General features: G+C 58.7%; 56 protein-coding genes and 1 tRNA gene (2 of these 57 cut by a window edge). 20 read left to right on the top strand and 37 right to left on the bottom strand.

Going from position 1 to position 55,999, the window contains the following annotated elements:
- A protein-coding gene (locus tag ACTG4B_RS03665; RefSeq protein WP_439154330.1) for an ABC transporter permease crosses the window boundary here: on the top strand, positions 1-576 show its 3' portion. The gene continues 312 nt to the left of window position 1, outside the view; the window shows 576 of its 888 coding nt (coding positions 313-888); the start codon falls outside the window, past its left edge; the stop codon is at positions 574-576.
- 87 nt (positions 577-663) lie between these two features.
- Here the strand turns inward: ACTG4B_RS03665 and ACTG4B_RS03660 are convergent, their stop codons facing one another.
- From ACTG4B_RS03660 to ACTG4B_RS03630, 7 genes are all read right to left on the bottom strand, one after another.
- The gene (locus tag ACTG4B_RS03660) at positions 664-1,593 is read right to left on the bottom strand and encodes an AEC family transporter (protein ID WP_439154329.1); all 930 of its coding nucleotides are present in this window, start codon (positions 1,591-1,593) and stop codon (positions 664-666) included.
- Between the two features lie 82 nt (positions 1,594-1,675).
- Positions 1,676-2,479 carry an MBL fold metallo-hydrolase gene (locus tag ACTG4B_RS03655; RefSeq protein WP_439154328.1) on the bottom strand — a complete coding sequence of 268 codons (804 nt, stop codon included), beginning with the start codon at positions 2,477-2,479 and terminating at the stop codon, positions 1,676-1,678.
- Entirely contained in the window at positions 2,476-3,264 is a 789-nt protein-coding gene (locus ACTG4B_RS03650) for a TatD family hydrolase (protein ID WP_439154327.1), read from the bottom strand. Before ACTG4B_RS03650 ends, ACTG4B_RS03655 begins: the two co-directional genes overlap by 4 nt.
- Positions 3,265-3,274: 10 nt before the next feature.
- Positions 3,275-4,381 carry a DNA polymerase III subunit delta' gene (locus ACTG4B_RS03645; protein WP_439154326.1) on the bottom strand — a complete coding sequence of 369 codons (1,107 nt, stop codon included), beginning with the start codon at positions 4,379-4,381 and terminating at the stop codon, positions 3,275-3,277.
- Complete coding sequence (tmk, locus tag ACTG4B_RS03640) at positions 4,378-4,986, bottom strand: dTMP kinase (protein WP_439154325.1); 609 nt, start codon at positions 4,984-4,986, stop codon at positions 4,378-4,380. Before tmk ends, ACTG4B_RS03645 begins: the two co-directional genes overlap by 4 nt.
- Positions 4,983-6,161: a D-alanyl-D-alanine carboxypeptidase family protein gene (locus ACTG4B_RS03635; RefSeq protein WP_439154324.1), complete on the bottom strand. Its 1,179-nt coding sequence runs from the start codon at positions 6,159-6,161 to the stop codon at positions 4,983-4,985. The genes tmk and ACTG4B_RS03635 overlap by 4 nt, the downstream gene beginning before the upstream one ends.
- A gap of 32 nt (positions 6,162-6,193) precedes the next feature.
- Positions 6,194-7,096 (bottom strand): SPOR domain-containing protein, encoded by a 903-nt coding sequence (locus ACTG4B_RS03630; protein ID WP_439154323.1) that lies wholly within the window; start codon positions 7,094-7,096, stop codon positions 6,194-6,196.
- Between the two features lie 236 nt (positions 7,097-7,332).
- Between ACTG4B_RS03630 and ACTG4B_RS03625 the strand changes: the two genes are divergently transcribed.
- A tRNA-Ser gene (locus tag ACTG4B_RS03625) sits at positions 7,333-7,422 on the top strand.
- A 453-nt stretch (positions 7,423-7,875) separates the two neighbouring features.
- Here the strand turns inward: ACTG4B_RS03625 and cynS are convergent.
- Genes cynS through ACTG4B_RS03605 form a run of 4 tightly spaced genes read right to left on the bottom strand, consistent with a single transcriptional unit; the run spans position 7,876 to position 11,496 of the window.
- The gene (gene cynS / locus ACTG4B_RS03620) at positions 7,876-8,343 is read right to left on the bottom strand and encodes a cyanase (protein ID WP_439154322.1); all 468 of its coding nucleotides are present in this window, start codon (positions 8,341-8,343) and stop codon (positions 7,876-7,878) included.
- A gap of 19 nt (positions 8,344-8,362) precedes the next feature.
- A complete protein-coding gene (locus ACTG4B_RS03615) occupies positions 8,363-9,265 on the bottom strand; it encodes an ABC transporter ATP-binding protein (RefSeq protein WP_439154321.1) in 903 nt (300 codons plus the stop codon).
- A gap of 9 nt (positions 9,266-9,274) precedes the next feature.
- Complete coding sequence (gene ntrB, locus ACTG4B_RS03610; protein ID WP_439154320.1) at positions 9,275-10,108, bottom strand: nitrate ABC transporter permease; 834 nt, start codon at positions 10,106-10,108, stop codon at positions 9,275-9,277.
- A gap of 5 nt (positions 10,109-10,113) precedes the next feature.
- Positions 10,114-11,496, bottom strand: coding sequence for a CmpA/NrtA family ABC transporter substrate-binding protein (locus ACTG4B_RS03605; RefSeq protein WP_439154319.1), 1,383 nt, complete (start codon positions 11,494-11,496; stop codon positions 10,114-10,116).
- 202 nt (positions 11,497-11,698) lie between these two features.
- Between ACTG4B_RS03605 and ACTG4B_RS03600 the strand changes: the two genes are divergently transcribed.
- Positions 11,699-13,546, top strand: a complete 1,848-nt coding sequence (locus ACTG4B_RS03600; RefSeq protein WP_439154318.1) for a sigma-54 interaction domain-containing protein — start codon at positions 11,699-11,701, stop codon at positions 13,544-13,546.
- A 313-nt stretch (positions 13,547-13,859) separates the two neighbouring features.
- Here ACTG4B_RS03600 and ACTG4B_RS03595 read toward each other — a convergent pair whose 3' ends face one another.
- Positions 13,860-14,840: an NAD(P)-dependent alcohol dehydrogenase gene (locus ACTG4B_RS03595; RefSeq protein ID WP_439154317.1), complete on the bottom strand. Its 981-nt coding sequence runs from the start codon at positions 14,838-14,840 to the stop codon at positions 13,860-13,862.
- 98 nt (positions 14,841-14,938) lie between these two features.
- Here ACTG4B_RS03595 and ACTG4B_RS03590 point away from each other — a divergent pair, with 98 nt between their 5' ends.
- On the top strand, positions 14,939-15,820 hold the full coding sequence (locus ACTG4B_RS03590; RefSeq protein WP_439154316.1) for a LysR family transcriptional regulator: 882 nt from the start codon (positions 14,939-14,941) through the stop codon (positions 15,818-15,820).
- A gap of 95 nt (positions 15,821-15,915) precedes the next feature.
- Here the strand turns inward: ACTG4B_RS03590 and ACTG4B_RS03585 are convergent, their stop codons facing one another.
- The 8 genes from ACTG4B_RS03585 to ACTG4B_RS03550 form a co-directional block, all read right to left on the bottom strand.
- On the bottom strand, positions 15,916-16,518 hold the full coding sequence (locus tag ACTG4B_RS03585; protein ID WP_439154315.1) for a hypothetical protein: 603 nt from the start codon (positions 16,516-16,518) through the stop codon (positions 15,916-15,918).
- Positions 16,519-16,556: 38 nt separating this feature from the next.
- Entirely contained in the window at positions 16,557-18,935 is a 2,379-nt protein-coding gene (locus ACTG4B_RS03580) for a calcium-binding protein (protein WP_439154314.1), read from the bottom strand.
- A gap of 319 nt (positions 18,936-19,254) precedes the next feature.
- Positions 19,255-21,420: a CHASE2 domain-containing protein gene (locus ACTG4B_RS03575; RefSeq protein ID WP_439154313.1), complete on the bottom strand. Its 2,166-nt coding sequence runs from the start codon at positions 21,418-21,420 to the stop codon at positions 19,255-19,257.
- 136 nt (positions 21,421-21,556) lie between these two features.
- A complete protein-coding gene (locus tag ACTG4B_RS03570) occupies positions 21,557-22,327 on the bottom strand; it encodes a FecR family protein (protein WP_439154312.1) in 771 nt (256 codons plus the stop codon).
- 564 nt (positions 22,328-22,891) lie between these two features.
- The gene (locus tag ACTG4B_RS03565) at positions 22,892-23,257 is read right to left on the bottom strand and encodes a hypothetical protein (protein WP_439154311.1); all 366 of its coding nucleotides are present in this window, start codon (positions 23,255-23,257) and stop codon (positions 22,892-22,894) included.
- Positions 23,254-24,114 (bottom strand): hypothetical protein, encoded by an 861-nt coding sequence (locus ACTG4B_RS03560; protein ID WP_439154310.1) that lies wholly within the window; start codon positions 24,112-24,114, stop codon positions 23,254-23,256. The genes ACTG4B_RS03565 and ACTG4B_RS03560 overlap by 4 nt, the downstream gene beginning before the upstream one ends.
- An 82-nt stretch (positions 24,115-24,196) precedes the next feature.
- Positions 24,197-25,708, bottom strand: coding sequence for an amidohydrolase family protein (locus ACTG4B_RS03555; protein WP_439154309.1), 1,512 nt, complete (start codon positions 25,706-25,708; stop codon positions 24,197-24,199).
- A 29-nt stretch (positions 25,709-25,737) separates the two neighbouring features.
- Complete coding sequence (locus ACTG4B_RS03550; RefSeq protein ID WP_439154308.1) at positions 25,738-26,598, bottom strand: IclR family transcriptional regulator domain-containing protein; 861 nt, start codon at positions 26,596-26,598, stop codon at positions 25,738-25,740.
- Between the two features lie 164 nt (positions 26,599-26,762).
- On the opposite strand from ACTG4B_RS03550, the gene ACTG4B_RS03545 reads away from it, so the two are divergent.
- The 10 genes from ACTG4B_RS03545 (at position 26,763) to ACTG4B_RS03500 (ending at position 34,356) form a co-directional block, all read left to right on the top strand.
- The gene (locus tag ACTG4B_RS03545) at positions 26,763-27,575 is read left to right on the top strand and encodes a citryl-CoA lyase (RefSeq protein WP_439154307.1); all 813 of its coding nucleotides are present in this window, start codon (positions 26,763-26,765) and stop codon (positions 27,573-27,575) included.
- Positions 27,576-27,584: 9 nt separating this feature from the next.
- Positions 27,585-28,733, top strand: coding sequence for a CaiB/BaiF CoA transferase family protein (locus ACTG4B_RS03540; RefSeq protein WP_439154306.1), 1,149 nt, complete (start codon positions 27,585-27,587; stop codon positions 28,731-28,733).
- 29 nt (positions 28,734-28,762) lie between these two features.
- Entirely contained in the window at positions 28,763-29,167 is a 405-nt protein-coding gene (locus ACTG4B_RS03535) for a YciI family protein (RefSeq protein WP_439154305.1), read from the top strand.
- Positions 29,168-29,186: 19 nt separating this feature from the next.
- A complete protein-coding gene (locus ACTG4B_RS03530) occupies positions 29,187-30,257 on the top strand; it encodes a C4-dicarboxylate TRAP transporter substrate-binding protein (protein ID WP_439154304.1) in 1,071 nt (356 codons plus the stop codon).
- A gap of 12 nt (positions 30,258-30,269) precedes the next feature.
- Entirely contained in the window at positions 30,270-30,833 is a 564-nt protein-coding gene (locus tag ACTG4B_RS03525; RefSeq protein ID WP_439154303.1) for a TRAP transporter small permease, read from the top strand.
- Positions 30,830-32,143 carry a TRAP transporter large permease gene (locus ACTG4B_RS03520; protein WP_439154302.1) on the top strand — a complete coding sequence of 438 codons (1,314 nt, stop codon included), beginning with the start codon at positions 30,830-30,832 and terminating at the stop codon, positions 32,141-32,143. Before ACTG4B_RS03525 ends, ACTG4B_RS03520 begins: the two co-directional genes overlap by 4 nt.
- Before the next feature lie 16 nt (positions 32,144-32,159).
- Positions 32,160-32,684: an NADPH-dependent FMN reductase gene (locus ACTG4B_RS03515; protein WP_439154301.1), complete on the top strand. Its 525-nt coding sequence runs from the start codon at positions 32,160-32,162 to the stop codon at positions 32,682-32,684.
- A gap of 72 nt (positions 32,685-32,756) precedes the next feature.
- Entirely contained in the window at positions 32,757-33,164 is a 408-nt protein-coding gene (locus tag ACTG4B_RS03510) for a DUF2946 family protein (RefSeq protein ID WP_439154300.1), read from the top strand.
- Positions 33,165-33,248: 84 nt separating this feature from the next.
- Positions 33,249-33,755: a copper chaperone PCu(A)C gene (locus ACTG4B_RS03505; RefSeq protein WP_439154299.1), complete on the top strand. Its 507-nt coding sequence runs from the start codon at positions 33,249-33,251 to the stop codon at positions 33,753-33,755.
- 1 nt (position 33,756) lies between these two features.
- Entirely contained in the window at positions 33,757-34,356 is a 600-nt protein-coding gene (locus tag ACTG4B_RS03500; RefSeq protein WP_439154298.1) for an SCO family protein, read from the top strand.
- A gap of 39 nt (positions 34,357-34,395) precedes the next feature.
- Here ACTG4B_RS03500 and ccoS read toward each other — a convergent pair whose 3' ends face one another.
- The 8 genes from ccoS to ccoN all read right to left on the bottom strand — a co-directional run bounded on the left by ccoS (position 34,396) and on the right by ccoN (position 42,200).
- Complete coding sequence (ccoS, locus tag ACTG4B_RS03495) at positions 34,396-34,563, bottom strand: cbb3-type cytochrome oxidase assembly protein CcoS (RefSeq protein ID WP_439154297.1); 168 nt, start codon at positions 34,561-34,563, stop codon at positions 34,396-34,398.
- A gap of 5 nt (positions 34,564-34,568) precedes the next feature.
- On the bottom strand, positions 34,569-36,722 hold the full coding sequence (locus tag ACTG4B_RS03490) for a heavy metal translocating P-type ATPase (protein ID WP_439154296.1): 2,154 nt from the start codon (positions 36,720-36,722) through the stop codon (positions 34,569-34,571).
- Positions 36,719-37,183: a FixH family protein gene (locus tag ACTG4B_RS03485; RefSeq protein ID WP_439154295.1), complete on the bottom strand. Its 465-nt coding sequence runs from the start codon at positions 37,181-37,183 to the stop codon at positions 36,719-36,721. The genes ACTG4B_RS03490 and ACTG4B_RS03485 overlap by 4 nt, the downstream gene beginning before the upstream one ends.
- The gene (gene ccoG / locus ACTG4B_RS03480; RefSeq protein WP_439154294.1) at positions 37,180-38,595 is read right to left on the bottom strand and encodes a cytochrome c oxidase accessory protein CcoG; all 1,416 of its coding nucleotides are present in this window, start codon (positions 38,593-38,595) and stop codon (positions 37,180-37,182) included. Before ccoG ends, ACTG4B_RS03485 begins: the two co-directional genes overlap by 4 nt.
- 168 nt (positions 38,596-38,763) lie before the next feature.
- Positions 38,764-39,630: a cytochrome-c oxidase, cbb3-type subunit III gene (gene ccoP / locus ACTG4B_RS03475; RefSeq protein WP_439154293.1), complete on the bottom strand. Its 867-nt coding sequence runs from the start codon at positions 39,628-39,630 to the stop codon at positions 38,764-38,766.
- Positions 39,627-39,854 carry a cbb3-type cytochrome c oxidase subunit 3 gene (locus tag ACTG4B_RS03470; protein WP_439154292.1) on the bottom strand — a complete coding sequence of 76 codons (228 nt, stop codon included), beginning with the start codon at positions 39,852-39,854 and terminating at the stop codon, positions 39,627-39,629. Before ACTG4B_RS03470 ends, ccoP begins: the two co-directional genes overlap by 4 nt.
- Before the next feature lie 9 nt (positions 39,855-39,863).
- Positions 39,864-40,589: a cytochrome-c oxidase, cbb3-type subunit II gene (gene ccoO, locus ACTG4B_RS03465; RefSeq protein ID WP_439154291.1), complete on the bottom strand. Its 726-nt coding sequence runs from the start codon at positions 40,587-40,589 to the stop codon at positions 39,864-39,866.
- 12 nt (positions 40,590-40,601) lie between these two features.
- Positions 40,602-42,200, bottom strand: a complete 1,599-nt coding sequence (ccoN, locus tag ACTG4B_RS03460) for a cytochrome-c oxidase, cbb3-type subunit I (RefSeq protein ID WP_439154290.1) — start codon at positions 42,198-42,200, stop codon at positions 40,602-40,604.
- A gap of 194 nt (positions 42,201-42,394) precedes the next feature.
- On the opposite strand from ccoN, the gene ACTG4B_RS03455 reads away from it, so the two are divergent.
- Positions 42,395-43,231 carry a universal stress protein gene (locus ACTG4B_RS03455; protein WP_439154289.1) on the top strand — a complete coding sequence of 279 codons (837 nt, stop codon included), beginning with the start codon at positions 42,395-42,397 and terminating at the stop codon, positions 43,229-43,231.
- A 7-nt stretch (positions 43,232-43,238) separates the two neighbouring features.
- Here the strand turns inward: ACTG4B_RS03455 and fnrL are convergent, their stop codons facing one another.
- The 7 genes from fnrL to ACTG4B_RS03420 form a co-directional block, all read right to left on the bottom strand.
- The gene (gene fnrL / locus ACTG4B_RS03450; RefSeq protein WP_439154288.1) at positions 43,239-43,955 is read right to left on the bottom strand and encodes a transcriptional regulator FnrL; all 717 of its coding nucleotides are present in this window, start codon (positions 43,953-43,955) and stop codon (positions 43,239-43,241) included.
- An 85-nt stretch (positions 43,956-44,040) separates the two neighbouring features.
- On the bottom strand, positions 44,041-44,658 hold the full coding sequence (locus tag ACTG4B_RS03445; RefSeq protein ID WP_439154287.1) for an ABC-type transport auxiliary lipoprotein family protein: 618 nt from the start codon (positions 44,656-44,658) through the stop codon (positions 44,041-44,043).
- A gap of 3 nt (positions 44,659-44,661) precedes the next feature.
- A complete protein-coding gene (locus ACTG4B_RS03440) occupies positions 44,662-45,861 on the bottom strand; it encodes an MlaD family protein (protein WP_439154286.1) in 1,200 nt (399 codons plus the stop codon).
- Positions 45,861-46,637 (bottom strand): ABC transporter ATP-binding protein, encoded by a 777-nt coding sequence (locus ACTG4B_RS03435; RefSeq protein ID WP_439154285.1) that lies wholly within the window; start codon positions 46,635-46,637, stop codon positions 45,861-45,863. Before ACTG4B_RS03435 ends, ACTG4B_RS03440 begins: the two co-directional genes overlap by 1 nt.
- A complete protein-coding gene (locus ACTG4B_RS03430) occupies positions 46,637-47,725 on the bottom strand; it encodes an MlaE family lipid ABC transporter permease subunit (protein ID WP_439154338.1) in 1,089 nt (362 codons plus the stop codon). Before ACTG4B_RS03430 ends, ACTG4B_RS03435 begins: the two co-directional genes overlap by 1 nt.
- A 96-nt stretch (positions 47,726-47,821) precedes the next feature.
- Entirely contained in the window at positions 47,822-48,160 is a 339-nt protein-coding gene (locus ACTG4B_RS03425; protein ID WP_439154284.1) for a TIGR01244 family sulfur transferase, read from the bottom strand.
- 3 nt (positions 48,161-48,163) lie between these two features.
- Positions 48,164-48,379, bottom strand: a complete 216-nt coding sequence (locus ACTG4B_RS03420; RefSeq protein ID WP_439154283.1) for a YgaP family membrane protein — start codon at positions 48,377-48,379, stop codon at positions 48,164-48,166.
- Between the two features lie 153 nt (positions 48,380-48,532).
- Between ACTG4B_RS03420 and ACTG4B_RS03415 the strand changes: the two genes are divergently transcribed.
- Genes ACTG4B_RS03415 through ACTG4B_RS03405 form a run of 3 tightly spaced genes read left to right on the top strand, consistent with a single transcriptional unit; the run spans position 48,533 to position 52,823 of the window.
- A complete protein-coding gene (locus ACTG4B_RS03415) occupies positions 48,533-49,240 on the top strand; it encodes an ABC transporter ATP-binding protein (protein WP_439154282.1) in 708 nt (235 codons plus the stop codon).
- Entirely contained in the window at positions 49,240-51,603 is a 2,364-nt protein-coding gene (locus ACTG4B_RS03410; protein ID WP_439154281.1) for an ABC transporter permease, read from the top strand. Before ACTG4B_RS03415 ends, ACTG4B_RS03410 begins: the two co-directional genes overlap by 1 nt.
- 2 nt (positions 51,604-51,605) lie before the next feature.
- Complete coding sequence (locus ACTG4B_RS03405) at positions 51,606-52,823, top strand: efflux RND transporter periplasmic adaptor subunit (protein WP_439154280.1); 1,218 nt, start codon at positions 51,606-51,608, stop codon at positions 52,821-52,823.
- On the opposite strand, the gene ACTG4B_RS03400 is transcribed toward ACTG4B_RS03405, so the two are convergent.
- On the bottom strand, positions 52,820-53,170 hold the full coding sequence (locus ACTG4B_RS03400; protein WP_439154279.1) for a phasin family protein: 351 nt from the start codon (positions 53,168-53,170) through the stop codon (positions 52,820-52,822). The genes ACTG4B_RS03405 and ACTG4B_RS03400 overlap by 4 nt on opposite strands.
- Before the next feature lie 179 nt (positions 53,171-53,349).
- On the opposite strand from ACTG4B_RS03400, the gene ACTG4B_RS03395 reads away from it, so the two are divergent.
- The gene (locus ACTG4B_RS03395; RefSeq protein WP_439154278.1) at positions 53,350-54,495 is read left to right on the top strand and encodes a site-2 protease family protein; all 1,146 of its coding nucleotides are present in this window, start codon (positions 53,350-53,352) and stop codon (positions 54,493-54,495) included.
- Positions 54,496-54,511: 16 nt separating this feature from the next.
- Here the strand turns inward: ACTG4B_RS03395 and ACTG4B_RS03390 are convergent, their stop codons facing one another.
- The gene (locus tag ACTG4B_RS03390; RefSeq protein ID WP_439154277.1) at positions 54,512-55,255 is read right to left on the bottom strand and encodes a response regulator; all 744 of its coding nucleotides are present in this window, start codon (positions 55,253-55,255) and stop codon (positions 54,512-54,514) included.
- 168 nt (positions 55,256-55,423) lie between these two features.
- Here ACTG4B_RS03390 and ACTG4B_RS03385 point away from each other — a divergent pair, with 168 nt between their 5' ends.
- On the top strand, positions 55,424-55,999 hold the 5' portion of the coding sequence (locus ACTG4B_RS03385) for a helix-turn-helix domain-containing protein (protein WP_439154276.1). The gene runs 96 nt beyond the window's last position; the window shows 576 of its 672 coding nt (coding positions 1-576); its start codon is at positions 55,424-55,426; its stop codon lies off the right edge, out of view.

The raw sequence follows: 55,999 nt of genomic DNA, 5'->3' as shown, positions 1-55,999 counted from the left end.
CTTAGCCAAAGCCACGTGCCGTTCCGGCGCGGGATCATGGCGATCCTGATTTCGCCGATGATCGTGCCGCTGATCATTTCGGCGACGGGGATGTTCTTTTTCTACAGCCAGATGGGCCTGTGGATGGAAGAGAACCTTGGCATGTCGAAGACCCTGTCGGGTTACATCAAGGTGATTCTGGCCCATGCGGCACTGGGTATTCCATTTGTCATTATTACCGTGACAGCGACTTTGGTCGGCTTTGACAAATCGCTGACCCGGGCCGCTGCCAATATGGGGGCTACGCCGACGGTGACGTTCTTTCGGGTGCAGATGCCGCTTATCCTGCCCGGTGTGATCTCGGGCGGTCTGTTTGCCTTTATCACGTCGTTTGACGAAGTCGTGGTTGTCATTTTTGTGGGTTCGGTGAACCAGCAAACCTTGCCCTGGCAGATGTTCACCGGCTTGCGTGAACAGATCAGCCCGACAATTCTTGCGGTGGCAACCGTGCTAGTCGGGATATCAATCCTGCTTCTGGCGACGATCGAAATCCTGCGCCGCCGGTCCGAGCGATTGCGCGGCATGTCACCGGGGTAAACAAATTTCGCGAAATTTGTTCTGGCAGATAAATGGGCGGCATCGGATTTCCGGTGCCGCCTGTTTTTTTGGGAAATTGCTGCGCGTTCAGGGCAAGACGGCCAGCCAGACCCAGACCGTGAAGATCGACAGGGCAGTGCCCATCAGCACAGCCGAGGCCGCGACCCTTTTGGCTTTGCCATACAAATTGGCAAAGACATAGGCGTTGATCCCGGGCGCCATGGCCGCTGTCAGCATGGCCGAACGCAATTCGCCGACGCTTAGTCCATTAAGTCGTGCGAGGCCCCAGACTATCGCCGGATGCAGAATCAGCGATATGGCGACAACGTAAAGGATCGTGCGCATGTCGCCTTCAGGGCGGTAGCGATACAGCACCCCGCCCAACCCAAACAGCGCGGCGGGCAGCGCGGCGCGCACCATAAGGTCAATGGCATCGGTCAGCACGCCGGGCAGGGGAATATCGCCAAGGTTCACGATGAACCCTGCTGAAATTCCGATGATCAACGCGTTATGGAACATACCAGACAGCACCTTGCCGGGCAGCGCCGCGATACTGCCGCCACGATTGCGCGCGATTTCCATTGCCGTGATCCCGACCGCATAGCAAAACGGAGAATGCACCGCGATGATCGCGAAATTGGCGGTCAACGCATCCGCGCCATAGGCCCGTTCGGTGATCGGCAATCCCAGCAGCAGCGAGTTCGAAAACAGACAGCAGAACCCGATTGCGACGCTGTCCTCCCAGTCGCGGCCAAAGATATAGCGAGCGCCTAGCAGACCCGCGAAAAAACCCGCCAGCGCACCGGTATAAAAGCTGGCAAGGAGCGCCAGATCAAAATTCTGCCCCAAATCAAGGGTCGATATTGCGCGAAAAAGCAAACAGGGGATTGCGAAACCTTGGGTGAACTTCATTAGCCCGTCGACACCGCTGTCGCTGAAATAGCCTTTCCAGACTGCCAGATAGCCAAATCCGATGACCAGAAAGACAGGCAGGATGACGTCAAGCAGGGCGGCCATGGTGGTTTTCCCGAAAAGGGGCGGCTGCGCCGCATTTGATTTGTATGCCTCCGGCGGGGATATTTCCGCTCGGAAGAAGCGGTCAGCGGACCGGGAATGTCAGCGTCATGCCGTCATAGGCAGGGTGGATATGGTCAGGCGTTTCGGCGTTGACGGTGCCATAGTCCAGATCGTTGTGCATATTGGTCAGCACGGCCTGTTTCGGTTGGACACGCGCGATCCAGTCCAGTGTCTTGGCAAGATGGGCATGGGTCGGGTGGGGGGTGCGGCGCAGCGCATCGACAATCCAGCAGTCGAGGTCTTGCAGCTGCTCCCAGGCCGGAGCAGGAATATCCGACACGTCGGGCAGATAGGCGACCCCGGCAATACGGAAGCCGAGTGCGTCAATGTTGCCGTGTTTGACCTCGAAAGGGGTCAGGGTGATCGGCCCGCCGGGGCCGTCGATGGTGACATCGCCGGTCATCGTGTTCAGATCGCAGATCGGGGGATAAGCGGAACCGGCAGGCTGCACAAAGGCATAGCCGAAACGAGAGAGCAGCGCATCGGTCGTGTCGCCGTCCGCCCAGACCTGCAAGCGCGCGCGCATGTTGAACACGATCATGCGCAAATCGTCGATCCCATGCACATGGTCGGCATGCGAATGCGTATAGACAACACCGTTCAGCGTGCCGACATCGGCATCAAGCAACTGGCTGCGCAGATCGGGTGATGTGTCGATCAGCACGCGCGTTATCCGGTCGCCACTTGTGCGCGTGATCAACAGCGAACAGCGCCGTCTGGCATTCTTGGGGTTGTCTGGGTCGCAGTCACCCCAAAGTCCGCCAAGCCGGGGCACGCCACCCGATGAACCGCAGCCCAGAATGGTAAAGCGCAGCGTATCGCTCATGCGGCGGCCTTCCAGAACAGCCGGTCGAAATTCGCTGTGGTCTGCGCGGCAAACGCCTCATAGCTCAGCCCGAACACCTCGGCCCCGATGCGGGCGGTATGGGCGGCATAGGCCGGTTCGTTGCGTTTGCCCCGGTGTGGCGGCGGCGCGAGATAGGGGCTGTCGGTTTCGACCAATATGCGGTCCACCGGTGATGCTGCAAAGATGTCGCGCAGCTCCTTGCTTTTGGGAAAGGCGGCGATGCCCGACATCGACAGGTAAAACCCCAGGCCAATCGCCGCTCTGGCCAGTTCCGCACTGCTGGAAAAACAATGCATGACACAGCTATAGGCCCCGTTTGCATATTCCTCGGACAGGATTTGCGCCATATCGGCGTCCGCATCGCGGGCGTGGATAATCAGCGGTAGTTTCGTTTCCCGGGCCGCCGCAATGTGGATGCGAAGGGACTGCTGTTGGATATCCTTGCTGTCGGCGGTGTAGTGGTAATCAAGGCCGGTTTCGCCGATGCCAACAAATTTAGGGTGATCGGCCATGGCCACCAGTTCATCGACTGTGGTCAATGGTTCGTCTGCCGCGCTCATCGGGTGGGTGCCGGCGGCGTAATAGACGGGCGCATGGCGTTCGGCGATGGCGCGCACCTGTGGTTCGTTGCGTAGTCGGGTACAGATCGTGACCATTCGTTCCACGCCCGCATCCAATGCGCGCGCGATCACATTGTCGCGTTCCGCGTCGAAGTCGGCAAAGTCGAGGTGGCAGTGGCTGTCGACGATCTTGGCTTGGGTCATAGCGCGGCTTTCAGGCTGCGGCGACGCCTTGCGCCGTCTGTTCGATCTTGAAGACCATATCAAGGATCAGCGCGGCAGGGTCAAGGTTCACTGCGCGCCCATGCCGTGACCGTTCAGACAGATCCTGCTGCAATTGCGCCCAGCGGCGTGCAGCGCGATCATTCGGGGCGATGCGGGCCAGCAGTCGCGCCTCGCCCGTGGCACCCTGGGTTTGGGGCGCGCCCAAAAGCCCGGCACGGGCCGCACGCGCCAGAAACAGGTCGATCAGATCAAGGGTAAGGCCAAAGCGGGTATCGCCCGCACGGCCTGCACAGCTGTCGGCGATTTTCAGGGCAGCGGGCCGGTTGATATACGGCAATCCGTCGAACATGCGAACCAGTTCGGCATAAAGCGCCAGACCTTCGTGGTTCAGTAACCTGATTGCATCTCCGGGTGAGCCGCCGGCAAGGGCTGCAAGGCTTTCGGCGCTGTCTGACGGATGGCCGGCCTGTGCCAGCGCCTGTTTCAAGTCGTCCGCGCCCAGTGGGCCGCAGCGTAATTCCCGGCAGCGTGAGCGGATCGTCGGCAAAAGCCGCGAGGGCTGATGTGCGATCAAGAGCAGCGTGGTATTGGCGGGCGGTTCTTCCAGTTCTTTCAGAATGGCGTTGGCGGCGTTGCGGTTCAATTCATCCGCCGCATCGACAATGACGACCCGGCGACCGCCATCGGCTGCGGACATATGGAAAAAGGTCTTCAGGCTGCGCACGGCATCGACGGTAATGTCTGCCCGCAGTTTCTGGGTATCGGGATTCCATGGCCTGCGGATCACGGCTAGACGTGGATGCGCGCCCGATTGGACCAGCCGCGCATCGGGGTGCGCTGGATCAACGGCAAGGGTTGGGTCGCCAAACAGCCCCGTGTCGGGCCCCGCCAGCAGAAATGTCGCGATCTTCCAGGCCAGCGTTGCCTTGCCAACACCGCGCGGCCCGGTGATCAGCCAGCCCGAATGGAGGCGACCCGCCGCGAATGCATCAAGAAAATCCCGTTCAGCCTTGCCTTGTCCGATCAGCACCGGCGTTTCGCGCGGATGCGGCGCGCCTTCGATCCGGTCAGGTTCGGGAATTGTGTCAGTACTCATGCGTAGGCTGCGATTTCGGAGGCGATCTGATCGGCGGTCCGGTTGCCGTCAATCACGACGCAGCGGTCGGGGTTGGCATGGGCCAGCGCCAGAAACCCGTGGCGCAGCGTTTCCTGAAACGGCAGGCCGAAATCTTCGAACCTGTCCTCGCCGGATTTGCGGGCCAGACCGCGTTCCAGCGCGCGGGCCGGGTCCATGTCGATCACGAAGGTCAGGTCGGGTTCACGCCCGATCATCAGCTTGTGCAACTGGTCCACCATGGCGCGCAGGTCGCCACGGGTCGCGCCCTGATAGACGCGCGTGCTGTCGGCGAAACGGTCGGAAATCACGGTTTTGCCAGCGGCAAGTGCCGGGCTTATCGTCTTTTCCAGATGATCACGGCGGGCGGCGGTGAACAGCAGGATTTCCGTTTCCGCCGACCAGCGGTCAGGGTCGCCGGTCAGCACCAACTGCCGGATTTCCTCGGCACCCGGGCTGCCGCCGGGTTCGCGGGTCAGGATGACATCGATGCCTTTCGTCGCAAGATGGCCTGCAAAGCGTCGTGATTGGGTTGATTTGCCGGAACCGTCGATACCTTCGAACGTGATGAAACGCGGCTTGCTCATGCGCCCTCGGGGGATTGCTCGGGCCGGGGGACGAATTTCGTCCACAGAACCTGTGCCGCCGTCCGCAGTCGGGTCTTGAACCCGCCACGAGCAACGTCGTTTTCAGCAACGAGGGGCAGGCGTTTTTCAGGCAAGCCGTCCAATGTGATGACAAGCTCGGCCAATTGCTGCCCGGCGGTAATCGGTGCCTCGACCGGGCCATCATAGACCACCTGCGCAGCTACCTCTCCTTGGTTCAGGATCGGGACCAAAAGCGACAGATCTTCTTTCACGGTCAAACCGACAGAAACGGAATTGCCCATCCAGACATCGGCCTCGGCAATGCGGGTGCCCGCGCGCGCCACGTCCTTGCGGGCAAACTGCCGGAACGCCCAGTTGACCAGACGCTCTGACTCTTCGGCGCGCACAGCCTGCGTTTCCAATCCGGTAATCACAAAGATGATCCGTCGGTCGCCTTGTTTCGCCGATCCAACAAGCCCGTATCCGGCAGCCTCTGTGTGGCCTGTTTTCAGGCCATCTGCGCCAATGCCCAGCGTCAAAAGGGGGTTGCGGTTGCGTTTGTTGGATGGCACGCGATTGTCAAAGGCGAATTCAGTTTCGGCAAACAGTGGATAAAACGTCGGAAAATCGGTGATCAGTCGATCCGCCAGAATGCCAAGATCTTCCATCGACATCCGGTGTCCGGCGGCGGGCCAGCCGTTTGCGTTGGCAAAAGTCGAATTTTGCATCCCCAACTGCTTGGCGCGCTCTGTCATCATCCGGGCAAATCCCGGCTCTGTGCCGTCGGGCGATAGCGCCTCGGCCAGAACGGTGCTTGCGTCATTGCCTGACAGAACGATCACGCCGCGCAACAGATCTTCGACCGACACCCGATCGGTTGTGTCCAGAAACATCGACGATCCGCCATAGCTCGCGGCATGGGCCGAAACCGGCAACAGCGCGTCGACGACAAGCCGACCATCGGCGATGGCCTCAAAGGCCATATAGATCGTCATCAGCTTTGACATCGACGCGGGCGGCAAAGGCGCATCTTCGTTTTTGGCAAGCAACACCGTGCCAGTCGTCTGGTCAAATACGTAAGCGGCCGTCGCACGGGTATCGAATGATTGCGCCAAAACCCCGTTTGTGCCGAACACAAAACTGACGATAACAGCGAAAATGAATAGTCTGGACATGGTCGTTCTGGTCTCCGCGTTTTGGTGTTGCCTCAGGCTTCGAAACCAAAGGCATCGACAAAGCCAAGTTCTTTGATCTGCGCCAGCATCGCGGCTTGTGATTCCGCATCTGCGGACGGCCCCGACACAACGCGCCAGACCATGCGCCCACCGGCCTGTTGGGGCAGGACCTGCGTGGCGATCCCCGCCGCGCGCAGTGTCTCTGCCGCTCTGTCTGCGTTGGCTTCGATACTGAATACGCCAATCTGGATCAGCGGGCCAGACAGGGCAGGCGGGTCTGCCGGGGCCGCGTCTTGTGCCGCATCCTGCGCTGTGGTTTCTGGCGCAGGCACAACCGCAGGCGCTGCTGTTTCGGCGGCGGCGATTGCGGATGCAGCGCCCGCAATCGGATCAAGCGGTGTCTCCTGCACTGTCACCGGTGCATCAAGCGCCGCGATGGCTGCGCTTTCTGCCGGTTCCGGCGCAACCGTGACTTCCTGCCGGCGCATCACAACGACACTGACCTCTGTCGGTGCACCGGCCAGAATACCCAATGCGTCAGCAGCATCGGATGAAATCTGTAGCGCCGGGCCGGGGTTTTCACGTTCCCGACGGAACAATGCCCCGATCACCGACTGTCCGTTGGTCGGGTTGCGGATGATCACGCGTTCAGGTTCAGCGACATCGGGGTGCGCCACCCAGACCCCCCCAAGCGAGGGTCGGCCATCCCACAGGCCACGGTCGGTGACCGCAAAGATGTCCGGGCGCTCGACGTCTTGCTCAACGGTGCGGTCTTGCGCAGTGGTGCCCCTGTCGCCGGTTTGTCTTATTTCAGCATTTGAACCAGCAGGAAATGCAAAATCGCCGTTTTCATCGCAACCGGCAACAGCCAGCGCGGCAATGCAAATTGCAATATTTCGGATTGTGCGCCCTGCACTGATCTGTTCGCCCATCATCTGTCCGCCCCTTTTTGATGGCCCGTTACCGCGGGATTTACTCCCGTTCTCCGAGGCTGTCTCTTGGCATGATGGCGCGCATTTTGCCAGCAAAACAAGCAGCCCCAAGCCTGTCCATGGCGACGATAACGCCGGTGCCGTTGATTTGAAAGGCTGGTCATTGAAATCTCGGCGGATTCCCTCGCATTGCAAAGCTGCTTTTCGAATCGGAAATTGGTCGCTAACAGGACGAGGTCGGAGGAGTGGCAGAGTGGTTGAATGCACCGGTCTTGAAAACCGACGTAGGTGAAAGTCTACCGTGGGTTCGAATCCCACCTCCTCCGCCACCATGGCTTTTTGTCCTTAGTCGCGATGACACATGAATGCTGCTCGGGCCGTCGGAGCTGGTGTGGTTCTATTTCCTTACCCATTACACTTTTGCCTGCGTCAGCCAGTGCAACAATTTGGCACCCATCAATGTGTTTGATCCCACGGTTCCATGAGGTGATCGTTGCGCGGAAATGGAAGGAAGCACTATATGAGAAGTTCGTCAGGCGAGAGCCGCGGGGCGCCAGCTTCGTTCCGCCTGATTTTGCGTATTCTGCGGCAAGCTGAAATCAGTTCGAATTGGTTTGGCAGGACCGCCCATGACGGCAACCGGATCGCTGTCGGAAACGAGCTGCAAGCAGGTTTTCGTCACAGGTATTTTCTGGGTGGCTTCGACGCGGGTAGGGAAGGTGTGAAGGTTGTGGTTTTTGCGACAACAATGTCGCGACGGCAAAGGCCGCCGCGACAGAGTTTTACCAGCTGTTATAGCCTAAATATTTTCCTGTCATTTCTACCTTTACGCGGTCACCTTTCGGGTTCTCGACGCGGGTCACCGACATCTCAAAGTCAATGGCGGACATGATTCCGTCACCAAATTTCTCTTGAATAAGCGCCTTGAGTGTCGGACCGTAAACACCGACGATTTCGTAAAAGCGATAGATGCAGGGATCCGTCGGGACCGACTGTTCCCAGATCTTTGTCGGGCTTTCGCACAGCACGCTTTCTGCCTCTTGCGGCAACCCCATTGTGGTCACCATCAGCTTGGCCCTGTCCGCTGGAAAGGCATTCATTCCCATCGCGGCCGAGTGGGTCCAGACAGGCGACATGCCGATTTTCGCTGCAATGTCTTCCCATGTCAGTCCAGCCGTCTTTTTGGCAGACAGGATCATTGCGGTTACATCTTCTTTTGTCATCATCTGGGTCATGGAGAGGTCTTTCATCGGGTTGCTCCTGGGGTGCTTATGTATTGACGGCCCGCAAGGCAGGCTGGGTATGTTCGGGACCTTCGGTCGGATCGGTCTTGTCGATGCGAACCGTCGCCGGCCTGCTGGTCTCGGCTGATCCTTGCTTGCCCGCCATCTCTTTCGAACGGGTGCCAAGGAACTGCACGAGGTGGTTTCGAATTGCGTAATAATTCGGATGCTCAATAATCTCGGTCCGGCTGCGCGGGCGCGGGATCGTGATCTCGACACTCTCGGCGACACGCGCGTAGGGGCCGTTGGTCATCAGCAGGATACGGTCTGCTAGCAGGATCGCCTCGTCGATGTCGTGCGTGATCATAAAGACGGTCTGTTCCGTGCCGCTCCAGATTTTCAGCAACTCGTCCTGGATCGTGCCGCGTGTCAGCGCATCCAGTGCGCCGAAAGGTTCATCCAGCAGCAACAGCTTGGGGTGGTTCGCAAAGGCACGCGCAATAGAAACGCGCTGGCGCATACCACCTGATAACTGGCTGGGCTTGCGGTGGATCACATCCCCCTCGAGACCCACCATGGCAAGATACTTGGTCGAGTGTTCGATCACTTGCGCCTTGCTCCACTCAGGGTGACGCGCGGCCACACCAAACGTCACGTTCTTGAGCGTCGAGAGCCACGGCAGCAAAGAGTAGTTCTGGAACACGACACCACGGTCAAGGCTTGGGCCCTTGACCTCGGTGCCATCCATGATCACGCCACCTGATGTCGGATCGGACAGCCCCGCAAGAATATTCATGATCGTGGACTTGCCGCAACCGGAGTGGCCAAGGATTACGACAAACTCGCCCTTTTCAACGCCAAAGGTCGCGTTCTCGAAGACGGTAAGGTCGCCGCCAGTGCCATCAGGATAGCGCTGGGTGAGGTTTTCGACACTTAGAAACGGTTTCATTTCTTTATCCTATTCAACGTAAGAGACAGCGCGTTGCACAAAGCCTAGGGCTGCATCGAGCCCCATGCCGACAACGCCGATCATCAGGATTGAGAAAATCACAGAGGTCAGGTCGAGGTTGTTCCACTCGTTCCAGACGTAATAGCCAATACCTGTTCCACCGACGAGCATCTCTGCGGCGACGATCACCAGCCATGCGATACCGATCGAAATCCGCATTCCGGTCAGGATCGTCGGTGCGGCCGCAGGCAGGATAACTGTAAAAGCCGTCCGCAGCGGGCTCAGTTCGTGTGTGCGGGCAACATTGACCCAGTCTTCACGGACTCCGGCCACGCCGAAGGCGGTGTTGATCAACATCGGCCAGATCGAGCATATGAAGATCACAAAGATCGCACTCGCCTCGCTGTCCTGGATCACGAACAGCGCAAGTGGCATCCACGCAAGGGGTGAAATCGGACGCAAGACCTGAATGAACGGGTTCAGCGCCTTGTAGGCCAATGGTGACATACCGATCAAAAACCCAAGCGGAATGGCGATTGAAGCTGCAAGCGCATAGCCCACAAGCACACGATAGATGGAATACCCGATCTGGATACCGATCCCCTTGTCGTTCGGACCTGCATCATAGAAAGGATCGCTCAACTGTTCCCATGCTTTGACCATCACCTGACTGGGCGGCGGGACGCCGGCTTTGGGCTGGCCGCCGCCTGTCAGAATTTCGTATTCCGTCAGTTCCCCCACGGCCTTTTGTGCGGGTATCGCGGCCTCCCAAACAAGGAGGCCGACGAAGAGCAGGGAGATAGTCAGAATGGCTGCTCGAATATTTAGGGAAAGCGTGGGCATTTGCCTTAGCCTTTCTTGATCGCAAAGCTGTCGACGTAGGCTTCGGGTTCGTTGTAGTCGAAGGTCTTGCCCATGATTGTGTGCGACTTGTACGTCACGTCTGGGGCGTCATAGCCCAGATCTTCCATGACCTTCTTGCAGTCGGCGGCCAGATAGACCTGCTCTGCCACGCCCTTGTAGTCCACATCGCCTTCGATATAGCCCCAGCGTTTCATCTGGGTCAGGATCCACACACCCATCGAATGCCACGGGAACGGATCGAAATCGATCCGGTCAGGCACGCGCTGGACCGCGCCCAGGCCATCGGCGTAAGTTCCCGTCAGCACCTGTTCAATAACCGTGACCGGTTGGTTTAGGTAGTTCGTTGGCGCAATGGCTTCAGAAATCTCGGACCTGTTTTCCGGGGCAGAGGCATATTGGGTCGCGTCGATGATCGACTTCAAAAGCGCCCCATATGTGTTCGGCAATTCCTGTGCGAATGACAGAGGGGCGGCAAAGGCGCAGCACGGGTGCCCCTCCCAGATTTCTTTGGTCAGCACGTGGATAAAGCCGATTCCCTCGTATACCGCGCGCTGGTTGAACGGATCAGGCGACAGATACCCGTCGAGGTTACCTGCACGCAGGTTGGCAACCATCTCGGGCGGCGGAACCACGCGGATCTGGATATCGACATCCGGGTCCAGGCCAAATTCAGCGACGTAGTAGCGCAGCAGGAAGTTGTGCATCGAGTATTCGAACGGCACCCCAAAGGTAAAGCCCTTCCACTGGGACGGATCGCGCTTGTCGAGGTGTTCATTGGACAGAACGATCGCTTGCCCGTTGATGTTTTCGACGGCGGGCATGATGTAGGGTTCCGCCACGGACCCGGCCCCCAATGTCATCGCAAGCGGCATCGGCGTCAGCATGTGGCTTGCATCATATTCGCCGTTCAAAGACTTGTCGCGGGCCACGGCCCAGCCGGCTGTCTTGATGACTTGCGCGTTCAGACCATACCGTTCGTAAAAGCCTAGTGGCTGGGCCATGATGATCGGTGTCGCACAGGTGATCGGGACGAAACCAATGTTCAGGTCCGTTTTCTCGGGGGTGCCCAGGTTGTCCAGAATGGCGGCCTTGGCTTCGTTCATCGGGAACACAGATGCAAGCGCGGCAGCCATGGTGCTGCCACCCATCATCCCCATGAACGACCGCCGGCCGATATCGCTTTGGCCAAAGACAGACCGCACGATCGCGCTTTCGACCGCGCGTTCCAACATGCCTTCGCTGGTTGTCAGATCGGCCCCGCCCTGCTGGTCTACCGCCGATGTCACACATCCCGCGCAGCCACAGTCCGCACCGTGCCGCAGATCGGTTTCGGATGAGAATGGATTTCCTAGGCTCTTTACTGTCATTGCGATCACTCCTGTCATACGTTTCGACCATCCTTTCGCGGATGCTGTACAAACTGAATGCATTGAGTTGAAAAAAAATATTTTAGAAAAGCGTTTTATAACAGTGACCTAACTAAGATGCTTTGCAGTTGGTAATTACGAAAAATCATAATTTACGAATTTTCGTATTGCTTGAAGTCCACTGATCGGTTTCGGTTGGCGGATGACGCATGCCGATCAAACCCGTGATTCCCGTCTCGCTGGCGCATTTGGCGCAACCCTGATCCTTGACCTGAACACGGACCGAATTGTTGCAGCCACCCCCAAGGCAAAAGATCTGCTGAAGGACCCAGCACTTGTGGGCTCGCGCTTTTCCGACCTTGTGGTGGATGACGTGCCCCACATGATCCTGTTTGTGGACGAGGTGACATACCGCGGAGAAGCCTGGACCCGCCGCATTACGCTGCGCACGCGCACGGACGAACCTCTGACCTGCGAATTGAATGGACGGGCCGAGGGCGAATTACTTCTTCTGCAAATCACGGATCTGAATGCACTTGCGCGCCGCGCCGAGGCCGTGCAGGCCGCCACCATCTACAACGGTGGAATTCTTGAATGGCAGCGCACACAGGCTTTCTTTTCGGAACTGGAACGCCAGAACCAATTGATCCTCAATGCTGCCGGTGAGGGGATTTACGGGGTGAATGCCGATGGGAAAACCACATTTGTGAACCGGGCGGCCCAGGAAATGCTGGGCTGGACACAAGAAGATCTTCTGGGCGAGGATATCCATACTAAAATCCATCACCATCATCTGGATGGCGGAATCTACCCTTCGCACGAGTGCCCGATCTATCAATCCTTTCGCTACGAACAGGTCAACAGGATCGAAAATGAAGTCTTTTGGCGCAAGGACGGCAAGCCGATCAGGGTCGAATATGTATCCACCCCGATTTACGAGGGGCGTGTCCTTGCAGGGGCTGTCGTCATCTTTCGGGACATCACGGAACGTTGGGAGAATGAACGCAAGCTGCGCGATGCGATGGATCAGGTTGCGGCCTTGCGTGACCGGCTGGAGCAGGAAAATGCCTATCTGCAAGAGGCCATCAGCATCGAGAGGGCGCATCACGACGTGGTTGGCCAGTCGCCCGCGATCCAGCAAATACTCCAGCGGGTCGAAATGGTATCGCGGACGCAAGCCAATGTTCTGATCACCGGCGAAAGTGGAACGGGCAAGGCCATGGTTGCGTCAGCGATCCATAACGACAGCGACAGACGCCGCCGTCCCCTGATCCACTTCAAGTGCGGTTCGGTGACACCCGATATGTTCGAAAGCGAACTATTCGGCCATGTGCGCGGGGCCTTTACCGGTGCTTTGCGCGATAAACCGGGCAAGTTGGAATTGGCACATGGCGGCACTTTGTTCCTGGACGAGATCGCTGATATTCCGCTGGAACAACAAGGTCAGTTGCTGGATGCGTTGCAAAACCGCGTCGTGACACGGTTGGGCGATGACCGGCCAAGAAGCCTTGAACTGCGGCTGGTCGCATCGACAAGTAGCAATCTTGACCGCGAGGTGCAGGCGGGGCGGATGCGGCCGGAACTGGTGTTTTTCCTCAACGTCTTTCCAATCCACTGCACACCGCTGCGCGAACGCCCCGACGATATCCCGCTGCTGGCTGCACATTTCCTGAACCTTGTCTGCAAAAGGCTCAGCCGTCCCGCCCCGATCATCACCGAAGGCACGATCCGCACCTTGCAGCGATACGACTGGCCCGGAAACGTCCGCGAGCTGGCCAATGTAATCGAAAGAGGGGCAATCGTGTCGCGTTCGGACAAGCTCTTGGTTGATATCCACCCTGTATCTGCGCCAGCGATACGAAAGGTCACAGCGTTGCTAAGCGAGGCCGACATCGAACAGATACGCGTGGCCAATACGATCGCATGCCTGCAAGAGGCCCAGGGCCGCGTGTCAGGACCGAACGGCGCGGCAGAGTTATTGGGCGTGAAGCCGACAACGCTCTACTCGCGGATCAAGACGCTTGGCTTGACACCTGACGATTGGGTCTAGGTGCGCGGCGCGAGGTCGCTTTCTCTGGCATCTGATGCACCGCAGTTTTGGCAATCTGGACAGCTGAAGTCTGGAATTTTTGTGCGTTCAGCCCGCCTTTGGCGCGGCAGCAGAGCCGGCAAGCAGCCCGCCGTCCACCGTCAATTCCGTCCCGGTCATCTAGGCCGCCTCGTCCGAGGCAAGCAGCAGCGCGATGGCCGCCCCGATCCTGCGACCGGCACCTGTCACGACGCAGATTTTCCCGTCTAAACGTCCCATGAGATTATCCCTTTCGTGCAAGTTCCCTTAATGGAACCCATTGGTGATCCGTATGTCAAACGATGACGACATTCCCGCGCTTGTGGCCCGTTTCCATGTGGCGGTGTGCCTCGACCAGGTCGGCAAATGGATAGACCCGGTCAAGGACCGGGGAAAGCGTTCCGGCCTCCATCATCGCCAGCAGTTGTGTCAGATGGGCGCGCAATATCTCTGGCGGCTGGAGGCCGGCGGCCGTGAACATGGCCCGGCGACCGCCCGTCATGCGGCTGCGCAGCATCGCGCCAAGCAGCGGAAGCGTCAGCACGGGGCAGATGTAGCGTCCGTCATCTGTCAGCCGAGCCTTGGCCCGCGCAAAAGAGCTGACCCCAAGCGTGTCATAAATCACGTTGTAGCGATCCGGCAGCGCTGTGAAATCTTCTTTGGTGTAATCGATGACCCTTTCAGCCCCGAGTTCGCTGACAAAGCGCACGTTTCGAGTGCTACAAGTGGCGCTGACATTGGCTCCTGCGGCCGTGGCGATCTGCACTGCGGCAGTGCCGAGACTGCCCGAGCCGCCCAGAATCAGAATGCGCTGCCCCGGCTGTATCTGCGCGATCTCGTGCAGGAAGTGGTAAGAGGTCAGCGGACCGTCGCACATCACGGCGGCGTCCTCGTGCGAGAGGGTTGCGGGCTTTTTCATCAGCACGCCGGTCTCATCAAGGCAGATGTGGCTGGCATTCGCGCCGAACTTTAGCCCTGCCTCGCCAAAGACGGCATCGCCCACCGCAAAACGGCTGACATTGTGCCCCGCGGCGATCACCTCGCCCGACAGCCCGGTGCCCGACAGGTTTTGGCGTGGACGGCGCAGACCAAGGAAAGGACGCGCAAATAGCGGCTGTCCGGCCCGCATCATGCCATCGGCGCGTGTGACGGCCGAGGCGTGAATGCGGATCAGGATTTGGTTGGGGCCCGGCTCTGGGATAGGCCGCGTTACTGGGTTCAGAACCTCTGGTGCGCCGTAGTGTTTGATGCTCCAAGCAGTGAGTGTGGTCGTCATGGTGGTTTCCTTTCGATTTGATTGGCCATAGACCTATCGGAGCGAAATGCCGCCGCATATTGCCATAAATGCGCCAGTGTGGTTCATAATCGTTCCACATGGTGGATTGGAAATCTCTTCCGGCCTTTTTGGCCGTGGCGCGGGCGGGCTCGCTGCGCGGGGCGGCTGAACAGACGGGCGGCACCCATGCCACCGTCCGCCGGCAGGTTGAGGGGCTTGAGGCGCAACTGGGCGTTTATTTGTTCCGGCGCAGCGCAGGGGGGCTAAGCCTGTCGGCGGCGGGGCGCAAGCTGTTGCCGCAGGCACTGGAGGCAGAGGCGGCGTTGCGGCAAGGTTTCAATGCCGTGCAGGGGCTGGACAGCGAGGCAGCGGGGCGCATTCGCATGTCGGCCGACCCGATGACCGCGCATTTTCTACTGGCACCGGTTTTGGGCGAATTTTTGTCGCTGTATCCTGACATCCACATCGACATGAACCTGACCTACGGCCTCGACTCGATCGAGAAGTTGGAGACCGATGTGTCGATCCGCCACGTTCGCGATCTCACCGGCGATGCCGTGGGGCGCAAGCTGTTTCCCTTGTCGATCGGTGTCTTTGCCTCGCGTGCTTATCTTGATCGCCATCTGCACGATGCCGGACCGCGCGGTGAGGGGCTGACATGGCTCGGCTACGGCGAGGTGCCGGAATTGCAGGCCATGATTGCCGCCTCGCCGTTTCCACGTGCGACGGTGCGCCATGCCATCGGCGATCCGGCAATGCACATGCATCTCGCGCGGGCCGGAGCAGGGATGACCTTTCTGGCGGCTTGGGTGCAAAGTGTCTTTCCCGAATTGCAGCGGGTGCCGGGAACGAACCTTGATCAGAGCCGCTCGACCTGGGTGCTGATGCACGGCGATCTGCGTCGCGTGCAGCGGGTCCGGCTGTTTGTCGATTTTCTCTATGATAGCCTGCTTGAGCGGCGCGCGGACGTCATTGGCTGATGATCGTTCCAGTCATGATGCGCGCCTGTCATGCGAAAGTGACGCCGCCGGGAGGGACGACGTCACTTGACGCTGGGATGGCTGGCAACAGGCCGCTAGCGTTCGGCGGCAAAGACGCCGGTAAAGGTTTCACTGCTACCGCCGCTATCCAGCGATCCGTCGGCAAACCCCGCGACCGCACCAATCGGATCGCTGCCGTTGGCGATGATATCGCCCTCCAGCGCGATTGATGTGTCGTAGACCACGCCGCCATTGGTCAGATCCCCATCAAGGTTTGTGGAAATTTGCGGCACTGTCGCGGTCTGATCCAACACGCCAGTGCCGTTCAGCGTCCCCGTATATGCGCCGTCGTTTTCATGATAGAAGTTGGTGGCGCTGCTGGTGATCGAGCCAAGTCCGGGATCGAAAAATGTCGTGACGGTCAACTCTCCGATCAACCGGCTGCCGGCAACTTCGCCTGCGACAAATCCGTTGTATGTGGCGTTGCCGGTATCCGGGATTTCCAGTGCCGTCGCAGGTGTGATCCCTGTAATTAGATTTCCGTTCGCGTCGGTATAGAGAGCTTGCATCGCGTCCGCGTCAACCTCGATATCGGCAAAAGAAGTGTAGCCGGCAGGGGTTTCGTCATCGACTGAATCACAGCCCGCAACCAAGGCCACAGACGTGCCGACGGCAAAGAACATAACATATTTTTTCATTGTCTTTTCCTTTTCAAATCAATCTGGTTGACCGGCCGTCACACCATCGCCAGCGCATCATCGGGGATGAAGTCATCAATGGTGATGTCGTTCTCATCGACGTTGCGCAGGATCATGCGATCGACGCCCGCCTGCAGGATCGCACCGGTCCCGCGGTAATCCGAAATCGTGATGTCCGCGAAATCGATACCATCCAACTGGATCATGTCTTCGCCATCGGTGAAGTCATAGACGATGTCCAATCTGGTCCCTTCGGCAAACACAAACGTATCCGCACCCAGACCCCCATAGAGGCGGTCAGTTCCAGCCCCGCCATCCAGCACGTCATCGCCTGCAAGCCCGTAAAGGTAATCATTCCCCGCAAGCCCGGAAATCAGATCGACGCCCAGCGTGCCGGTCAGGATGTCGTTGTCGGCCGTTCCGATGATGATGTTGTCTTCTGACGACGGCTCGCCCGGCGAAGGATTGGTGATCAGGAAACTGTCAAGCAGGCTCAGCCCTTCGCCCGGGTCAACCGTATCGCCAACCCCAAGCTCTGTCGCGAGACCTGTCAGGACCGCCACCAGTTCACCATCTACCGAGATCGTCAGATCATCACCGGAAACGCCTTGGGCGATCAGCGCGCGGTCTTCCACGCTGTCAATGTTGAACCCTTCCAGCGCGTCGAAACCGATCAGGCCCAGTTTATCCAGCCCCACTTCAAAATCCGCAATGACGCTTGACGTGACAATATCCGTCACGGTCGTTCCGTAGGACACGACGAACAGGTCGGCACCCGCGCCGCCCGTAAACGTGTTCTCACCAATCCCGACAAGAAAATCAGACCCCTCTGTCCCGGTGATTTCGGATCCAAAGGCGAATAATTCAATCTCTTCATAGTCGAGCAGCAACTCGGCACTGTAAATCGTGGCAGGCTTGATATCGCCTTTGATATAGACCGCGACGTCGAAACCCTCGGTCAGGTTCAGGCCGTTCGCCGAAACGGAGCCAGAATTGTTCTGATAGCCCGCGCTGATCTCTAGTGGTGAAATCGGGGTTGCCCAATCCAGCAGATTCAGGACCGTCTGGGTTTCGGCGCCAACCTCGTATTTGACTTCGTCACTTGTCGTCGGCAGCGGATCGCTCGGATCAATCGGGATGACGACGCCGGGCAGATCCTGTCCGTATTTGTCAGGCTGAAGCCGCCAGCGTGGTCCGGTGACATATTCGGTGCCGTCAGGGTTCAACTCAGGCTCGAACGGTTCGCGGTCCATCGTGGTATACCACGCATTGGTAAAGCCCAGTTCAAGGTCGGAGGACGTTGCGCCAATCTTATCGAGGGTCGATTCTGTGACCGCATCGGCCAGCATGGTGTCGCGCAGGATCGTGCCTGCCGGATAAAGCGTGCCGTCGCCGGCATAATAATCATCTGTGGTCGCCCAGACTGTGCGCCCGGTGTCACCATCGTAGTCGGTGATCACCTCGTAGGTGGGCAATGTGCCGATTGCAGATTCATTTTCAAAATCCTCGGGGCGGACCTGATCGTTTGGGTTATTCGTGATCGTGTGATGGACCACAAGCTCTGCCGAGGTGATGCGGAACAGCGATTTCAACGAGTTGAATTCGTCAAGCTCGCTCCACTCTTCGGGCAGGGGCAATTCGGCTTCGATGCGCACGTCGTTCGGGCGCTTCACGGCATTGCCCCAACGATACAGCAGCTTGCCATCGTCCTTCATCGTCACCGAATAATCGGTGCTGTAGGCAATATCATATTCGATCGTCGCTTCATTGGGGTTCAGCAGATCCCTGATGTCGATCACACCGTCCTGGTTCACGTCTTCTACGGTGACGCCTTCGACAGCCCCGCTCAGCAGGTCGGCCACATATTGGCCGTCGTAGGCGGCGTTCTGGCTGAGAAGGATCAGGTTGTCATCAAGCGGATAAACTGCATCGGGATCGCCGGGGTATTTCTGATCCGACAGAACGTTCTGCATGACAGTGTAATGCTCGGTCGAGGCTTTGACCGTGTTGTCACCCAGCCCGGTCAGCCATGTGCCAAGCACTGCGGGTGTCTTGAACGTGTCGGTGGGCGCATCCGAAATGACCAGCCCCACCTGCGTATCGCCGATAATCAGGTCGCCAGCCCAACCTTCTGTATAAAGACCGTCAATTGTTTTTTCTTCGGCCCCCACGAAGTCGGTCACGTTAAAGCCAAACTCGCTGTCGATCGGATAGAGCGTGACCCCGTCTTTTGTAATCTTGGTGCCGCTATCGCCAGTGAAATCTATGAAATTTGCGCCTTCGTCACCCTGCGTCTGTCCGTCAAAGGTGGCGGTGATGTCGCTGGTACTGAAAACGTGGACCGCTGTATAAATCGGGTCTGCGTTCAGTGGTTGATCGAAGTCTTGTACGTTGCCTGGGTTGATGGGTGTAGCCATGCCTTCGTATCCCTCTAATAGACTATGCTGAACCATGCCGCCGCTTGAAATGGGACATATTCAATTTTCATATTCTGTTTTCCACAGGCATGATTGACCCAGATCAGTCGGGCAGAACGCCAAGCTCGACAAAGGGTCGGGCAGGCCAAGAGCCGATAATTTCGCAAGGCGGTTATCCAGCGTTGTGTCCGGTCACCCCCTTGCCGAAATTTGGCGACCGCACGACAGGGCGCACGCCACACACCGTCCCTGGGGACGGTTCTTTGCACCGTCAGTGCAAACGAACATAGCTAACGGGTCTAGAAGTTCTCGCGGTGCATTATGCGGGCGCGTCCTGGACCTTTGTCCTGATGCGGATCTCCCCTGTGCGGTCTGGCAACTTGTCGTAGAACCGACCAAGCCGGACACAAATATCCACGGACATGGCCCGGCATTTTTCAAGTCGCTGCTTGTCGGCCTTCCCATCCGCCATGTTTGTCAGCAGGGTTACATGTTCGGCTTGGTGTGCAAGAAAACGCGGGTCTCTGGCTAAGGCGGCGTCGCCGACAAGCAGGAAAAGGGGCATGCGTTTTCCAACCCCCTTCATCGCAACCGCACCCGCGGGCAGCCAGGCCAGGTCTGGCGCAGCCGTGGCGATCTCATGAGTTGCGAGGATGTCAAACCCAACGGTCTTGCAACTGGATTCGACCCGCGATGCGATATTCACCGCCTCGCCGATGGCCGAGTAATTGAAACGCTGATCAGACCCGATATTGCCGACGCAGGCGTCGCCCGCGTGAACACCGATCCCGATCTCGATGGGCACCGTGATATCCTTGCGACGATCAAGAAACCGCTGCAATGCATCCCGCATCCCAAGTGCTGCCAAGGCGGCGCGGCGTTCGTGCCCTTCCACGGGCAAAGGCGCGTTCCAGAAGGCCATGACACTGTCGCCGATGAATTTGTCGATCGTCCCCTGCTGATCCAGGATTTCCTGTGACAGACCGGTGAACAATTCGTGCAAAAGCGGCACCAGTCTGTCGGGTGGCGTATGTTCGGTCAGCGGCGTGAAATTGCGAATGTCCGAGAACATGACCGTCAGGTTCCGGATTTCACCGCCCAGTTCAATGCGATATCCCTGACCTTCGATCTGGGACAGGACAGAGGGCGCAAGATACTGCGAAAATGACCGGCGTATCATGCGGCGTTCGCGGTCGGTCACGACGAACCGCCATGCGGTCAAGAGCCCGAAATTCAGCGCCCCGCCAAACAGCGGGTAGGTTGCGTCCAGCAACACCGATTGGGTCTGGAAACTCCACCAACTGGCCCCGACCACCAAAGCAGCGGCAAACCCACCGGAAAGCAGCGACACCGAAGGCCCGGCGCGGGCCATGACCAGTGTCACGACCAGCCCCAGAAAGACCACGGCGAGCAGTTCCAGGCCGGCGATGAAGTCATCGCGCTTGAGATAGGTTTCCTGAAGTATCTGTTCGATGATCTGCGCATGGATCGATACCCCGGGAACGGTTTCGCCAAGCGCGGTTGTCCGGATGTCCAAAAGCCCGGCTGCCGAAGTGCCGATCAATACGATTTGCCCCGCCAAAGCGGTGTTCAGACGATCAGGGTCGCCACCGTCCAAAACATCCGCAGCAGACAGGTACAAGCGCGGATCATCCTGCCGGTAACGGACCCAGATCTCGCCGTTGGCGGTGGTCGGGATGACATATCCGCCCAGTTGGACGCTTCCCGTCGCGGCCTCCAGATCGCCAAGCCCGCGCAGCAGGAACGTTGACTGCCCCAGCGCGATACGCAATGCCTCGAGGCTCAGCGCGGCGACCGGCCCGCTCTCGGTGCGCCAAAGCAGGGGAACATGCCGGACTTTGCCTTCCTGCCGTGTGGGGCTGACATTGATGTGGCCGATGCCGACCGCCGCTGCAGCAAGGCCAGAAACCAGCGGCGTGGAATTGCGAAAGGCGTGAAGGGCTGCGGCCGGCCGATTTCCGATCTCGACCAATCCCGCATTCACAAAGCGACCCGCATCGACGCCCTCGACCGGGGAAGCCGCGACACCCAAAACCGTCGCCGTCCGTGACATGGCTTGGGCAAAGGTCCGGTCCGTATCCAGAGTCTGCAAGTCCTCCGGCGAGACGTCGTCTCGCAACAGCCGTTCAAAGCCCTTATTTTGTGCCAATGACGCAGGCGACAGGCGGTCCTGTTCCGCGAACAGAACGTCGAACGCAATGACTGCAGCGCCATTGGCCGAGAGTTTATCCACGAGGTCCGCCAAAAGATCACGCGACCACGGCCATTGACCATACGCCGCCAGAGAGGCTTCATCGATATCGACGACGCGCACGGGCATGTCCCGGTATTCCCGCGGTGAAACAACCTGCAAGTAATCGAAATACGCCAGGCGGAGGGATCGCACGGGCACCGGGTCGAATGATCGGAATGTCACAAGAGCCAGCACAAGAAAAAGACCGAATAGCAGGATCGATTTTTGCATCGGTTACTTATCCCCCCTGATCGGGGATTTTGAAAACGGCAAACGTTGTGCCGCACTGACCGGTGACATTGTGAAGGTGAAAGCCGTGCAAAAGCACCGGTTTGGCACCATGCCGTGCGCCCTGCCAAGGCCGAACCTAGTCAGAGCGCCGCCCATTTCCGTTTCCATTGCCATTGCCGCCGCGTTTGCCGTTGACTGCTCCCTGACCGTTTCCGGTGCCGGTTCCGTCCTGTCCGCGGCTCTGTCCACCGCCCTTGCCTTGGCTTGGCCCAATATCCCCGCTGTTGCCGGGAAAACCCGGTTCGTCGGGCGCGGGCTTGGGTGCGGGCGGTTCAGGCGCAGGTGGCTGTGGCGTAGGTGGCTGGGGCATTTCGGGGGCAGGCGGTTCGGGGCCGCGCTCTTTGGGCACCTCGACATAGCGATCACAGCTGCGCGTCCGCACCCGGAAAGGGCTGGCCAGCCGATCCTGACCGGGGATCAACGGAAAGGCATTCTTCAATAGCTGGGCCGCGTCCTGTCCGGATACGCCACGGATGCCGCGCAAACCCCGGGTTGTGGCCACCGCGCAGGAACCCCGGACAAGGGCGCAATTTCTACTGTCGCGGCATATCCGGACTTCTCCGTCAAAAAGAGCGAGCGCAGTCGCGGAACGCGTGACAGCCAGATCAAATTCGGTTCCCCGCACGCCCATCGTCGCGGTCGGGGTCGATATTTCATAGGCTTCCTTGTCACTATTGCCTGAAATAAAGCGAAAACTGCCCGCCAGGGCATTCACGGCGAACCGTCCGGCACGATTGCCCGAGATCATCAAGATCTCGGTCACTTCTAACGACGAATTGGGTCCGACGACCATGTTCGTGCCGTCATCAAATGTCATCTCGACCGTGGCCGCGGCTGCGGTTGTCACGGTCGAACCCTGTACGATACGCGCACCACTGTGAATGATGAAACGCCGCCCATCAATATAATTTTGGGCACTTCCAGTGACTTGAACAACAGTCGCTATTTGCTGTGCCATCGTTATTTGCGGCACTGCCAGAAAGAGCAAAGCTGAAAACCATAATGAAAATAATCCTTGGAACATCATAGCACCTCCAATGGCTGAGGTTCCTGATCGCTGTGCAAAACACGCTGCACCCAGCAAAAAAAAGCCGGAAAATCATATGAAAAATATCAATTCTACCCCATTTCAGTGTCGCCGATGGTGACCTAAGGTCAAGTAAATTCCAAAATTAGGCCATAATATTGCCGTATTGCAATTGGGGGCTGCAGAGTTTGATGGACAATGCAATTTTAGGTGGTTGCGGGCAACGCGGGATCAGTGGCCCTGGCAACCTTAAGTGTGACTGGGTGGTCTTGATCACGGGCCGAAAGGGGTTTGTTTCGGGCGAAAATCCCTGCAACAATCACATCAAACACCCTACCTGGAGTATACCCCGTGACCGCGTGGTGCCAGTTACGGGGCAGGGGGTCATGTCGCGACAGACGGGTAGTCCTTGTCTTTCCAATGCTGCAACTTGGCCGCGAATTCCTTTTGGAATGCCAGAGGGCCGGATTTTTCCATATAGGGTTCGTCATAGATCCCAATGAAGATCGTCAGATTCAGGAAGAAATGCGCGCCCATCTCGAACAGGGCGACGTAGTCGTGATTGATGAGCGCCTCGCGTTCTTGAGGTGTAAAGAAGTTGACGGTGGACATTTCGGCATCGTTCAATCGTGGCCCGATGGATTGTTCCCAGGTGGCCACAAAGGTACGTGGGTCTTCTGTATACCGTTTCAGGTATTCGGGGTCGCGGTCGGTCGTGAACAGGAATTTGTTGACGTAATACTTGCTCATGCTGCGGCCTCCTTTGGATACCATGTGAAATAGGCTTCCATCGTGTGGAACAGATCCAGGTTGTCGACGTAATCGGCGCCTTCCGGCCCCGCGACACCCAGCATCAGGATGAAGTTCAGGAAACCGTGGGTGGCGTTGCCGCTTTGCGCCATGCTTTCGTGATCGACATTTGCCAGAATCGCGTCGATATCGCCGGTGCGCAGCCATTCGATGGCCTGGCGGTCAAATTCCGGGTCCGGCCCGGTTTCCATGAACTGGCGTGGCCCGCCCAGTTCCAATGACAGGTGGCCGGTGCCGATGGCCGCGACGCGTTTGTCCGACGGATAGGCGTCAATCGCTTTTCGGATCGCGCGGCCAAGGTTGTAGAACCGGCGCGGGCTGGGCAGGGGCGGCGCAAAGATGTTGGTATAGATCGGCACCACCGGCAGGTCCGCATCGGGGCGGACGGTGATGATCGGGCAGATGATCGAATGGTCGATCTTCAATTCGTTGGAAAAGGCGAAATCGAAATCCTGATCCATCAGATGCTGATGCATGAAGCCCGACATATCCTCGTCGCCTTCCAGCACATATTTCGGGATACCGAATTCGCGTTCCTCGTTATAGAACGTCGCGTCATAGCGCGGTGCTTTGCCGATCAGGAACTGCGGGCAGTTGTCCAGAAATATCTGGTGGAAATGGTCGGACCCGATCATCACCAGAATGTCCGGCTTGGTGCGTTCCAGCGTTTCGCGGTATGCCTCGATCTTGCGCTTCCACTCGGGCGCCTGCGGCATCTGCTGCTCTGGCGGCATTGTCGTGGCCTTGAGGTAGAATGGATGATGGGTCGAGGCCAGGGTAGCAACTAACTGAGCCAAAGTCTCACTCCTTGTCTGGTCAAATGGCCCCGTGGGCCGGGTCAGGTGTGGTGCCCTGCATCAATGACGCAGGGCACGTGTTTCAGGCGAACAGATCGCGTTCGATGCCCGCGGCTTGGAACAGGTAATCGCGGCTGCTTTCCAGTTCGGTGCGCAGTCGGTCGATGTCAAAACCAAGCAACTGGCCTTTCCATTTCTTTACCTCGCCTGCGACCATGACGGTATCGACATTGGTGCGTTCCATCAGGGTCACGACGGCGCCGGGCACGTTGTTCAAAGGGGTGACGTTGATGGCCTGTGCATCCAGCAGGATGATGTCCGCCTCTTTGCCGGGGGTCAGCGAACCGATCTTGCGATCCAGCTTCAGCCCTTCCGCCCCGCCCATCGTGGCATGGCGAATGGCTTGCATGCTGTTCATCAGATCAGGGTAGTCCTGACCTGCCAGCGCTTTTTCGTTGGCGAACATGCGTTGCAGCGTCATCATGCTGCGCATCTGGGTAAAGAAATCCGCCGTCATCGTACATTCCACATCAGTAGACAGCGAGGTGGAAAAGCCCATGTCGAGCGCTTTTTGAATGGGCGGTGTGCCGTGGCGCATCTGCATTTCAATCGGCACGGACAAGGACAGGTGCGCCCCTGCATCCCGCGCATATTTCCATCCGTCATCCGACATGCCGGTCATATGGATAAAGATATTATCCTCTCCGAACATGCCGGCCGCACCGAGTTCGTCAAATGTAGGCTGCATGCCGAATGTTCCGACCACATGCAGGGCGATGGGAAGATCCAGCTCGCGCCCGATCTTCCAGGCGTCTTCGTAGCCGGGCAGATAGATCTCTCCGCCCATGACCATCGTGGTCAACTGGTCGTCCGAGCTGAAATACTGTTCCTTGATGCGCGCGGCATCAGTGGGGTATTTTGCCCGTTCGCCCCAGCCTTCGAAATAGCCGAAGACCCCGCGACGCCCGGCGTCGCGGAGGCCTTCGATCGCCGCATCAGAATGTTCAGGTGAGTGGTGGATCTGGCTGACATCCATGACGGTGGTTACGCCTGCATCAAGCTGCGCGATACCGCCAAACAGCTCGTTGATATAGACGTCCTCTGGGCGATAGACCATCGAGAAACCCTGAAGGATTGTCTCGTAGTAGTTTGACGCATTTTCCGGGCGGCCATCATTGACAAGAATGCCATTGGCCAGCTGGCTGCGCAGCGCGGTTTCGAACTGGTGGTGGTGGGTGTCGACAAAACCAGGCATCACGATCTTGCCGGCGGCATCGATCACGACTGCATCGGGGGCATCGATGCTGGCCCCCACTTGCACGATCTGTTTGCCTTCGATCAGCACATCACCGACGGCAAAGTTTCCGACGGCGTCATCCATGGACATGACTGCACCGCCTTTGATCAGCACGCGCCGGCCGGGGGTGCCCAAACCTTCGGGCAATGTCGCGGCGGCAGCTTGCTGGGCGTGCGCACCGCCCGCAAGGGTCAGCCCGCCTGTGCCGGCAACCCCGGCAACGGCACTCGCCTTAAGAAAATCGCGCCGCGTCGGGCAGGGCAGCTGGGGTTTTTGCGGATCGCAAAGTCTACACATTTCGTTATTCCTCCTCCGGGGTAGTCTGTTTATTGTCCGATGACCGATGCCAGCGCGGGATAGCGTGTCAGGGCCTGGGTAATGCTGGATGCCGTGGCCCGCATTTCTGGCAGTCGTTCGGTGATCAGGTATTCGGGGTCGATCATGCCGGTATAGCCAGAGGTGTTCAGCGCGGCGATTGTGCGGCCATCAACGGCGCGGATGGGCACGGCCAGTGCGGTTATGCCGTAATCCAGCTGATCGACCGTCGTGGAATAGTGTGCATCGCGCACGGCGTCGATTTCTGCGCGCAGGGCGACAGGGTCGGTAATTGTCTTGGCTGTCAGCGGTTCAATCACCAGGCCGTCGAAGTAGACATCAAGCTCGGCTGCAGGCAAACCCGCCAAAAGGACCCGGCCAAGCGATGTTGCATAGGCGGGATAACGTGCGCCGACCACCGCAGCGGCGCGGCGGGCGCGCTGCACGGAACTATGCGCGATATAGATGACATCTTTGCCATCCAGCGTGCCGACAGATGATGCATCACCGAATTTCGCGACCAGATCACGCAGGAACGGCTGCAAGACCTCATCGATTCGCGCGGCATAATAGAAGGTCGATCCCAGCGTCATGATCTTGGGTCGCAGGTGAAAGCGTTTTTCGTTCTGTCCGATGTATCCCAGCGTCTTGAGCGTGATCAGGCTGCGCCTTGCGGCGGCGGGGCTAAGCGCCACTTTACGGGCGATCTCGCTCAGGGTCATTTCGGGGCTGGTCGCGTCGAAACATTCAAGAATTGCAAGGCCTTTTGCCAAGGCTTCGACGAATTCGGCAGGCTTTTCCGCATCGCTTGCGCGCTGCTTGCCCGCCTGCATCTGGCCCGCCTTGCCAGGTTCCTCGCCGCGCTCAAGCACGCCGCACCTGTGTCATCTTCGTTGGCATACGTAACTCCCGTTTTTCGCGTTTCATGCGCATGCCGAATAACAGGCGTCGCACATTCACGCTTGACGAAAGCATAATTCGCTGCAAATATTTCGGCAAGAGAAAAGAATTTCGGAATGCGAAAAAAGGACACGATATGCGAATTGGTAAGCAGGATCAGGCATATACAGCGATTGCCACGTCAGACGCTGATTCCATCACGGTGCGTGGGCATGATTTGTGCGACGACCTGATTGGCCAGATTGATTTCAGCGATTATTTCTGGCTGCTGGTGATCGGCGAAAAGCCAACGCCGGCCCAACGCAAGATGCTGGATGCCTGCCTTGTTTCCATTGCTGAACACGGTCTGGTGCCAAGTGTTCAGGCGGCGCGCATGACCTTGGCGGCGGGACCGGATGCATGGCAGGGCGCCATGGCCGCAGGACTGCTGGGCATGGGCAGTGTCGTGGCGGGCAGTACCGAAGTATCGGGGCGCTTTCTGGCTGACGTGATGGCAAAGGCCGATGCCGATGGCAGCGATCTGGAAACTGCCGCGATCGCCCGCCTGCAAGAGTTAAAGGCGCAACGCAAGAAGGTGCCCGGGCTGGGGCATCCCCAGCACAGCGGCGGCGACCCGCGCGCCGATAAGCTGATGGCGATTGCTGACGATTTGGGTATTTCCGGACGTTACATGGAAACGCTGCGCGTGCTGGCAAAACATGCGCCGGGCATTATCAACCGCCCGCTGCCGATAAACGTATCGGGCGCTATTCCGGCTGTCATTCTGGATGCCGGGTGGCCGTTGGAGGCGCTGAAGGCGGTGCCGCTTTTGGCGCGCACGGCAGGGTTGGCGGCGCATCTGTACGAAGAATCGCTGCGGTCGGTCGGGTTCATCATGTCGCATCACGCCGATCAGGCGATCACCTATGACGGTGAGCCATCCGGTTCTTCCGCCAAAAAATCAGCGTAGGGCAGGGACATGGTCAAAATTCTGAAAGATATTCGCGTCATCGAACTGGGCACCTACATCACCGGTCCGGCGGCTGGCATGCATCTGGCCGACCTTGGTGCCGATGTGATCAAGGTGGAACGCCCCGGCACGGGCGATCCGTTCCGGGCTTTCAAGGGCGGGCTCTATTCCCCGCATTATCAGACTTATAACCGCAACAAACGGTCCATCGCGCTGGATACCAAGAACCCAGAGGATCTGGCCGTTCTGCACGAGTTGGTCGCGAGTGCCGATGTGTTCATCCAGAATTTCCGTCCCGGCGTGGCTGAAAAACTGGGCGCGGGCGAAGACGATCTGCGCAAGGTGAACCCGTCGCTGATCTATTGCGCCATTTCTGGGTTCGGCAAGACCGGCCCCTACCGTGACCGGCCCGCTTATGACACCGTAGCACAGGCCGCCAGCGGCTATCTGCGCCTGTTGACGCCGCCCGCCAATCCGCGCGTGATCGGCCCTGCGATTGCCGATGCGGTGACTGGTCAATATGCCGCGATGGGGATCATGGCCGCGCTTTTGGAACGCACCAGCACAGGTAAGGGTCGCAGGCTTGATATTTCCATGTTGGAGGCGATGGCGCATTTCAACCTGGACAGCTTTACCCACTATTATTCCGCTGATGAAGTCATGGGGCCACTGTCGCGCCCGGTTGTCTCGCAAAGTTACACCTTCGAATGCAGTGACGGAAAATGGGTTGCCATTCACATGTCTTCGCCCGCGAAATTCTGGGAAGGCTTCCTTGCGGCAACCGAACAGGGCGCCCTGAAAGACGATCCGCGTTTTGCCGAACGGATGGAGAGGATCAAGCATCAGGATGACATGATCGAAATCTTCACGCCGATTTTCAAGACCGACACCCGCGATGCATGGTGCGCCAAGCTGGAGGCCGCCGAGGTGCCGCATTCGCCGGCCTATGACGCAGACGAGGCGTTGGAAGATCCGCAAGCACAACATCTGCGGATTGCCGTTACGTCTCAGCATCCTGAAATGGGTGAATTCACGACAGTCCGCCCGCCCTACAGTTTTGACGATGCGCCAGAATTCGGTGTGCTGGCACCGCCGACGCTGGATGAACATGGCGATGAAATCCGTGCCGAACTGCGTAAGACGCGCAAGGCCGGTTAAGCCGGAATGACAATAAGGGAGGAACACGCATGAGCGGTCAGGACAATCCGAAATCAGTACCCGCTGCAGCCGTGCGCGAAGCCAGCGGTGCGATGCTGCAAAAGCAGCTTTATGTGATCTTTACGACGCCCACCGACGGGCTTGGCCCGGTCTTTGCCAATCTGGATGACCATCTGGCGTTCCAGATGGGCCTGGAGAAGGACGGGATCATGTTTGCCGCAGGCCCGCTTTGGTCTGATGACGAAGAACATTGGAACGGCGAAGGCATGGTGGTCGTGCGCGCCGCATCGCGCGCAGACGCCATTGCGATTGCAGAGCGGGATCCGATGCACAAGGCGGGCGCACGCAGCTTCACGGTGCGTCCGTGGATGATCAATGAAGGGTCGCTGACTGTCCGGCTCGACTATTCAACGCAGACATTCGCAATCAACTGAAAATCGAGGGAGGAATACGATGAAAACGCTACTAGGAACCCTGACGGCGGCTGCGGCCTTTCCCGCGGCACTGTTTGCACAGGAAACGGTCTATCTGACGGTGGCATCCAGCCACCCCACGGTGGTGCCATGGGTCGGCATGATCCAGACCCATTTCATGGCGCGGACCGATGAAATTCTGGCCGAATCCGGCGAATACGAAATCGAATGGAACGAGGCATTCGGCGGCACTCTCTACAAAGCGAACGCAACGCTGAGCTCGGTCGAGCAGGGCATCACAGATGTCGGGTGGGTGTTTTCGTTCCTTGAACCGGCACAATTGCCGCTCAGCCAGGTCTCGACCAACACCCCGTTTGCCACCGCCAACCCCCCGGTTCTGTTGGAGGTGATGGAGGAATTGCTGGAAACCAATGACGCGTTCCGCGCGGAATGGGAGGATCACAACCTCAAGGTGCTGGGCCTGACCGCGACTGACCTTTATGACATCTATACCAAGGAACCGCTGACGGGCATCGCCGACATCGATGGCATGAAACTGTCGGCCCCCGGCGTTCTGGGCAGCTGGCTGCGCGGTACCGGGGCCAATGCGGTGGATGGGGCGCTGACGACGTTCTACACCGATGTGCAGACCGGCGTGTCTGACGGCGCCCTGACACTTGCACTGGGCGCAATGCCGATCAAACTGTACGAGGTCGCCCCCTACATCAACCGTTTCGATGCGGGCGCTGCCTTTTCCGGGGCGATCGCCATCAACAACGACACGTGGGAAACCCTGCCCGAAGACGTGCAGAACGCCATGATCGAGGCGGGCAAGTATTATACCGTGTCCCACGGTCAGGATATGGTGGACCGGCACGAACTGATGCTGAACCTGATGGTTGAAAACGGCGCTGATCAGGATCCACCCGTGACCATCGTGCCGATGCCTGCGGGCGAACGGCAGGCCTGGGTCGATATGCTGCCCGATCTGGCGGGGGAATGGGCCGCATCCGTGGATGCCCAAGGCGCGCCCGGGACCGAATTTCTGGCGGAATACATGGATGCCCTTCGGGCCGCTGGCGAAACACCCGCCCGCGACTGGGACAAGTAACGGTCAAGTCCCTTGGAACCTGAAAACAAAACCAATGGTGCCCGCCCCGACGGCGGGCACCCACGCCCTTTGCTGGCTGTCGTCTGGTCGCGGATCGTCGAAGGACTTGCCGTGCTGGGCACCGCGCTGATCGGTGTGCTGATGCTGATCATCTGCGCCGATATCGTGTTCCGTAACGGTTTTGGCGCATCCTTGCCGTTGGTTTCTGAACTGGGTGCGCTGGTGGTTGTCATGATTGTCTATCTGCAACTGGCCGCGACCGTGCGGGCCGACAGACTGGCCCGGACCGAGATTTTTCTGCCCCCCTTGCAACGGCGTTTCCCACGGGTGGGTGGCGTGCTCGCCGCGCTGTTTGATCTGGTTGGTGCTGCCATGTTGGGATTGATCGGCTGGTCAACGCTTGGCGTTCTGGAAAGTGACTGGGCGTCGGGCGAATTCATCGGCGTGACAGGCATTGCTACGCTGGAAACATGGCCATTCCGCGCGCTGATCCTGTTGGGGGTCACGGTAGCCGCAATCGAATTTCTGGTGCGGGCGGTTGTCAATCTGCGCCCGCCAAAGGTTGAACACACATGAGCCCTGTTGAAATCGGAACCTATGCCATCGGCGCGCTGATCCTGCTGATCTATATCGGCATGCCGATTGGCATCGGGATGTTGCTGGTGTCCTTCGCTGGTGTTGGCCTGATGCGCAACGAAGTAGTCGCCACGCGCATGATCGGTGCGGTCGCCAATGATGCGCTGCGTGAATATCTGTTCGCGGTCGTGCCGCTGTTTGTGCTGATGGGGCTGCTGGTGACAGTGTCGGGGGTCGGTAAGGACACGTTCGACGTATTCGAACGATTACTGAAGCGGGTGACCGCGGGACTGGGGATCGCGACCGTCTTTGCCAATGCGGTTTTCGCGTCGATCACCGGCATTTCCATCGCTTCGGCGACAGTGTTCAGCCGCGTGGCCGTGCCCGAAATGACGCGGCATGGATACACCAAGAAATTCGCGACAGGTGTTGTTGCCGGTTCTTCGGTGCTTGGCATGATGATCCCGCCGTCGCTGTTGATGATCATCTACGCCGTGCTGGCAGAGGAATCTGTTGGCCGGATGTTTCTGGCGGGAATCGGTCCGGGGTTGCTGCTTGCGGTCCTGTTTTCCGGCACCATCATCCTGCTGGCCAAGACATCGCGCGATTTCGTCTTTACCGAGGTGACCGACACGGAGACCTACGATGATCTGCCCGTGATGGAGATCATCCGCAAGGCAGTGCCCATCGTGGCGTTGATGATGTTGGTGCTGGGCGGGCTTTATGGCGGCTTTTTCAACCCGACAGAGGCCGGTGCGGCCGGTGCCTTTGGTGCGCTTGTGATCGCGATACTGCGGCGGTCACTGGGGCGTCGCAGGCTGTGGAACCTGTTGGTGGAAACCGGGCAGATCACCGTATCGGTGCTGATCCTGATCATGGCGGCGACTTTTTTCAGCCGGATGCTGGCACTGTCCGGTGTGCCGCGCGAATTGGCCGAATTCTTTCTGTCGGGGTCCATCGGGCCCTACGGGTTTCTTGTGATGTATCTTTTGCTGATCATCGCGCTGGGCTGTCTGATCGATTCCATTTCGATCATGCTGATCATGTTGCCGATTGCCCTGCCTGTGGCGAATGCCGCCGGGTTCGACCTGATCTGGTTCGGGGTGCTGACCGTGGTGGCGGTTGAAATCGGCCTGCTGACCCCGCCTTTCGGGCTGTCTGTCTACACGATAAAATCGGCGATGGACGATCCCGATCTGCAAATCGGGGAAATCTTTCGCGGTGCCTTGCCGTTTGTCTTGGCGATGGTGGCCGCACTGGCATTGATCATCGCCTTTCCGTCCATTGCCACCTGGCTGGCGCGTCTCTGAAAATTTTAGGTGACCCATGAAGAAGATACTTTTCGTTTCCGGCAGCCTGCGCGCGGGCTCTGCCTCGGCCGCAACGGCGCGCGCGTTGATCGACCGGATCGCAGGCAATGCGGCATGCAGCATCGCCGAAATAGGCACTTTGCCGCACTACAATGCCGATCTGTCCGATGATCCTGCGGTGACCCGCTGGGTTGCGGAACTGCAAGCGGCGGATGGCGTCGTGTTCATCACGCCGGAATACAACTACAGCATCCCCGGCGTTCTGAAAAACGCGATCGACTGGGCATCAAGGCCGGCGTTTGAATCCGTGTTCAAGGGTAAGAAGTGTTTCGTCATTTCGGTATCAGCAGGGGCGCTGGGCGGCGTTCGTGCACAGGCGCATCTGAAATACATTTTGAACGGGATGCTGGCCGAAACCCATGTGTGCAAGGAAATCGTCGTGCCCATGGCCAATGCCAAGGTCGCCGATGGCAAGCTGGACGATCCGTTGATTGTTGATTTTACCATGGACAATCTGCGCGGGTTCATTGGCAGGCTGTGACGCATTGTCCATTGCAACCGGGCCGATCCGGGCTTAGCTAGGCGCCGAGTGTTTTAACGGGCAGATGCGCGGATGACAGGCCAGATCGGCAAGCACATCAGGACCAGGACCAGCCGTTTCTTGCGGATGGTTCTGCTTGTTCCGTTCCTGCTGGCCCAGCTGATCGCATCCGGCACCATGGCCGAGACCGGGCCGGACGGGTTCCGCATGGTGCTTTGCACCACCGACGGCGTGGTCGAAGTTGTCATGTCCGCCGATGGCACCATTCATCCGGTGCCAACAGACGGGGATCATCCTGCCGGCCATGACCCTTGCCCGTGGTCAGTGTCTGTCAATCACGCGGTCTTTGGATCAGAGGGCACCACCCTTGCGGCAGCGCCGCTTGTCAGTGATGTATCCTTTGGCATGCATGCGATGCCTGCCATTCATCCGACACGCCACATCAGGCCACAGACGCGCGCCCCCCCGGCGGCGGTCTGATCTGACCATGATTGCCTGATCCCGCGCCAGTGCGCCAAGGATCACCTGATATTCCGGCCTTTTGGCCAATCGAAAGCGTTACAGATGAAAACCAAAATGAAACTTCTGGCCGTGCTGGCCGCACTCTGCACACCTGCCATTGCATTGGCCGATGATACGATGCCGATGATGGCGCCAGTCACCCAAACCACGCTGACCCTGACCGATGGCTACGCCCATGCCACATTGCCCAACCAGCCTGTCGCGGGCGGCTTTGTGACTATCGCCAATACGGGCGACACTGACGACCGGCTGGTTGCGGCGTCGTCTGACATCGCCAACGTGATGCAAATTCACACCATGGCGATGGATGGTGATGTGATGGTCATGCGCGAACTGACAGATGGTTTGCCGGTGCCTGCGGGCGAAACCGTGGCGCTACAACCGGGTGGCCTGCACATCATGTTCATGCAGCTGAACGGCCCTCTGGTGGCTGGTGAAACCGTGCCTGTCACGCTGACATTTGAAAATGCCGGTGATGTCGCAGTTATGCTGCCGATCCGCAATAAAATGGTCGGTGGCATGGGCCATGGCGCAATGGGGAGCCAATAACATGGCTGCTGCCAATCAGGGCAGAATGCGGACCGCCATCGCCATTGGCAGCCTGCTGGCGTCGGCGGTGCTGATCTGGTTTGCCTGGATTGCGCCAATGTTGCAGGATACGTCGGCTATCGACCTTGGGCAGGGGGACTATGCCCTGCAAGGGTCCGACGGCCAGCCCTTTACCCAACAGACGCTGGAAAACGGGCCGACGGCTGTGTTTTTCGGGTTCACCCATTGCCCTGATGTCTGCCCGACCACGCTGGCCGATATCGCCCTCTGGCAGGATGAACTGGGGCCGGCGGCAGACGATCTGCGGTTTTATTTTGTCACGGTCGATCCTGAACGTGACACCGTGGATATGCTGGGTGATTACGTTGGCTGGGTGCCCGGTGTCGTCGGCGTCAGCGGCAGCGTGGCGGAAATCGAAAAGGCCAAAAAGGCATTTCGCATATTCTCGCGCAAGATCCCGCTGTCGGATGGTGAATACACGATGGACCACAGCGCCTATGTGATGCTGTTTGATGAAGACGGGGAATTTTTTGAACCCATCGGCTATCAAGAGGAACTGACCCGCGTAATGGCCAAGCTGAACCGGCTGTTGAATAGCTGATCACCGGTCCCGCGCGCCGCTGTGCCACGCGGGATCGCTTTAATCCGACTGCTTTGGATGATCGTCGTATTCCGTGTCCAGCAGAATACGTGCTGCGTCGCCATCCAGGTCGTCGTATTGGCTGTGCCGTAGCGTCCACACAAAGCCGAACAAGGCTAGTCCGGCAAGGACAAGTGACACAGGCACAAGGATAAACAGAATATTCATGCCAATTACCTTACCCTAAGTGCGTTCAACAGCACAGTGATGGAAGACGCCGACATCGCGATGGCCGCCCCAAGCGGCGAGGCAAAACCAAGTACCGCGATCGGAATTGCGATCATGTTATAACCTGCGGCAATCGCGAAATTCTCGATCACGCGGCTGCGGGCCTGCCGGGCCGTTGTCAGCGCGTCCGGCAGCGCAGCGAGGCTTTCGCTCAGCAGAACGATATCAGACGCGGTGCGCGCGGCATCCAGTGCCGACGCGGGCGAGATTGACGCCTCGGCCTGTGCCAGTGCTGCGGTGTCGTTCAAGCCGTCACCGACCATCAGAATACGCTGTCCGCCGTCCTGCAAGGATTTAATCATACACAGTTTTTCGGTTGGGCTGACCCCGGCGTGCCACTCGGCGATATCAAGCGCGCGCGCAACCTTTTCCACCGCATCGTGATTGTCGCCCGACAAGAGGATCACCTTGCGGCCCGCCTTTTGCAAATGGCGCACGGCCTCTGTGCTGCCGGGGCGGAGGGTTTCGGTCAGCTCTAACGGGATCAGAGGGTCATCCCCGATGGCCAGCACAGGCGAGTTTTCACCACCGATCCATGCCGCGCTGCCCAGGCGCACAGGCACGCCGTTCCAGATCGCCGAAACGCCTTGGCCGGGATGTTCCCTGATGTCTGTCACGGGGGCCGGGCGGGTGGACCGGGGCAGGGCGGTTCCCAGCGCACGCGCGACGGGGTGATCCGATCCGTTGGTCACCGCTTTCAGCACGCTGCGGGCCTGTTCGGACATGCCCATGACGTCGAACGCCGCCTGGCCTTTCGTCAGGGTGCCGGTTTTGTCGAACACGACGGTATCAACCTCGGCCAGCCGTTCGATTGCGGTGCCGTTCTTGACCAGCATTCCCAGCCGGAAAAACCGGCCCGTTGCGGCTGTCATCACGGCTGGCACCGCAAGCCCCAGCGCACAGGGGCAGGTGATGATCAGCACTGAAATCGCGACGTTCAGTGACCGGGGTGTGTCGCCGGTCAGGATGATCCAGCCAATAAAAGTGGACAGCGCCAGCAAATGCACTGCCGGTGCGTAAATCCTTGCCGCGCGGTCGGCCAGCGCGGTGTAACGGTTGCGCGCGCCCTCTGCGGCCTCGACCAAGGCTGCCATGCGGCGCAATGTCGTGTCTTCGCCCACGGCCGTCACTGTCACGGTCAGGGGGCTGGTCAGGTTGATTTCCCCTGCGGCCAACCTGTCACCGGGCGCCACGGCGATGGCGCGGCTTTCCCCGGTGATCAACGACCGGTCAAGGCTGGATTGCCCCGATGCGATCTGCCCGTCGACAGGGCAGCGCATGCCGACAGGCACGGCGATCATATCGCCCACCGCCAGCGCACTGACGCGCACGTCCTCGCGGTGGCCATCGACCAGCCGTGTGGCGCGCGGGGTTTCAAGTGCCGTCAGTTCCTGTGCAGCAGACCGTGCGGCGGCGCGCGTGCGGTGATCCAGATAGCGGCCGGCCAGCAGAAAGAACGTCAGCGACAGGGCCGCGTCAAAATACACATCGCCACTACCAAGAGCCGTCTCATAGATCGATAGCGCAGCAGCCAGAATGATCGCCAGAGAAATCGGCACATCCATGTTCAGCCGCCAGACGCGCAACGCGCTCCATGCGGACTGGAAAAAGACTTGCGCCGAAAATGCGAGCACCGGCACCGATATGGCCGCTGATATCCAGTGAAACATGATGCGTGTGCTGTCGTTTGCGCCGGACCAGACAGCGACCGAGAACAGCATCACGTTCATCATCGCAAAACCCGCCACCGCAAGGCGCACCAGCAATGCATTGCCGCGCGGATCCTTGTCAGCGGCGGTGAGCAGGTCCGTGTCCAACTCGCTTGCGGCAAAGCCGACATTGGCCAGCGTGTCGATCAAATCAGTGGCCGGAACCCCCGGCGCGTCGATGGTGACGCGCTTGCGGCTCAGGTTGACGCGGGCGGCACGCACATCGGTCCTTGCGTGCAATGCCTGTTCCACGGTGCCGATACAGGCCGCGCAATGGATGTCAGGCAAGGATAGAACGGTATTGCCCGCTTCGGCCATATGCCGTTTGGCCGTGTCCAGCGCCATGGGCGCAGCCGAGCAGGCAGGGCAGGCGGACATTGCACTGCTCATGGCGTGACTTTCACGATCATGCGCTGCCTGAACGTCGTGCCGTCATCAGCTTGTGCCACCAGCCGCAGGTTCCAGTTGCCCTTGGCAGGGATAACCGTTGCGACGAAATCCTGCCCGTCAAAGACGAATTCAAGCTCTTGATCGTCGGCTACCTGGGTGGCGCGACCCAGAATGGCCGACTGGATATCGGCCTGCACGGGCATCCCATCCTTGCGTAATTGCAGGCGCAGGGTGTCGCCGGACATAAGTGCGCGCGCATCCCAGTCAAGTGCCAGTTGCGCCTTGCGGTCGGCGTCAAAGGTCTGGCTGGCAACATAGGAATTGCTTGTTTCCAGCCCCGGAAAGGTCGCGACGGCTTGATAGGCGAGTGTCAGATTGACGCCGATGATCACCGCAAAGGCGGAAACGGTAATCATCAGCACAGTGCGTCCGGTCAGTGGTTTGTCAGCTTTTGCAGTCATTGGTCAGCCTTTCCGTTAAAGACAGAATCCCGTGAGGCGCGACTGTCGCCGTTCACGTCCTCGACCCAGAACCGCAGATCGGTGCGGTCGGCACTGCTGGCGGGGTCTTGCGGACGGGCCGAGACATAGACCCGCACCTGGGTCGTGCTGTCGGGTGCAACCGTGATAATATTGCCCTCGGCCCCTTCTACGTCGATGCGCAGGATTTCTTCCGACGTAAGCGACAGCCTGAAATCGCGCTCTTCGCCCACCATGTTGCGCAGACGCATATTGTAGACATTGCGCACGGTGCCATCGGCCAGCGTGATATAGGTCGGATTGCGTACCGGCTCGACGGTCATGTCGATATCCGAACGGATAAACAGCGCAAAGACCAGTCCAAGACCGACGGCGGCCCACAATGCAGTATAGATCATTGTGCGTAGCCGAAAGACGTGCTGCCAGATCGGACGCGGAGGTTCGCCGGCGCGTTCGCGCGGTTCATCCGAAAGCGCCAGATAATCGATCAACCCCCGCGGTTTGCCGATCTTTTCCATGACCTCGTCGCAGGCATCGATACACAGCGCGCAGGTAATGCATTCCAGCTGTTGCCCGTCGCGGATGTCGATCCCCATCGGGCAGACATTCACGCAGGCCATGCAGTCGATGCAATCGCCGGTGGTGTTTTCATGTTTCTTGCCGCGCGGCTCCCCGCGCCATTCGCGGTAACCTACGGTCAGTGTCTCATCATCCATCATCGCTCCTTGGATACGGGGCCAGGGGCACATGTAGATACAGACCTGTTCGCGCATGAACCCGCCAAAAATGAATGTTGTGGCCGTCAGTATCGCGATGGTGGAATAGGCAACAGGATGAGCGTCAAAAGTGGCCAGATCACGCGCCAGTGTCGGGGCATCTGCAAAGTAAAAGACCCACGCCCCGCCGGTTGCCACGGCGATCAACAGCCAGACGGACCATTTGGTCAGCCGCAGCCGCCACTTATGCAGATCCCATTTGGCTTTCCACAGGCGCACGCGCGCGTTGCGGTCGCCCTCGATCCAGCGTTCGACGAGGATGAACAAGTCGGTCCAGACGGTCTGGGGGCAGGTATAGCCACACCAGACCCGTCCCAGCGCGGATGTGAACAAAAACAACCCCAACCCCGCCATGATCAAGAGGCCGGCCACGAAATAGAATTCATGCGGCCAGATTTCGATCCAGAAGAAATAGAACCGGCGGTTCGCCATGTCGATCAGCACGGCCTGATCGGGCAGCGACGGCCCGCGGTCCCAGCGGATCCAGGGCGTCAGGTAATAGATACCAAGGGTGATCGCCATAATCCACCACTTCAACTGGCGGAACTTGCCCGACACTCGCCGGGGGAAGATTGGCTCTTGTGGGGCGTAAAGAGGTTGGCTGTCTTGACTACTCATGGGAAATGTCCGGTTCTGTTCGCTGCTTGCTGACTATCGGTTTGGGCAAACGGCGCCCTTGATTCAGATCAAGGTAAAAAAAGACCCCGACCCCCGCTTGCGCGAACAGATCGGGGGTCAGGATCACCCGCTGCGCATGGCGCCCCGGGTCAACATAGGAGGCGGCGGTTATTCTTCGCCGCCACCCAATTGGTGGACGTAGGCTGCAACCGATTTGATCTCGGCTTCGGTCAGGCGGCTTGACCATGGCGGCATCACCCCGAAACGGGCGTTGACGACGGTTTTGGTCAGGCTGTCCACGTCGCCACCATATAGCCAGATGGCGTCTGTCAGGTTTGGCGCGCCCATGTCGCGGTTGCCTGTGCCGGCATCACCATGGCACGCGCTGCATTGTTCCGAGAATATGACCGCACCTTCCTCGGCTGCTGCGGCGTCATGTTCCTGACCGGACAGGGCACGCACATACTGGACGACATTGCCGACTTCAGCCGTTGACAGGATGTCGCCAAAGGCGGGCATCTGCGACCAAAGCGCATCAGGGTCCACGTCGTTGCGAATGCCGTGACGGACGGTCGTGGCGATCTGTTCGATCTGCCCCCCCCAAAGCCAGTCATCATCCAGCAGGTTGGGGTAACCCGTTGCACCGGCCGCCCCTGACCCGTGGCATTGCGAACAGTTCGTGCGGAATACCGCAGCGCCACCAGCGACGGCAAAACGGTGCAGATCGGGATTTTCCGGCAAGACGGCCAGATCAATCTCTGTCAACGCGTTCACCAAAGGTGCGTTGCGGCTTTCCACCTCGTCAATCTGCGCGATGACTTCGGCGCGGGTGGAATATCCCAACAGCCCTGATGTGGCCTTGGTAATGCCTGGCCACGCAGGATAGGCGATCGTGTAACCGACCCCCCAGATGATCGTCAGGTAAAAACACCACAGCCACCAGCGGGGCAAGGGATTATTGAGTTCTTTGATGCCGTCCCAGCTGTGGCCTGTTGTGTCAACGCCAGTGATGTCATCTCGGTTCTGATCGCTCATGTTGCGTCCTCCACCCGGATATCGAGGCTGGCCTTGCACGCGCAGTCAGCGCATTTGTTCGTGCAGCCAGCGGTTTCGTTGCGAAACGGGATCATCGCAGTTTGATCGTGCACCTTGCGGCTGCCGGGACGCCAGGCCCAGAGCACCGTGCCGATGAAGAACAGGGTCAGCGCAAGCAGGACCCAACTGTCCGCCAGTTCGCGCAGGAATGAATATTTGTCCATGATGCCCCCTTAGCGGCTTGCGTCTGGTGTGAAGGTTGAGAAATCGACAAGCGTGCCCAGCATTTGCAGATAGGCAATAAGCGCGTCCATTTCGGTCAGTTCAGGCTGGCCGTCGAAATTGCCGAATACGGCCCCGGGATAACGGTCTTCGACTGCGCCCCAATCACCGTCTGGATCGGCCTGCGCCAGAAAGTCCGCCGACGCGGCGTCGATCATTTCCTCGGTATAGGGCACGCCCACGATGCGATGCGCGTTCAGCAGATCCTCAATGTGTTCGCCGTTAATCGGCGTGTTAGCAAGGAACGCATATTTCGGCATGATCGATTCAGGCACGACCGATTGCGGGTCCATCAGGTGATCGACGTGCCACGTGTCGGAATAGCGCCCACCCACGCGGGCCAGATCGGGCCCGGTCCGTTTTGACCCCCACTGAAACGGGTGATCATACTGCGATTCCGCGGCCAGCGAATAATGTCCATAGCGTTCGACTTCGTCGCGCATGGGGCGGATCATCTGGCTGTGGCAGACATAGCAGCCCTCGCGGATGTAGATATCGCGGCCCGTCAGCTCCAGCGGGGTGTAGGGGCGCATGCCCTCTACATCCTCGATGGTGTTTTCCAGCCAGAACAGTGGCGCGATTTCTACGATCCCGCCGACACTGACCACCGCGAAGGATGCGATGAACAGCAGGGTCGGGCTGCGTTCGAGGATCTGGTGTTTTTCAATGAATGACATTTCTTGTTGTCCTTATTCCGCTGGGACGCCGACACGTGCGGTAACTTTTTCACCGCCGCGGATCGTCATCCAGATATTCCACACCATGATCAGACCGCCCGTCAGGTAGAGAACCCCACCCAGACCGCGCACCACATACATCGGGAACTTGGCGCTGACGGTGTCGGCAAAGCTGTTGACCAGGAACCCCTGCGCATCGACTTCGCGCCACATCAGGCCTTCCATGATGCCGCTGACCCACATCGAGGCGGCGTAGAGAACGATGCCAATGGTGGCCAACCAGAAGTGCCAGTTGATTGCCGACATCGAATGCATCTGCGCACGTCCCCACAAGCGCGGTGTCAGGAAGTAGAGCGCGCCGAAGGTGATCATGCCGTTCCAGCCAAGTGCGCCGGAGTGGACGTGCCCGATGGTCCAGTCGGTATAGTGCGACAGGCTGTTGACCGCACGGATCGACATCATCGGTCCTTCGAAGGTGGACATGCCGTAGAATGCAAGGCTGACAACCATCATCCTGATGATCGGATCGGTGCGCAACTTGTCCCAAGCGCCTTGCAGCGTCATCAGGCCGTTGATCATACCGCCCCAGCTTGGCATCCACAGAATGATCGAAAACACCATGCCCAGCGTGCCGGCCCAGTCGGGCAGCGCGGTATAGTGCAAGTGGTGCGGACCAGCCCAGATATAAAGAAACGTCAGCGCCCAAAAGTGCACGATGGACAGTTTGTAGCTAAAGACCGGCCGTCCGGCCTGTTTCGGCACAAAGTAATACATCATGCCCAGGAAACCAGCCGTCAGGAAGAACCCAACCGCGTTGTGTCCATACCACCACTGCGTCATGGCATCCTGCACGCCCGAGAAAAGCTGCACGGATTTGCTGCCCCAGATCGAAACGGGCACGGCCAGGTTGTTGACGATATGCAGCATCGCGATCGTGATGATAAAGCTCAGCAGGAACCAGTTGGCCACATAGATGTGTTTTTCACGACGGGTAAAAATAGTGCCGAGGTAGGTGGCAAGAAAGGCGACCCAGACGATGGTCAGCCAGATGTCGACATACCACTCGGGCTCGGCGTATTCTTTCGATTGCGTGGCGCCCAGCAGGTAACCCGTGGCGGCCAGCACGATGAACAGTTGATAGCCCCAAAAGACGAACCAACCCAGATTGCCGCCCCACAGCCGTACGCCAGATGTGCGCTGCACGATATAGAACGACGACATGATCAGCGCATTGCCCCCAAAGGCGAAAATCACCGCCGAGGTGTGCAACGGCCGCAAGCGCCCGAAATTGGTAAATGGCTGCGCCCATTCAAGGTTAAGCGCGGGAAAGGCCAACTGGAAAGCGATGATCACGCCCACCAGAAACCCCACAACGCCCCAAAACCCAGTGGCGATGACACCTGCGCGGACTACGCCGTCCATGTATCCATTGTCATCGACAGTGGGTTTTGGTTCATCGGTGCGGCGCAGCACCCAAACGAACATCCCGAAGCCAATTGCCATGATCAGCAGGGCGTGGACCTGATAGGCCAGGTCGCGGGCAAAATTTGCGGCAAGTGCAGCAATAAGGGTCACAACCCCTAGTGCTACAAGCTTGATATAGTCAGTCATGATCGGATCTCTTTCACCAGTGCGCGCACAAGGAACGGCGCGGCTGTCCAAACTGCGGTCATCTCTGACGGGTCGCGGGGCCGGATGCTTTGATCTGGATCAAGTGTGAAAAACCTGCCGCAGTTTGCGCTGAGTCAAAGCGCGATGCGCGCTGTGTTTGCAGATTGCCGCAAAGAGATCAGGGAAATGGCGACATGCATTATCAGGCGATTGCAACAGTTCTACACCAGCGTGACCTGGAAAATAGTGCGCTTGAGGTCGCCATAGACGCCGCGCGCAGATGGGATGCGCACCTGCATATCCTGTGTGCCGGGGTGAATCACGCAGACCCGGTTTTTTACTATGCCGGGGCCCAAGTCGTTTCCATGCAACAAAATATCAAGCAAGCCCAAGAGGACGCGATCTGTATGGAGGAAGCCGTACGTGCCCGTCTGGCGCGAGAGGACATCGCCTGGGACGTGCAGGCCGTGACGGTCCTCTTCAACGGGCTCGACGCCTTTCTGGCAGACCAGATGCGTTTCCATGATCTGGTGATTCTGCCAGCGCCTTATTCAGAGCGGGCACAGCGGATTGATGTCGCAATTTTTGAAGCCTGCACTTTCGGTGCGGATATGCCCGTGCTGGTCGTGCCTAAAGATGGGGCCGATCTTGATATAATGAAGGTGCAGGTCGGTTGGGATGACGGGCGCGAAGCCATGGCCGCGAGCCTTGCCGCCTTGCCGTTGCTTCAACTTGCCAAACAGGCAGAAATTGTCCTGATCGATCCGCCGCGTCATACCGCCGACAGGTCGGATCCGGGGGGAAGGCTAGCGCAGCATCTGGCGCGCCATGGCGTCAAGCCCGAGATTTTCGTGCTGGCAAGGACTGATGAAACCATTGCTGCGCAGTTGCTTCGTCGGGCGCATGAGCGCGACATCGACTTGATCGTCATGGGGGCCTATGGCCATTCGCGCCTGCGCGAAGCGATTGCCGGCGGCCCGACACGCGATATGCTTCATATCGCTGACCTGCCTTTGCTGATGGCCCGCTGAAAGGGGGTCAGTAACCCGCCACCTCGCGGAGGGCGTCGATATCGGGGATTTTCACGCCCCGTTTGCCTTCCAATGTGATCAATTCTTCATTCTTGAGCGCGGAGAACTGGCGGCTTACCGTTTCGATGGTCAGCCCGAGATAATCTGACATTGCCTCGCGCGTCAGCGGAAGGGTGATCTGGCGCTCGTTCAGGGTGTGCCGCTTGTCGGGGTCGCTTACACGCTTTTCTATCATCACGATAAACGTGGCGATCTTCTCGCGTGCTGTCTTGCGTCCGAGCAAAAGCATCCAGTCGCGGGCGGCGTCCAGCTCATCCAGGGCCATTTCAAGCAACCGTTGCGACACATGCGGTGTTGTGCGCAAAAGTTCCTCGAACCGGGGCTTCTGGAAACAGCACAGGGTGACATCTGTCACGGCCGTCACGTCATAAGGCGCAGTGTCGCGGCCCGGCCGTCCGATGAAGTCGGAGGGCAACAACAGACCGACAGTTTGCTTGCGCCCGTCTTCCAGCATTTGTTCCAGCGTCGCAGTGCCCGTCACAACGGACCCGACGAATGGCATCTGATCACCTGCAAAGATGATTGGCTGGCCTGCATCGTAATTGCGGTAAGTCTTGATGTTGTCCAGCGTCGTCAATTCGTCCGGTTCACAGCTTGCGCAAACCGCCCGATGGCGGATCGGGCAAGAATCGCAGGATTTTTCTTTGCTGAAACTGGTTTTCATGGAATTTCGATAACACGCCAATGCCTTGCAGGAAAGATATACCCGGCGTCCGGGGCACGTTCTTTCCGACAGCCGTTCTGATCGATCACGCGATGTTACGCAGGGTCCACGCGGTGATTTCCGGCAAGGTTTCATTCATCAGGCGTTGAAAGGCGCTGGCAACGGCGGCACCGCTGTCATTGCCGACTGGCAACGTGCGGGCGAACTGCTGCGACGTGATGACGCGCTGGTCGCGGTCGCGCAGCAATGTGCAGGTCAAATCCAGCACAGCGCGCAGGCCGGCACCGTCCAGCACATCGACATCAAACCTGTCGATCCGGGTCAGAATCACGATATCCGGGATCGGACCGGCATTGGGAACGCCGACAAACCCGATTTGCCCACTTGATGACAGTGACTGGACCAACAGCAACTGGACAAGTCCAGGCACATCGTCAGACCAGCGCGCGTCGGGCAGATAGGCGATGGACTGTGTCCCCGACCTGATCAGCATACGGTCGGTGGCAAGGGCGACAGGTGCGGTCGCATCGGCCACCAATAGTGTCCGCCGCGTGATCGCGCGCCCCTGCCCAAGATCGACCGGACGCAAATCAAAGGTATCGCGCGGCTCTGCTGCGGCATTCAAACGCGTGATCGCGGTGCATCCGGGAAGGATCAGCGCGCCCAGAATGGCGCTGCGGCGGGATATGGTCAGGCCGTTCATGTGCTATCTCCTGTAGTCCGGGACCGGGTTCTGCAAAACAAACCCCGCCGGATCGCGCGAAATCTGCTGCACCAGCGCATTGATGGATCGGATCAACGCCCTTGCCTCGCCGCCCAACTGGCCGAAATCGCGCATACCGGGGGCTGCGGCGGATATGGCGCTGCGCACCTCGGCGACGGTACTGCGCAGGTCGGTGACGATTGCCGGGATCACATCCGTGACGCCGGCAGTGGCCTCTGCCAGTTCGGAAAATGCGGTGCGGGCATCAGACAAGACAGGGCCAAGGTCTGTTGTCATGATCCGATCCGCATTGGCGAACGCGCTATCCATGCTGGCAAGTGCCGTATCGGCGTTTTCCAGCGTCAGGTCCAATGCGTCTGTCAGGGGGGCAAGGCCCGTGTTGATGAATTCATCGATGGTGGCGAGTGTTGCGCTGACGTCCTCGATCGCACCGGGCAGGGCCGATATCGCGGTGTCTGCGTTTTCAAATGTCCGGTTGATCGTGGCCATGGTTTCATCTGCCACGCCCAGGGTTCTTTCGGTGGCCTTGCCAAACTCGGCCAGTTGGTCGGTAAAGTCGGTGATCTGCACTGCCGCGTCGCCGATCGACGTGGTGATTTCCGAAAAGTCAGTCAGCGCCGTATCCAGTTCTTGGCTGGCGGTGTCGATGTTTTGCAGGATGTTTCGCAGGAGGGCCTGATTTTCCGAGCCTGTCATTTCGCGCAACTGGTCGACGACGATAGCGGCATCTTCTGCGAGATCCGGGGCGCTGTTCAGCAGTGATTGCATCGGTGATCGCCGCGACGGGATCAGCGCATGCCCGTCAGCCGAGCGCGTGAGGGGGCCCGCACCGGGGGGGCCGCCAGCCAGCGCGATATAGGCGACGCCGGTGACACCCAGAGATTCGATCTGGGCTACCGTGCCCTCGTTGACAGGCGCGTCCGAGTCGATTTCGATGCCGACATAGACCATGCGAGGGTCGATTTCCCAAATTCGGATGCCGACCACCCGCCCGACGTTGACGCCGTTGAAAAACACATCAGCCGATTGATCAAGGCCGGTCACATCTTCGAACAGAATACCGTATCGGGTATATTGACGGTCGATCTGGACACTGGCCAACCAGATGAAAAAACCCAGCCCACCCAGAATGCCAAGGATCGTGAAAAGCCCGACAAGGATAAAGTGGGCGCGTGTTTCCATCAGGTGATCTCCTTTTGCGCCAATGCGGCCCGGGCGCGCGGGCCTTTGAAATAGGCCGCGACCCAAGGATGATCGACATTCTGCATCTCTGCCATCGTGCCTGTGGCGATAACGCGCTTTTCGGCGATCACTGCGATGCGGTCACAGATCGCGTGCAGGCTGTCAAGGTCATGGGTCACCAGAAAAACCGTCAATCCAAGTGCGGCGCGCAGTTGTGCAATCAGCTTGTCAAAGGCCGCCGCGCCGATCGGGTCCAGCCCGGCTGTGGGTTCGTCCAGAAACACGATTTCCGGGTCAAGCGCGATGGCGCGCGCAAATCCCGCACGCTTGCGCATGCCACCCGACAATTCTGCCGGCAGTTTCGTCAATGCATCCTCGTGCAGGCCGACCATGCGGATCTTGATGTCGGCAAGGGCTGTGCGGGTTTCGGCGCTCAGGTCGGTCTGTTCGCGCATCGGCGCTTCGACGTTCTGGCGCACGTTCAGCGATGAAAAAAGCGCGCCATCCTGAAACATCACGCCCCAGCGTTTGCGCATTTCGCGGGTTTCACGTTCGGATGTATCCCTGACGCTTTGTCCGAAAACACTGATCTGCCCCTCGGCGGGTTTCAAAAGCCCCACAATGGACTGCAACAGCACAGATTTGCCGGTGCCAGAGCCGCCAACAACGCCGATGATCTCTCCGCGGTGCACATCAAGATCCAGCCCATCATGCACCACATGTGTGCCGAAACGGGTCACAAGGCCGCGCACGCTGATAATCGTATCGTCGGACATCATACACCCACAACAGCGAAAAAGATCGAAAACAGTGCATCAGCGGTGATCACAAGAAAGATGGACAGCACCACCGACAGCGATGTCAGGCGGCCTAGCGATTCTGCGTCGCCCTTGACCTGCATGCCTTCATAACAGCCAATAATCCCGATGATCAGCGCAAAAAACGGCGCTTTGATCATGCCGACCCCAAAGTGCCAGACATCCGTGTTGCTGGCAAACCTGATACGGAAAACCCCCGGTGAGACCCCCAGTTCGAACCACGACATCAGTGCGCCGCCGACCAGCCCCGAGAAATTCGCGATAACGCCCAGAACCGGCAGCATGAAAATCAACGCCATGGTGCGCGGCACCACAAGGATGGTCACCGGATCAAGCCCGAGCGTGCGCATGGCGTCGATTTCCTCGCGCATTTTCATAGACCCGATTGCGGCGGTAAATGCCGAACCGGACCGGCCCGCCACGATGATCGCGGTCAATAGAATCCCAAGTTCGCGCAGGATCGAGATTGAAATCAGATCGACCACGAACACTTCTGCCCCGAACTGGCGCAACTGCGCGGCCCCCTGAAATGCCAGCACGACACCGATCAGAAATGCCATGAGCGCCACGATGGGCACGGCACTTAGCCCGACCTGCTGCATGTGGTGAAACATCGCGGTCCAGCGGACTTGCCGGGGGTGCAGGACCAGATAGCCGATCGTGGCAACGACCTGACCCAGAAACCCGGTGATTGCGATGGCCTGCCCGACGCCCCGCACAGTGCTGTGGCCAAACGATTCAAGCCGGTCCGCGACGGTCACGCGCGGGGTGGCGGGCGCGCCGTCATCGGGCATGTTGTTTTCGATGGTGGCCAACAGGTCGGTTTGCAGATCGGTTGCGCCAGTGATTGTTGGCTTGCGTCCGGCCTGGGTCAATCTGCGCTGCAATTTCAAGATTGCCCAAGCTCCGGCCGTATCCAGCCGGTCGACAGCACCGATGTCTATGGCGCTGGCCGTGCTGTCCGCTACGGCGCTCCAGTTCACGCTTTCAATCGTGCTGATCACCAGATCACCGTCAAGGGTGATGGCGTCCCCATCCATGGTCATCCGTGGCAATTGCGTCACGCGCGCACTGCCTGCGGAAATGCCGGTGCATGGCGTGCCTCTGCAGTGCGAGAAGTCCATGACCGAAGATAATACACGCTATGCGTCCTTTGGAAACGCACGTTGAAAGGTCTTCAAAACCCGCCCGCCCGATCTGCAATACGCCAGAACCGGTTTGGGCAGGTCTTTGTATATCTTGGCGAAATCGGCCACGTTGTCATCCGTCGGGCCCGCTGCCGGAACGGGCAGGTATTTTGCGGTGATCTGCGTGGTTTTCGCCGCCCTTTCGATGTCTTCGAACAGCGGTTGTGCCGGTTCTTCGCCATCCGGGCGCATGCAAAGGATCGTTTCATACCCCAATGCATGTGCCTGTGTGACATCCTTTTGGGTCAGCTGGTCGCTGATCGCAAAATCATCTGTGATGCGCCTGATATCCATGTCTTAGCCCAATTGGCAGGTAGAGACCCCAAAAAGCCGATACAACGGGCAGAATTTGAACGCCCCTGTCACGACAAGTATGACGCCTATTCCCATCAGAGTATAGGCCAACGTCGATGTGCTGCCCAATCCCATGAAGTTGATCAGCGGTGCGACGATCAATGCGACGCCAAGTATGATCCGGAGCAGTCGATCCCATGTTCCTACGTTTGCGGTCATCATGACCTCCTTTTGGCGGAATAATTCTGAAAAAGGCTGTATAAAGCCTTTTTCATATTAACCGGCCGGGCCGATTTTATATTGATCTGCCTCAATGTGAAACGGCCATGGATCAACCAGATTGCGCATGACCAGACGAAAAGAGGGCTAGCCGTGCCAGAGGTCGTTTTCAGAACCCGGGGCGTGACCAAAGTGTATCAAACCGGGACGGTCAAGGTCGTTGCCTTGGGTGGTGTCGATCTTGAACTTTACGCAGGTGAATTGACGGTGCTGCTTGGCCCGTCAGGTAGCGGAAAATCGACTCTTTTGAACATCCTTGGGGGCTTGGACCACGCGACCGAGGGGCGGGTCTGGTTTCGGGATACGGAACTGACCGACATGTCCGACCGCGCGCTGACCAGATACCGCCGCGATCATGTCGGGTTCGTGTTTCAATTCTACAATCTCGTGCCCAGCCTGACTGCGCGTGAAAATGTGCAACTGGTGACCGATGTGTCGGTGGATCCGATGCCAGCCGAAGAAGCGCTTGCGCTGGTTGGTCTTGAAAAGCGGATCGATCACTTCCCGTCTGAAATGTCGGGTGGCGAACAACAGCGCGTGGCGATTGCCCGCGCGATCGCGAAACGCCCTGAGATCCTGTTGTGCGATGAACCCACGGGCGCGTTGGACAGCACGACCGGGGTGCAGGTGCTTGAGGTGCTGGAGGACATCAACGCGCGTTTTGGCACGACGACGGTCATCATCACCCACAACGCGGATATCCAGAAGATGGCGCACCGCGTGATCCAGTTTCAGGATGGCAAAATCAGCGATGTGAAAGTGAACGAGACCCGCATCGCCCCGTCCGAGATTGTCTGGTGATGCAGGCGCTTGATCAAAAATTGCTGCGCGATTTCGGGCGTTTGTGGAAACAGGCGCTGGCCATTGCACTTGTGCTGGCTTGCGGCGTGGCGATCCTGCTTGCGGCCATGGGGATGAACAAGGCGCTGAGCGACACGCGCGACACATACTACGAGCGCAACCGCTTCGCTGACATTTTTGCCAATGTGCGGCGCGCGCCGGAAACACTGCTGCCCGAGATTGCCGCCATCGACGGCGTCTGGGCCATCGAGGCGCGTATTGTCGGGGATGCCGTGCTTGACCTGTCCGGCGTGACCGAAAGCGTCACAGGCCGCATCCTGTCGCTGCCAACCGACCGCGCCCCGCAGCTGAACGTGCCGATCCTGCGCAGCGGGCGCTTTCCTGCGCCCGACGCCACGGACGAGGTGATGGTGAATGAACCTTTTGCGCAAGCAAACGGTTTCGTGCCGGGGGATATGTTTCTGGCAAACCTCAACGGGCGCAAACGGGTGCTGACGATCACCGGCACGGCGCTTTCGCCGGAATTTATCTACACGATCGGCCCGGGTGCGCTGATGCCCGACAATGCGACCTTCGGGATATTGTGGATGTCCGAACCCGCAGTTGCAGCCGCCTTTGACATGGCGGGTGCCTTTAACGACATCGCACTGAAACTGACAGCCAACGCACTGCCCGAGGCGGTGATCGACCGGGTGGATACGCTGCTTGAGCCCTATGGCGGGCTGGGTGCGCATGACCGAAGCCTGCATCCCTCAGACTCTTTTATCGACGCCGAAATCAAACAGTTGCGCACCATGGCCGCTGTGCTGCCACCGATATTCTTTGGTATTTCTGCGTTTCTGGTCAGTATGGTGATGGGGCGCATCATTGCGTTGGAACGCAGCCAGATCGGCCTGCTCAAGGCGATTGGTTATTCGGATCTGGAGGTGTGCCTGCATTACCTGATGCTGGCCGCGCTGATTGCGGTGGCCGGTGTGTTGATCGGCTGGGGTGTGGGCAGTTGGCTGGCGCGGTGGCTGTCGCAACAATATGCGCTTTACTTCGAGTTTCCGTTCCTGATCTTTGGAACGTCGCCGTGGGTCTACGGCTTTTCGGGCATTGCTGCCTTGCTGACCACCACGCTGGGGGCGGCGCAGGCGGCCCTGCGCGCGGCCCGTCTGGCACCGGCCATCGCCATGCAACCGCCCGCACCGCCGCAGTTCAAACGGTCCTTCATCGACCGCGCCATGGCGGCCATGCGGTTGCGCCAGCAGACGATCATGATCCTGCGCAGCCTGTTTCGCTGGCCTTTGCGCAGTGCGTTGACGACGTTGGGACTGGCACTCGCGGTGGCCACCGTGGTGGCCCCGTCGTTTATGAACGATGCGCTGGACAAAATCGTGGATAGCGCGTTCTACGAAACCAACCGGCAGGACGCGATGCTGGTCTTCGCCAACGACATGCCAGAAAGCGTAATCGAAACCGCTGCCGACCTGCCGGCTGTGCTACAGGCCGAAGGCCAGCAGACCCACCCAGCGATCCTGCGCCATGGCCCGCATGAAAAACGCGCCGCAATCGAGGCGCGCCGCCCTGACGTGGACCTGAGCCGGGTGATCGACACAAGCGGCCAGCAGATCAATGCGCCGCCGGGCGGGATCGTATTGTCAAAAAGGTTGGCTGACCAGTTGGAGCTGACGGTCGGGGACAGTTTCGAAGTCGAATTTCTGGGTGGCCGGCAGGAAACGCTGACGGTGACCCTGACCAGCGTGATCAACCAGTTCTTCGGAATGGGTGCGTATATGGATCTGGTCTATGTCAACAGCCTGCTGCGCCAGTCGCCGCGCATTTCCATGGTCAATGTGTCGCTTGACGACAGCCAGGTCGCGGACCTGCATGAACGGCTCAAGGATATTCCCAAGCTGATCAGCATCGTCATGATGTCGGATTCGCGCCGGACATTCACGGAAACCATCGGTGAAAACGTGGTGGTGATGAACACAGTCTATATCGTCATTTCCATGCTCATCACCATCGGTGTGGCCTATAATGGCGCGCGCATCCAGCTTTCGGAACGCGCCCGCGAACTGGCCAGCCTGCGAATTCTCGGGTTTACGCGCGGCGAGGTGTCCTACATTCTGATCGGGGAAACCATGTTGCTGGCCTTTCTCGCGCAACCGTTGGGCTGGCTGATCGGCGCGCAGATTGCACAGGCGATGGTCAACGGGTTTTCAAGCGATCTTTACAATATCCCGCTGGTCCTGCGCCCGGCGATGTTCGCCAAGGCCAGCCTTGTCGTGCTGTTCGCGGCCTTTGCGTCGGTGATGATCGTCCGGCGACGGTTGGATAAACAAAGCCTTGTCGCAGTCATGAAAGTGAGAGAATGAAAATGTCCTGGAAACCACGCACATTTGTTCTTGTGGGCCTTGGTGTCACCGTGATGGCGGGGCTCGCCTTTGTGGCATTTCGGCCCGATCCGATCCCTGTGGATCTGCACAAAGTTGACCGTGGTCTGCTTCAGGTGACGATCAATGCCGATGGTGAGACTCGTATTCGCGACATCTACGAAGTAGCAAGCCCGATCACGGGTACCGCCATGCGGTCGCCCGTCGCCGTGGGGGATCAGGTCGTTGCCGGACAAACCCTGGTTGCATCGGTCAGGCCGACCACGCCCGGCCTGCTGGACAGTCGCAGCCTGTTGCAGGCCGAAGCCAGCGTGCAAGAGGCAGAGGCCGCTGTCCATGTCGCGGAAACGGACCTGGAAAAGGCACGGGATGAACAGACCCTTGCCCAGTCACAATATGATCGGGCACAGACGCTGGTCGAACGGGGCGTCGCATCGCTGACCCGACTGGAGGATGCCGCGCAGCGACTGGCCGTCGCCAATGCATCAGTCGAGGCCGCGCAGGCACGCATCGACATGGCCCAAAGCACGCTGGCGCGCACAAGGACGTTGTTGCGAGAACCGGACACCCTGGAACAGGTTGCCGAAGGGTGCTGTCTGCGGATCTATGCGCCTGCGGACGGGGTCGTTCTGTCGGTGGCAAGCGAAAGTGAACGCCCCGTCAGCACCGGCGCCCCATTGCTCAGCGTGGGTGATCCGACCGATCTGGAAATCGTGGCCGATCTTTTGTCCAGCGATGCGGTGCGCATCGGGCCGGGCTCTGTTGCGACGGTTGAACGGTGGGGCGGGGATGACACCTTGCAGGCGACGCTGACGCATATTGCGCCATCGGCAAGAACCAAGGTGTCGGCACTCGGGATCGAGGAACAGCGGGTCGACGCCTTTTTTGACATCACGTCACCGCCGCAGGAACGCAGGACGCTTGGCGATGGCTTTGCCGTTTTCTTGCGCATCGTGGAATGGGAGGCGAAAGATGCCCTGCAAGTGCCGCTGAGCGCAATTTTCAAACGGGATGGCACATGGGTTGTGTTTCTAGCCATCGACAACACCGTTATCGAACGCGAGATTAAATTGGGTCGCCGGAGCAACCAATACGCAGAAGTGCTGGACGGGCTGGTTGAAGGTGATCGCGTTGTCGTGCATCCCAATGACGCGCTGTCGGCAGGGCAGCGGATCGTGCTGCGCAGCACGCTTGCAAATTAAACGGGCGTCGATTTGCCGTCGGAGGGCAAGGCGGGAAAAATATCGGTGCTCAGCTTGATCAGCTTGCCGGTTTCGACCGTATATTGCACATATGCGCGTTCGAGAAATGCAGCCTGCGCCTGTTGCAGCTCGGTCAGGGATTTGCATTGCAGGATTTCGGTCTGGGTCTTGACGTCTTCCTGAATGCGTTCGGCAACAAAGCTGATCATTTCGCTACCCAGCTGAGAGATTGCCTCGGTCCAGGCTGTTCCCATCCATGCCAGCGATCCAAGCCCGGCCTCCTGCAAATGCGCCAGTGTTGCGTGAACCTGTTCTTCGCTATCGGTCTTTTCGGGGGATTTTGCCATGACATTGCCCTTTTTCTGATATGCGGCTGGTGTCTTGATAAACCCGGTGTCGGCCTGTGTGATTGATCCTGATCAAGGTTCCGCTGTGCGCAAGGGCAGTGCGCGCCGCTGCCTGACGCAAGTCAATGTTGCCGCTCAAACACCGCGCTAGGCTGCGTCAAAGCAGAGCGGATCGCAAAATGTTCAGCCGATCATTCACCATCTTCAAGTTGCTGGGTTACGATGTAAAGATCGATCCCAGTTGGTTCTTCATCGCGTTTCTGTTGGTTTGGAGCCTTGCAACCGGGTATTTCCCGCAAACCCTGACCGATACGACACCTACGGGCATTCTGGTGCTTTCGGTGGTATCTATGCTGGGTTTGTTCGGCTCGTTGATCGTGCACGAATTGTCTCATTCGCTGGTCGCGCGCCGATGCGGCGTGCAGATCAAGGGCATCACCCTTTTTGTCTTTGGCGGGGTTGCGGAACTTGAAAGCGAACCACGCGCACCGGGTGCCGAATTCTGGATCGCGCTGGCCGGACCCGCCGCCAGTTTCGCGCTGGCGTTTCTGTTCTGGACGGTGACGTTGCTGGCCCGCGTGCTGTCGTTGCCGGAACTGGTCACGGCGCTGTTTGCCTATATGGCTCTGGCCAACACCGTGCTTGCCGTTTTCAATCTGTTGCCAGCTTTTCCGATGGATGGCGGGCGCGTGATGCGCGCGGTTTTATGGAAACGGATGGGCGATCAGTTGCAAGCGACCGAACGCGCCGCAACGATCGGCGGCTATGTGGCTTACGGTCTGATCGGTCTGGGGCTGTTCAATGTGGTCATGACCGGCCAGCTGGGCAGCTTGTGGATCGTCATCATCGGTATGTTCATTCTGGCCTCGGGGCGCGGGGCCTATGAAGATTTGCGGATGCGCAAGATGCTTGCGGGCAAGACAGTGCGCCACATGATGACGCCCGCGCCCGTCACGATCCTGCCGGATGAAACGCTGACGACACTGGTCGATCACTATATCCTGCGCCGCCGTGTCAGTTTCGTGCAGGTGGTCGATCACAATGTCCTTTTGGGTTACATTGACCTTGATATCCTGCGCGGTATCGACCCAGAAAACTGGCCGCAAATATCTGTTGGCGACGTTTATGTGGCGTCCAGCGCGGAAAATACCGTCACCCCTGATGATACGGCTGAATCCGTGCTGCGCCGCCTGTTGCAGACCGGGCGGCGCAAGTTTCTGGTGGCAACGGGGCATCGGTTGGAGGGTGTCATCACGCTGGCTGATCTGGTGGGCTATATGGACCTTGTCCAGTCAGTCGGCAGAGGGCTGCGAAACGTGGCCTGATCACAAAGCACAAGCGTCAGTCATTTCCAGCGGGTTCTTCTTCGTGCTGCACTTCGGATGAAAATGCATAGCCGATCCCGCGCACTGTCTTGATCAGGCGGGGTTGCGTGGGGTCGCGTTCGATCTTTTTGCGCAGGCGCGCGACCTGATTATCGATCGTTCGGTCAAGTGGCGACCATTCCGTCCCGCCGACCCGATCCATCAACATTTCGCGCGACAGGGTCCGCTTGCGATTTTCAAGAAATACGCGCAAAAGTTTGAAATCGCCGCTTGTCAGATCGACGGAATGTCCGTCCCGGCCGATCAGCTCGAACCGGTCAATTCGTGCTTTCATGCCGTCAAAATAAAGCGTTGAAACGGGGGTGCCTTTCTGGTCGTCAACGAAGGTGACCGTTCGATGCCTGCGCAACACCGATTTCACCCGCGCCTGCACTTCGCGGACATGAAAGGGTTTTGTGATATAATCATCAGCACCCAGTTCAAGGCCGACGACCCGGTCGATGACATCGTTCTTGCCGGTGACCATGATGATCGGAACCTGCGAAAAAGACCGGATATTGCGCGCGATGTCCAAACCATCGTCTGCACCCATCTGCAGATCAAGCGTGACAAGATCAGGCTGCATAGATTTGACAATGGCAAGACACGACGACATGTCCGCCGCCTCGGCGACGGTGTAACCTTCACTTTCCAGAGTCAGCCTGAGCGTCTTTCTGACCTTGGGATCATCGTCAACGATCAAGATCGTCGATTCGGACATGTCAATCACCGTGGTTTTATCGAATGTATGAATTTCATTGACCGTGTTGCATGGCCCGCAGTGACACAACCTAGATTACAATTTGATACAAACGGTTACAAGCAGAGCAATACGGAAAGGACAATACACCATCATGTTTAAGGTTCTACCAACCTGGGGGCAAGCAACATGTATGTTACACGACCTAATGAACAGTTTGAAGAATTTCGTGCCTTGCAGCGTGCACGACCTGCGCAGCAGCGACATTTGCACAGGGTCTGTGCAGGAAAACATCTTTTTCACGAAGGACAGAATGCCCGCAACATCTATGAAGTTGTCAGTGGGGTGCTGCGCCTGACACGTGTCATGGAAAACGGGCGGCGTCAGGTGATCGCCTTTGGCTATCCAGGTGATGTCGTGGGGTTTCCCAGCGACGGCGAATACCACACCGATTGCGATGCGCTGCTTCCGACGACGGTGGTTGTGCATAACCGCAGCGCATTGGAAAGCCCGACCAGCAACGTGGCGCTGCGTGCGCGCCTGCTTCAGGCGGCGCTGCGTGAAATCAGCGCGATGCAGGATCATTTTCTGATGCTGGGCCGCAAATCTGCCGGTGAAAGGGTCGCGTCGTTTCTGCTGACCCTGCAAGAAAGGGTGGGTCTGCCTTTGGGCCAGTTTACGCAGTTTGACCTGCCGATGAGCAGGTCCGACATCGCCGATTTTCTGGGGCTGACCACGGAAACCGTTTGCCGGACCTTTACCCGG

Origin of the sequence: Yoonia sp., from assembly GCF_965660735.1 — a bacterium.
Taxonomy (GTDB): domain Bacteria; phylum Pseudomonadota; class Alphaproteobacteria; order Rhodobacterales; family Rhodobacteraceae; genus Yoonia.
The sequence above is the reverse complement of the archived record's forward strand: the minus strand, read 5'-3'. Positions and strand labels throughout refer to the sequence as shown.

What these genes read in the sequence shown, in the direction of transcription:
- ACTG4B_RS03660 (WP_439154329.1), bottom strand. Translation starts at nt 1,593, where the DNA reads ATGGCCGCCCTGCTTGACGTCATCCTGCCTGTCTTTCTGGTCATCGGA.
- ACTG4B_RS03655 (WP_439154328.1), bottom strand. Translation starts at nt 2,479, where the DNA reads ATGAGCGATACGCTGCGCTTTACCATTCTGGGCTGCGGTTCATCGGGT.
- ACTG4B_RS03650 (WP_439154327.1), bottom strand. Translation starts at nt 3,264, where the DNA reads ATGACCCAAGCCAAGATCGTCGACAGCCACTGCCACCTCGACTTTGCC.
- ACTG4B_RS03645 (WP_439154326.1), bottom strand. Translation starts at nt 4,381, where the DNA reads ATGAGTACTGACACAATTCCCGAACCTGACCGGATCGAAGGCGCGCCG.
- tmk (WP_439154325.1), bottom strand. Translation starts at nt 4,986, where the DNA reads ATGAGCAAGCCGCGTTTCATCACGTTCGAAGGTATCGACGGTTCCGGC.
- ACTG4B_RS03635 (WP_439154324.1), bottom strand. Translation starts at nt 6,161, where the DNA reads ATGTCCAGACTATTCATTTTCGCTGTTATCGTCAGTTTTGTGTTCGGC.
- ACTG4B_RS03630 (WP_439154323.1), bottom strand. Translation starts at nt 7,096, where the DNA reads ATGATGGGCGAACAGATCAGTGCAGGGCGCACAATCCGAAATATTGCA.
- cynS (WP_439154322.1), bottom strand. Translation starts at nt 8,343, where the DNA reads ATGAAAGACCTCTCCATGACCCAGATGATGACAAAAGAAGATGTAACC.
- ACTG4B_RS03615 (WP_439154321.1), bottom strand. Translation starts at nt 9,265, where the DNA reads ATGAAACCGTTTCTAAGTGTCGAAAACCTCACCCAGCGCTATCCTGAT.
- ntrB (WP_439154320.1), bottom strand. Translation starts at nt 10,108, where the DNA reads ATGCCCACGCTTTCCCTAAATATTCGAGCAGCCATTCTGACTATCTCC.
- ACTG4B_RS03605 (WP_439154319.1), bottom strand. Translation starts at nt 11,496, where the DNA reads ATGACAGTAAAGAGCCTAGGAAATCCATTCTCATCCGAAACCGATCTG.
- ACTG4B_RS03600 (WP_439154318.1), top strand. Translation starts at nt 11,699, where the DNA reads ATGACGCATGCCGATCAAACCCGTGATTCCCGTCTCGCTGGCGCATTT.
- ACTG4B_RS03595 (WP_439154317.1), bottom strand. Translation starts at nt 14,840, where the DNA reads ATGACGACCACACTCACTGCTTGGAGCATCAAACACTACGGCGCACCA.
- ACTG4B_RS03590 (WP_439154316.1), top strand. Translation starts at nt 14,939, where the DNA reads ATGGTGGATTGGAAATCTCTTCCGGCCTTTTTGGCCGTGGCGCGGGCG.
- ACTG4B_RS03585 (WP_439154315.1), bottom strand. Translation starts at nt 16,518, where the DNA reads ATGAAAAAATATGTTATGTTCTTTGCCGTCGGCACGTCTGTGGCCTTG.
- ACTG4B_RS03580 (WP_439154314.1), bottom strand. Translation starts at nt 18,935, where the DNA reads ATGGCTACACCCATCAACCCAGGCAACGTACAAGACTTCGATCAACCA.
- ACTG4B_RS03575 (WP_439154313.1), bottom strand. Translation starts at nt 21,420, where the DNA reads ATGCAAAAATCGATCCTGCTATTCGGTCTTTTTCTTGTGCTGGCTCTT.
- ACTG4B_RS03565 (WP_439154311.1), bottom strand. Translation starts at nt 23,257, where the DNA reads ATGAGCAAGTATTACGTCAACAAATTCCTGTTCACGACCGACCGCGAC.
- ACTG4B_RS03555 (WP_439154309.1), bottom strand. Translation starts at nt 25,708, where the DNA reads ATGTGTAGACTTTGCGATCCGCAAAAACCCCAGCTGCCCTGCCCGACG.
- ACTG4B_RS03545 (WP_439154307.1), top strand. Translation starts at nt 26,763, where the DNA reads ATGCGAATTGGTAAGCAGGATCAGGCATATACAGCGATTGCCACGTCA.
- ACTG4B_RS03540 (WP_439154306.1), top strand. Translation starts at nt 27,585, where the DNA reads ATGGTCAAAATTCTGAAAGATATTCGCGTCATCGAACTGGGCACCTAC.
- ACTG4B_RS03535 (WP_439154305.1), top strand. Translation starts at nt 28,763, where the DNA reads ATGAGCGGTCAGGACAATCCGAAATCAGTACCCGCTGCAGCCGTGCGC.
- ACTG4B_RS03530 (WP_439154304.1), top strand. Translation starts at nt 29,187, where the DNA reads ATGAAAACGCTACTAGGAACCCTGACGGCGGCTGCGGCCTTTCCCGCG.
- ACTG4B_RS03520 (WP_439154302.1), top strand. Translation starts at nt 30,830, where the DNA reads ATGAGCCCTGTTGAAATCGGAACCTATGCCATCGGCGCGCTGATCCTG.
- ACTG4B_RS03515 (WP_439154301.1), top strand. Translation starts at nt 32,160, where the DNA reads ATGAAGAAGATACTTTTCGTTTCCGGCAGCCTGCGCGCGGGCTCTGCC.
- ACTG4B_RS03510 (WP_439154300.1), top strand. Translation starts at nt 32,757, where the DNA reads ATGACAGGCCAGATCGGCAAGCACATCAGGACCAGGACCAGCCGTTTC.
- ACTG4B_RS03505 (WP_439154299.1), top strand. Translation starts at nt 33,249, where the DNA reads ATGAAAACCAAAATGAAACTTCTGGCCGTGCTGGCCGCACTCTGCACA.
- ACTG4B_RS03500 (WP_439154298.1), top strand. Translation starts at nt 33,757, where the DNA reads ATGGCTGCTGCCAATCAGGGCAGAATGCGGACCGCCATCGCCATTGGC.
- ccoS (WP_439154297.1), bottom strand. Translation starts at nt 34,563, where the DNA reads ATGAATATTCTGTTTATCCTTGTGCCTGTGTCACTTGTCCTTGCCGGA.
- ACTG4B_RS03490 (WP_439154296.1), bottom strand. Translation starts at nt 36,722, where the DNA reads ATGAGCAGTGCAATGTCCGCCTGCCCTGCCTGCTCGGCTGCGCCCATG.
- ACTG4B_RS03485 (WP_439154295.1), bottom strand. Translation starts at nt 37,183, where the DNA reads ATGACTGCAAAAGCTGACAAACCACTGACCGGACGCACTGTGCTGATG.
- ccoG (WP_439154294.1), bottom strand. Translation starts at nt 38,595, where the DNA reads ATGAGTAGTCAAGACAGCCAACCTCTTTACGCCCCACAAGAGCCAATC.
- ccoP (WP_439154293.1), bottom strand. Translation starts at nt 39,630, where the DNA reads ATGAGCGATCAGAACCGAGATGACATCACTGGCGTTGACACAACAGGC.
- ACTG4B_RS03470 (WP_439154292.1), bottom strand. Translation starts at nt 39,854, where the DNA reads ATGGACAAATATTCATTCCTGCGCGAACTGGCGGACAGTTGGGTCCTG.
- ccoO (WP_439154291.1), bottom strand. Translation starts at nt 40,589, where the DNA reads ATGTCATTCATTGAAAAACACCAGATCCTCGAACGCAGCCCGACCCTG.
- ccoN (WP_439154290.1), bottom strand. Translation starts at nt 42,200, where the DNA reads ATGACTGACTATATCAAGCTTGTAGCACTAGGGGTTGTGACCCTTATT.
- ACTG4B_RS03455 (WP_439154289.1), top strand. Translation starts at nt 42,395, where the DNA reads ATGCATTATCAGGCGATTGCAACAGTTCTACACCAGCGTGACCTGGAA.
- fnrL (WP_439154288.1), bottom strand. Translation starts at nt 43,955, where the DNA reads ATGAAAACCAGTTTCAGCAAAGAAAAATCCTGCGATTCTTGCCCGATC.
- ACTG4B_RS03445 (WP_439154287.1), bottom strand. Translation starts at nt 44,658, where the DNA reads ATGAACGGCCTGACCATATCCCGCCGCAGCGCCATTCTGGGCGCGCTG.
- ACTG4B_RS03440 (WP_439154286.1), bottom strand. Translation starts at nt 45,861, where the DNA reads ATGGAAACACGCGCCCACTTTATCCTTGTCGGGCTTTTCACGATCCTT.
- ACTG4B_RS03435 (WP_439154285.1), bottom strand. Translation starts at nt 46,637, where the DNA reads ATGTCCGACGATACGATTATCAGCGTGCGCGGCCTTGTGACCCGTTTC.
- ACTG4B_RS03430 (WP_439154338.1), bottom strand. Translation starts at nt 47,725, where the DNA reads ATGACCATGGATGGGGACGCCATCACCCTTGACGGTGATCTGGTGATC.
- ACTG4B_RS03425 (WP_439154284.1), bottom strand. Translation starts at nt 48,160, where the DNA reads ATGGATATCAGGCGCATCACAGATGATTTTGCGATCAGCGACCAGCTG.
- ACTG4B_RS03420 (WP_439154283.1), bottom strand. Translation starts at nt 48,379, where the DNA reads ATGACCGCAAACGTAGGAACATGGGATCGACTGCTCCGGATCATACTT.
- ACTG4B_RS03410 (WP_439154281.1), top strand. Translation starts at nt 49,240, where the DNA reads ATGCAGGCGCTTGATCAAAAATTGCTGCGCGATTTCGGGCGTTTGTGG.
- ACTG4B_RS03405 (WP_439154280.1), top strand. Translation starts at nt 51,606, where the DNA reads ATGTCCTGGAAACCACGCACATTTGTTCTTGTGGGCCTTGGTGTCACC.
- ACTG4B_RS03400 (WP_439154279.1), bottom strand. Translation starts at nt 53,170, where the DNA reads ATGGCAAAATCCCCCGAAAAGACCGATAGCGAAGAACAGGTTCACGCA.
- ACTG4B_RS03395 (WP_439154278.1), top strand. Translation starts at nt 53,350, where the DNA reads ATGTTCAGCCGATCATTCACCATCTTCAAGTTGCTGGGTTACGATGTA.
- ACTG4B_RS03390 (WP_439154277.1), bottom strand. Translation starts at nt 55,255, where the DNA reads ATGTCCGAATCGACGATCTTGATCGTTGACGATGATCCCAAGGTCAGA.